This is a genomic window from Rheinheimera pacifica (assembly GCF_900108485.1).
Taxonomy (GTDB): Bacteria; Pseudomonadota; Gammaproteobacteria; order Enterobacterales; family Alteromonadaceae; genus Alishewanella; species Alishewanella pacifica.
This window is the reverse complement of the sequence record NZ_FNXF01000003.1, coordinates 251,719-309,389: the sequence shown is the minus strand read 5'-3', so window position 1 is coordinate 309,389 and position 57,671 is coordinate 251,719. Positions and strand designations below refer to the sequence as shown.

At 50.0% G+C, this 57,671-nt stretch carries 50 protein-coding genes (2 of these 50 only partly in view); 36 read left to right on the top strand and 14 right to left on the bottom strand.

Going from position 1 to position 57,671, the window contains the following annotated elements; translation table 11 throughout:
- The 4 genes from BLW68_RS05940 to BLW68_RS05925 form a co-directional block, all read left to right on the top strand.
- Positions 1-164 carry the 3' end of a DUF4097 family beta strand repeat-containing protein gene (locus BLW68_RS05940; RefSeq protein ID WP_245728280.1) on the top strand. The gene continues 811 nt to the left of window position 1, outside the view, so only the last 164 of its 975 coding nucleotides appear in the window; its start codon lies off the left edge, out of view; its stop codon occupies positions 162-164.
- Between the two features lie 202 nt (positions 165-366).
- The gene (locus tag BLW68_RS05935) at positions 367-816 is read left to right on the top strand and encodes an acetyltransferase (RefSeq protein WP_092791270.1); all 450 of its coding nucleotides are present in this window, start codon (positions 367-369) and stop codon (positions 814-816) included.
- Positions 817-1,104: 288 nt separating this feature from the next.
- Complete coding sequence (locus tag BLW68_RS05930) at positions 1,105-1,635, top strand: DinB family protein (protein WP_092791487.1); 531 nt, start codon at positions 1,105-1,107, stop codon at positions 1,633-1,635.
- A gap of 113 nt (positions 1,636-1,748) precedes the next feature.
- Positions 1,749-2,225 carry a GNAT family N-acetyltransferase gene (locus BLW68_RS05925; protein WP_092791268.1) on the top strand — a complete coding sequence of 159 codons (477 nt, stop codon included), beginning with the start codon at positions 1,749-1,751 and terminating at the stop codon, positions 2,223-2,225.
- Here the strand turns inward: BLW68_RS05925 and BLW68_RS05920 are convergent.
- Positions 2,209-2,427 (bottom strand): hypothetical protein, encoded by a 219-nt coding sequence (locus BLW68_RS05920; RefSeq protein ID WP_092791266.1) that lies wholly within the window; start codon positions 2,425-2,427, stop codon positions 2,209-2,211. The genes BLW68_RS05925 and BLW68_RS05920 overlap by 17 nt on opposite strands.
- 4 nt (positions 2,428-2,431) lie before the next feature.
- A complete protein-coding gene (locus BLW68_RS05915; RefSeq protein ID WP_218141312.1) occupies positions 2,432-3,601 on the bottom strand; it encodes a transglycosylase SLT domain-containing protein in 1,170 nt (389 codons plus the stop codon).
- A gap of 245 nt (positions 3,602-3,846) precedes the next feature.
- Between BLW68_RS05915 and hemN the strand changes: the two genes are divergently transcribed.
- The 4 genes from hemN (at position 3,847) to secF (ending at position 8,645) form a co-directional block, all read left to right on the top strand.
- Entirely contained in the window at positions 3,847-5,208 is a 1,362-nt protein-coding gene (hemN, locus tag BLW68_RS05910) for an oxygen-independent coproporphyrinogen III oxidase (RefSeq protein ID WP_092791262.1), read from the top strand.
- 115 nt (positions 5,209-5,323) lie between these two features.
- Positions 5,324-5,641 carry a hypothetical protein gene (locus BLW68_RS05905; protein WP_092791260.1) on the top strand — a complete coding sequence of 106 codons (318 nt, stop codon included), beginning with the start codon at positions 5,324-5,326 and terminating at the stop codon, positions 5,639-5,641.
- Positions 5,642-5,836: 195 nt separating this feature from the next.
- The gene (gene secD / locus BLW68_RS05900; RefSeq protein WP_092791238.1) at positions 5,837-7,690 is read left to right on the top strand and encodes a protein translocase subunit SecD; all 1,854 of its coding nucleotides are present in this window, start codon (positions 5,837-5,839) and stop codon (positions 7,688-7,690) included.
- A 10-nt stretch (positions 7,691-7,700) separates the two neighbouring features.
- Positions 7,701-8,645: a protein translocase subunit SecF gene (secF, locus tag BLW68_RS05895; RefSeq protein WP_092791235.1), complete on the top strand. Its 945-nt coding sequence runs from the start codon at positions 7,701-7,703 to the stop codon at positions 8,643-8,645.
- A gap of 136 nt (positions 8,646-8,781) precedes the next feature.
- Here the strand turns inward: secF and BLW68_RS05890 are convergent, their stop codons facing one another.
- On the bottom strand, positions 8,782-11,907 hold the full coding sequence (locus tag BLW68_RS05890; protein ID WP_092791233.1) for an efflux RND transporter permease subunit: 3,126 nt from the start codon (positions 11,905-11,907) through the stop codon (positions 8,782-8,784).
- Between the two features lies 1 nt (position 11,908).
- Complete coding sequence (locus BLW68_RS05885) at positions 11,909-12,961, bottom strand: efflux RND transporter periplasmic adaptor subunit (RefSeq protein ID WP_092791231.1); 1,053 nt, start codon at positions 12,959-12,961, stop codon at positions 11,909-11,911.
- Between the two features lie 203 nt (positions 12,962-13,164).
- On the opposite strand from BLW68_RS05885, the gene BLW68_RS05880 reads away from it, so the two are divergent.
- The 4 genes from BLW68_RS05880 (at position 13,165) to BLW68_RS05865 (ending at position 16,863) form a co-directional block, all read left to right on the top strand.
- A complete protein-coding gene (locus tag BLW68_RS05880) occupies positions 13,165-13,827 on the top strand; it encodes a DUF2982 domain-containing protein (RefSeq protein ID WP_092791229.1) in 663 nt (220 codons plus the stop codon).
- A 59-nt stretch (positions 13,828-13,886) separates the two neighbouring features.
- A complete protein-coding gene (locus BLW68_RS05875) occupies positions 13,887-14,222 on the top strand; it encodes a hypothetical protein (protein ID WP_092791227.1) in 336 nt (111 codons plus the stop codon).
- Positions 14,223-14,368: 146 nt separating this feature from the next.
- Entirely contained in the window at positions 14,369-15,988 is a 1,620-nt protein-coding gene (locus BLW68_RS05870) for a flagellar assembly protein A (RefSeq protein ID WP_245728279.1), read from the top strand.
- Between the two features lie 179 nt (positions 15,989-16,167).
- The gene (locus BLW68_RS05865; protein WP_092791223.1) at positions 16,168-16,863 is read left to right on the top strand and encodes a DUF2884 family protein; all 696 of its coding nucleotides are present in this window, start codon (positions 16,168-16,170) and stop codon (positions 16,861-16,863) included.
- Between the two features lie 4 nt (positions 16,864-16,867).
- On the opposite strand, the gene BLW68_RS05860 is transcribed toward BLW68_RS05865, so the two are convergent.
- The 4 genes from BLW68_RS05860 to BLW68_RS05845 all read right to left on the bottom strand — a co-directional run bounded on the left by BLW68_RS05860 (position 16,868) and on the right by BLW68_RS05845 (position 21,280).
- Positions 16,868-17,923, bottom strand: coding sequence for a succinylglutamate desuccinylase/aspartoacylase family protein (locus BLW68_RS05860; RefSeq protein WP_092791221.1), 1,056 nt, complete (start codon positions 17,921-17,923; stop codon positions 16,868-16,870).
- The gene (rimK, locus tag BLW68_RS05855) at positions 17,923-18,840 is read right to left on the bottom strand and encodes a 30S ribosomal protein S6--L-glutamate ligase (protein WP_092791219.1); all 918 of its coding nucleotides are present in this window, start codon (positions 18,838-18,840) and stop codon (positions 17,923-17,925) included. The genes BLW68_RS05860 and rimK overlap by 1 nt, the downstream gene beginning before the upstream one ends.
- A gap of 101 nt (positions 18,841-18,941) precedes the next feature.
- Positions 18,942-20,291, bottom strand: coding sequence for a magnesium transporter (locus tag BLW68_RS05850; RefSeq protein ID WP_092791218.1), 1,350 nt, complete (start codon positions 20,289-20,291; stop codon positions 18,942-18,944).
- 26 nt (positions 20,292-20,317) lie between these two features.
- Positions 20,318-21,280 carry a magnesium transporter CorA family protein gene (locus BLW68_RS05845; protein ID WP_092791216.1) on the bottom strand — a complete coding sequence of 321 codons (963 nt, stop codon included), beginning with the start codon at positions 21,278-21,280 and terminating at the stop codon, positions 20,318-20,320.
- Between the two features lie 190 nt (positions 21,281-21,470).
- Here BLW68_RS05845 and BLW68_RS05835 point away from each other — a divergent pair, with 190 nt between their 5' ends.
- The 3 genes from BLW68_RS05835 (at position 21,471) to BLW68_RS05825 (ending at position 27,417) form a co-directional block, all read left to right on the top strand.
- Positions 21,471-23,342: a cytochrome c/FTR1 family iron permease gene (locus tag BLW68_RS05835; protein ID WP_092791213.1), complete on the top strand. Its 1,872-nt coding sequence runs from the start codon at positions 21,471-21,473 to the stop codon at positions 23,340-23,342.
- A gap of 120 nt (positions 23,343-23,462) precedes the next feature.
- Positions 23,463-25,706 carry a hypothetical protein gene (locus BLW68_RS05830; RefSeq protein WP_092791211.1) on the top strand — a complete coding sequence of 748 codons (2,244 nt, stop codon included), beginning with the start codon at positions 23,463-23,465 and terminating at the stop codon, positions 25,704-25,706.
- A 10-nt stretch (positions 25,707-25,716) separates the two neighbouring features.
- Positions 25,717-27,417: a toxin-antitoxin system YwqK family antitoxin gene (locus BLW68_RS05825; RefSeq protein ID WP_092791209.1), complete on the top strand. Its 1,701-nt coding sequence runs from the start codon at positions 25,717-25,719 to the stop codon at positions 27,415-27,417.
- Positions 27,418-27,433: 16 nt separating this feature from the next.
- On the opposite strand, the gene BLW68_RS05820 is transcribed toward BLW68_RS05825, so the two are convergent.
- Both BLW68_RS05820 and BLW68_RS05815 read right to left on the bottom strand, forming a co-directional pair.
- The gene (locus BLW68_RS05820; RefSeq protein WP_092791207.1) at positions 27,434-30,055 is read right to left on the bottom strand and encodes a chemotaxis protein CheB; all 2,622 of its coding nucleotides are present in this window, start codon (positions 30,053-30,055) and stop codon (positions 27,434-27,436) included.
- Positions 30,052-30,648, bottom strand: coding sequence for a PAS domain-containing protein (locus tag BLW68_RS05815; protein ID WP_092791205.1), 597 nt, complete (start codon positions 30,646-30,648; stop codon positions 30,052-30,054). The genes BLW68_RS05820 and BLW68_RS05815 overlap by 4 nt, the downstream gene beginning before the upstream one ends.
- A 48-nt stretch (positions 30,649-30,696) precedes the next feature.
- Between BLW68_RS05815 and BLW68_RS21075 the strand changes: the two genes are divergently transcribed.
- The 5 genes from BLW68_RS21075 to BLW68_RS05795 all read left to right on the top strand — a co-directional run bounded on the left by BLW68_RS21075 (position 30,697) and on the right by BLW68_RS05795 (position 35,612).
- Positions 30,697-30,867, top strand: a complete 171-nt coding sequence (locus BLW68_RS21075) for a hypothetical protein (protein WP_177172164.1) — start codon at positions 30,697-30,699, stop codon at positions 30,865-30,867.
- Between the two features lie 15 nt (positions 30,868-30,882).
- On the top strand, positions 30,883-32,205 hold the full coding sequence (locus BLW68_RS05810; protein ID WP_092791204.1) for a PP2C family protein-serine/threonine phosphatase: 1,323 nt from the start codon (positions 30,883-30,885) through the stop codon (positions 32,203-32,205).
- Between the two features lie 11 nt (positions 32,206-32,216).
- A complete protein-coding gene (locus BLW68_RS05805; RefSeq protein ID WP_092791485.1) occupies positions 32,217-32,711 on the top strand; it encodes an STAS domain-containing protein in 495 nt (164 codons plus the stop codon).
- Between the two features lie 99 nt (positions 32,712-32,810).
- Positions 32,811-35,042 (top strand): amidohydrolase family protein, encoded by a 2,232-nt coding sequence (locus BLW68_RS05800; RefSeq protein WP_177172163.1) that lies wholly within the window; start codon positions 32,811-32,813, stop codon positions 35,040-35,042.
- A gap of 15 nt (positions 35,043-35,057) precedes the next feature.
- Positions 35,058-35,612 carry a YdeI/OmpD-associated family protein gene (locus BLW68_RS05795; RefSeq protein ID WP_092791202.1) on the top strand — a complete coding sequence of 185 codons (555 nt, stop codon included), beginning with the start codon at positions 35,058-35,060 and terminating at the stop codon, positions 35,610-35,612.
- Between the two features lie 13 nt (positions 35,613-35,625).
- Here BLW68_RS05795 and BLW68_RS05790 read toward each other — a convergent pair whose 3' ends face one another.
- A complete protein-coding gene (locus BLW68_RS05790; RefSeq protein WP_092791200.1) occupies positions 35,626-36,327 on the bottom strand; it encodes an ArsR/SmtB family transcription factor in 702 nt (233 codons plus the stop codon).
- Positions 36,328-36,385: 58 nt separating this feature from the next.
- Between BLW68_RS05790 and BLW68_RS05785 the strand changes: the two genes are divergently transcribed.
- From BLW68_RS05785 to BLW68_RS05770, 4 genes are all read left to right on the top strand, one after another.
- Complete coding sequence (locus BLW68_RS05785) at positions 36,386-36,724, top strand: NIPSNAP family protein (RefSeq protein WP_092791198.1); 339 nt, start codon at positions 36,386-36,388, stop codon at positions 36,722-36,724.
- The gene (locus BLW68_RS05780; protein WP_092791196.1) at positions 36,721-37,056 is read left to right on the top strand and encodes an antibiotic biosynthesis monooxygenase family protein; all 336 of its coding nucleotides are present in this window, start codon (positions 36,721-36,723) and stop codon (positions 37,054-37,056) included. The genes BLW68_RS05785 and BLW68_RS05780 overlap by 4 nt, the downstream gene beginning before the upstream one ends.
- Positions 37,057-37,172: 116 nt before the next feature.
- On the top strand, positions 37,173-37,445 hold the full coding sequence (locus BLW68_RS05775) for a CopG family ribbon-helix-helix protein (protein ID WP_092791194.1): 273 nt from the start codon (positions 37,173-37,175) through the stop codon (positions 37,443-37,445).
- Complete coding sequence (locus BLW68_RS05770) at positions 37,442-37,723, top strand: type II toxin-antitoxin system RelE/ParE family toxin (protein WP_092791192.1); 282 nt, start codon at positions 37,442-37,444, stop codon at positions 37,721-37,723. Before BLW68_RS05775 ends, BLW68_RS05770 begins: the two co-directional genes overlap by 4 nt.
- Positions 37,724-37,750: 27 nt before the next feature.
- Here the strand turns inward: BLW68_RS05770 and BLW68_RS05765 are convergent, their stop codons facing one another.
- Complete coding sequence (locus BLW68_RS05765) at positions 37,751-38,623, bottom strand: LysR family transcriptional regulator ArgP (protein WP_092791191.1); 873 nt, start codon at positions 38,621-38,623, stop codon at positions 37,751-37,753.
- Positions 38,624-38,719: 96 nt separating this feature from the next.
- On the opposite strand from BLW68_RS05765, the gene BLW68_RS05760 reads away from it, so the two are divergent.
- The 3 genes from BLW68_RS05760 to BLW68_RS05745 all read left to right on the top strand — a co-directional run bounded on the left by BLW68_RS05760 (position 38,720) and on the right by BLW68_RS05745 (position 41,719).
- Positions 38,720-39,316, top strand: a complete 597-nt coding sequence (locus BLW68_RS05760; RefSeq protein ID WP_092791189.1) for a LysE/ArgO family amino acid transporter — start codon at positions 38,720-38,722, stop codon at positions 39,314-39,316.
- Positions 39,317-39,612: 296 nt separating this feature from the next.
- The gene (locus BLW68_RS21240; RefSeq protein ID WP_218141311.1) at positions 39,613-39,792 is read left to right on the top strand and encodes a type II toxin-antitoxin system RelE/ParE family toxin; all 180 of its coding nucleotides are present in this window, start codon (positions 39,613-39,615) and stop codon (positions 39,790-39,792) included.
- 394 nt (positions 39,793-40,186) lie between these two features.
- Entirely contained in the window at positions 40,187-41,719 is a 1,533-nt protein-coding gene (locus BLW68_RS05745) for a bifunctional GNAT family N-acetyltransferase/carbon-nitrogen hydrolase family protein (RefSeq protein WP_092791187.1), read from the top strand.
- A gap of 59 nt (positions 41,720-41,778) precedes the next feature.
- Here the strand turns inward: BLW68_RS05745 and BLW68_RS05740 are convergent, their stop codons facing one another.
- Positions 41,779-42,801, bottom strand: a complete 1,023-nt coding sequence (locus tag BLW68_RS05740; protein ID WP_092791184.1) for an Lnb N-terminal periplasmic domain-containing protein — start codon at positions 42,799-42,801, stop codon at positions 41,779-41,781.
- A 231-nt stretch (positions 42,802-43,032) separates the two neighbouring features.
- Between BLW68_RS05740 and BLW68_RS05735 the strand changes: the two genes are divergently transcribed.
- From BLW68_RS05735 to BLW68_RS05725, 3 genes are read left to right on the top strand one after another with little or no spacing between them, the layout of a single operon-like run.
- Positions 43,033-44,094, top strand: coding sequence for an HlyD family secretion protein (locus BLW68_RS05735; protein WP_092791182.1), 1,062 nt, complete (start codon positions 43,033-43,035; stop codon positions 44,092-44,094).
- Positions 44,091-46,835 carry a ribosome-associated ATPase/putative transporter RbbA gene (gene rbbA, locus BLW68_RS05730; protein WP_092791180.1) on the top strand — a complete coding sequence of 915 codons (2,745 nt, stop codon included), beginning with the start codon at positions 44,091-44,093 and terminating at the stop codon, positions 46,833-46,835. The genes BLW68_RS05735 and rbbA overlap by 4 nt, the downstream gene beginning before the upstream one ends.
- 2 nt (positions 46,836-46,837) lie before the next feature.
- Positions 46,838-47,962, top strand: coding sequence for an ABC transporter permease (locus BLW68_RS05725; protein WP_092791178.1), 1,125 nt, complete (start codon positions 46,838-46,840; stop codon positions 47,960-47,962).
- A 31-nt stretch (positions 47,963-47,993) separates the two neighbouring features.
- Here BLW68_RS05725 and BLW68_RS05720 read toward each other — a convergent pair whose 3' ends face one another.
- Positions 47,994-48,944: a LysR family transcriptional regulator gene (locus tag BLW68_RS05720; RefSeq protein ID WP_092791176.1), complete on the bottom strand. Its 951-nt coding sequence runs from the start codon at positions 48,942-48,944 to the stop codon at positions 47,994-47,996.
- 98 nt (positions 48,945-49,042) lie between these two features.
- Here BLW68_RS05720 and BLW68_RS05715 point away from each other — a divergent pair, with 98 nt between their 5' ends.
- From BLW68_RS05715 to BLW68_RS21370, 6 genes are all read left to right on the top strand, one after another.
- Positions 49,043-50,218, top strand: a complete 1,176-nt coding sequence (locus BLW68_RS05715; protein WP_092791481.1) for an MFS transporter — start codon at positions 49,043-49,045, stop codon at positions 50,216-50,218.
- Between the two features lie 115 nt (positions 50,219-50,333).
- On the top strand, positions 50,334-50,870 hold the full coding sequence (locus tag BLW68_RS05710) for a nuclear transport factor 2 family protein (protein ID WP_092791174.1): 537 nt from the start codon (positions 50,334-50,336) through the stop codon (positions 50,868-50,870).
- Between the two features lie 180 nt (positions 50,871-51,050).
- A complete protein-coding gene (locus tag BLW68_RS05705; RefSeq protein ID WP_092791172.1) occupies positions 51,051-52,955 on the top strand; it encodes an acetyl-CoA hydrolase/transferase C-terminal domain-containing protein in 1,905 nt (634 codons plus the stop codon).
- Positions 52,956-53,198: 243 nt separating this feature from the next.
- Positions 53,199-55,901, top strand: coding sequence for a TonB-dependent receptor (locus tag BLW68_RS05700; RefSeq protein WP_245728278.1), 2,703 nt, complete (start codon positions 53,199-53,201; stop codon positions 55,899-55,901).
- Between the two features lie 68 nt (positions 55,902-55,969).
- Complete coding sequence (locus tag BLW68_RS05695) at positions 55,970-56,749, top strand: family 16 glycosylhydrolase (protein ID WP_092791170.1); 780 nt, start codon at positions 55,970-55,972, stop codon at positions 56,747-56,749.
- Positions 56,750-56,809: 60 nt separating this feature from the next.
- Positions 56,810-57,671, top strand: partial view of a glycoside hydrolase family 3 protein gene (locus tag BLW68_RS21370; protein ID WP_245728277.1) — the 5' portion only. It continues 581 nt past the right edge of the window; 862 of the gene's 1,443 nt are visible here — the first part of the coding sequence; it begins with the start codon at positions 56,810-56,812; the stop codon falls past the right edge of the window.

Genomic DNA, 57,671 nt, shown 5'->3' with positions numbered 1-57,671 from the left:
TTAAAGCTTCAGCCGGTGGCAGCATTAAAAACAAACTGAGCGACGACAAAGCCAATAAAGCCAAATACGGCCCGGCCCGTAGCCTGCAGTTTACGCTGGGCAGTGGTGACGGCAGCGTAGAGCTAAGCACAGTAAGCGGCGATATAGAGCTGGATAAGTTATAAGCCGCAATAAAACGTAATGCTTCCCTGTAAACAAAGGCCGCTTTTGCGGTCTTTGTTATTTGCAGCAACGAAAAATGATACAGGATAAAAATTCTTGATTTACATTGAGATAGCGGCATAGACTGGCTTCAATTACCTTTTGCCCTTGTTGGTATCGGGCTTTGAATCACGCGCTGAATGGCAAATTTACTCAGGTTTATTAATGAAAATTGAAAGTGTAAGTAAAGCAGAACATCAAAAGCTGTTAGAAATTTGGGAAGCGTCAGTTAGGGCAACGCACGACTTTTTATCGGAAGACGATCTGCAGCAACTTAAACCCCTTATTTTGGGCCAATATTTTGATGCTGTTCATTTAACCTGTGCTAAAACCAGCACTGGTGAGATAGCCGGGTTTTGCGGTGTGCATGAAGGCAATATTGAAATGCTGTTTATTGCCCCGGATCGGCGCGGGCAGGGGATTGGGGCTTTGCTGGCAGCTCATGCTATTAGCGCACAAAGCGCGACAAAAGTGGATGTCAATGAGCAGAACCCGCAGGCGTTGGGGTTTTACCAGCGTATTGGTTTTGTAGTAACCGGCCGCTCGCCAACCGATGGTCAGGGTAAGCCTTATCCGTTGCTGCATATGGCATTACAAAAAGTACAGCAGGTATAAGTGTGTGCTGTGAATAATTACAAAAGGAGTTTGCTATGAAAAAATTGTTACTTGTTACGCTGTCAGTTTTTATGTCGTTATTCGGAGGATTAGTTAAAGCAATTTAATGCTTGTGTTGTCTGGGTTGCTGACGCGAAACATAACGATATGACTGATTGGGGGCCTGATTGGCTTAAGAGCACGCTATCAAAGACTATCCATGCTTTTATAGCAGGGGATTGCTATCGCGGGTAAATGCTGGATATTTATAAGGAACAGCAAAGTAATGTGGGAACGGGAGGCAAAATAATGGGTTCACATCAGCAGCAAATGTGCGGTTTTGCTAAATATAACCTTGAGTTTAATCACCGGTTATTCACCTTGGTAGCGGGCTTAAGCGATAGCGAGCGTAAAAAAGAGCTGGGTGCCTTCTTTGGCTCTGTCCATGCTACGCTGAATCATATTCTGTTGGCCGATCGTATCTGGCTTGGCCGCTTTGCCACAGCCTTTCCTGCCATGGCGTCACTACAGCAAGCCGAACTGGTGCAGCAGTTTTCGTCTTTACGTGATGAACTGTACGCAGATTTTACAGAGCTCAGTGCGCAAAGGGTGGCAACTGATCGGGTAATTACGCGCTTTGCCGCAGAGTTAACCGATGTACAACTTGCCAGCAGAATGAAATACAGCAATTCGCAGGGCCAGTTACGCGAACACGCCACCTGGGTGGCCGTGGCGCATATGTTTAATCACCAAACTCATCATCGTGGCCAGCTTACTACGCTATTGCACCAGCTTGGCCATGACGTTGGTGTAACCGATTTTGTTGCTTATGCGGTGTGACATGGCAAGAATAAAACCGGCCAAAGATGTTGTAACTTGGGCGTAATTCTGACACTTAAGGAGAATTTATCATTTTTAGTATAAGACAAGCGGGTAGTGCTGATACCAGCCAGATGCTGAATATCATACGGGCGAAAGCGGAATTTGACGGCTGTGCCGATACATTACGCACGAAAGAAAATGATATCAAAGAAGCATTTTTTTCACCGGTTCCAAAAGCATACGCATTGGTTGTGGTTGAGGCAGACCAAGTCATTGGAATTGCAACCTACTACAGTATCTACTCTACCTTTATTGCTAAGCCTGGGATTTGGCTTGATGACTTATTTATCTATCCGCAGTATCGAAGTAAAGGTATTGGCGAGGCGCTGTTATCGGCGTTGTGCATCATTGCTGAAGAAGCAGGCTGCGGCCGCATAGACTGGATAGTGGCGCACGACAATCAGCAGGGCAAACGCTTCTACGAAAACGTTGGCGCATGTATTTCTGAGTCAGTAAGGCATGCTCGTCTTGATGAAACCGCGATCAAGCACCTGGCGGATAAATCTCTTAGCAAAGTCACGCACGCGGCAACTAGGGCGCCTGAATAATACCTTTCAAACGCTCCAGATCACCATCACCTACATCATGTTGTTTAAAATAATGCGGCTGCTGCGCTACCAGCTCTTGCACGGTATTGATAATACGTTTGGCTTTAAAGGTTTTAAGGACAAAGCGGGCGGAGTGCGATAACAGGTTGTCGATGCTGCCTTCACGGCCTGACTCACCAATACCCAAGCCGTGCAGGCGCAAGCTGTTACAGCTTGCCGCTAAGCTGGTTTGTTCCTGGCGGCACCAGCGTTTTAGGTTGGGGCCCGAGAGCGAGGCGGGCACTCTGCTTGGACTCCAACTGCTGTAGCGCAATGCGGATATCGGCAGTGTAATACAGTGAGGCGAAACCAAGACGATTGCGGCCCAGGTTATGGAACACCATACCAAAGGCAATATCGCCTGCACTGAAATCCTGGTGGTGTTCGGCAAAATAAGCAGCCGGTTTGTTGAATTCGTCGTCTGTCAGCAGTGCTCTTACCCGGCCAGGGCCGCCATGATAAGCCTGGATCAGCAACAGCCGGTAAATATGTTCCTGCTTCTCCTGTGGCAGATGGCCAAAGCGTGTCAGAAACACCGGCCGTAGCATCCTGTGATTACGTTCAAACAGCCATAGCGCGCAATCTACCTGAGCAATACGGTGCAGTTGCTTATTTGTAGGTACTTTGCAATCTTTCAGTGCCTGGGGTGTCAGCTGCAGGATCCCTCTGGCATTGGCTTTCGAGTGAGCTTCGCGCACACCACCACTTTCGATAATTAACATGCCTGCCAGATCTGAAAGTAAGTCGTCGGGCAGACTGATGCGTTTCTGCTGCACCCGGCGGGCGTGCACCAAGCGCAGTGTGTCATGCAGTGAGGCCTGATTGTTAGGCGTGCCCACCTTAATGCCATCCCAGTTTCCAGACAAGCGGCCGTCCGGGTGCTCTCCCAGATAGCGCGATATGGCCAGAGGTAAATCTACATAGGGCTGGTGACAGCGAATGGCAAAAGGGTAGCCCAGGGTCTGGCTATTGCCTTCTACCCAGGCATGAACCTGGCCTTGTTGTGCCATGCCATGACGGGTTTGATTCAGAATTAACTGGGTTTGCAAAGAGTCTGCGGCGTCGTCAATAAACTGCAGAAAGTTTCCGCGCATATCAAACAATAAATGGCGATTGCGTTCTGTACAATGACCTGAGCGGGTAAGGATCCAGCGCCGTACATTCATCACATTGTCATAGACGCCTTTGCTTTCTGCATAAGGCTTGCTGCGTACTACCTCAGCCCAGTTCTGGTAAGGGGAAATGGGGTCATGTGCCAGAGCATTTTGCGGCAACACGCATCCAAATAGCGTAGCGACGGAAAGCGTCCAGTATCGGCTAAGTAGCATGGATCCCATATCTGCTCCGGTGTTTCTAAGGCTGCTGTAGCGGTTGTCGACTGCCGTTGATTAGTAATGCTGAACACGGCCTTAACAAGCAAATACAGTAAATCCTTTTACCCGCCGTTACCAGAGGTACAGACAAATATTATTGCGCTGGCGCAGTTATAGTTAAACCAAGCCTGAGGCAGATCAATATCAGCTGACACGCCAGCGCTTATCATGGCTATCAGTCAATCGCCAGCAGTGTTAAAGAGGTTAAGATGTCCGTCAGCAACTGGGACCCAAAGTTAATCAGTAAGTACAATATTAACGGCCCGCGCTATACCTCTTACCCCACAGCATTGGCGCTGAGTACTGATTTTGATAAAACGCTGATCTGCGCTGCGATAGTGCAAGGCCCGGAGCAGCTTAGCCTTTATATCCACATCCCGTTTTGCCATAAGCTTTGCTACTACTGCGGTTGTAATAAGGTGGTAACCCGGCATCAGCATAAAGCCGATAGCTATCTGGATGCGTTAGCGCAGGAGATGGCGCTGTACCAGCCGTTGCTGGCGCAAAAACAGATTATTCAGCTGCATTTGGGCGGTGGTACGCCAACTTTTTTAACTGAAGTACAACTTAGCCGCCTAATGGCGTTACTGCACCGCCACTTTACCCTAACGCCGGATGCGGAAATCAGCATTGAAATTGACCCACGCAGCTGCGATGACAGCAAGCTGGCGCATTTACGCACGCTTGGCTTTAACCGGGTAAGTTTTGGCGTGCAGGACTTAGATGAAAAAGTGCAAATTGCCATTAACCGGGTGCAGGACACTGCACTTATCTGCCATCAGGTACAGCTTAGCCGTCAGCTGGGGTTTAGCTCGGTTAATCTTGATCTGGTATATGGTTTGCCCTTTCAGCAGCCAGACAGTTTTGCCAGCACGCTGGAACAGATTATTCAGCTGCAGCCAGACCGTATTTCATTATTTAGTTACGCCCATTTGCCTGAGCGTTTTGCTGCCCAGCGTAAGCTGGACGACTCCAGCTTGCCAGATGCCACGCTTAAACTGCAGCTACAAAGCATGGCTATTAACGCCTTTGTGGCGGCCGGTTATCAGTTTATTGGTATGGACCATTTTGCCCGGCCGGATGATGCCCTAGCCAAAGCACAGCTTGCCGGTAAGCTGCAGCGTAATTTTCAGGGCTATACCACAGCCGGGCAAAATGCCCTGATTGGCCTTGGCGTGTCCAGTATCAGCCAGGTAAAGGGTGTGCTGTGGCAAAATGGTAAAGAGCTACCGGCCTATTATGCAGCCATTACCGCAAGCCAGTTGCCGGTTGAGCGCGGTTTTAGCTTAAGCGCTGATGATAAACTACGGGCAGCCTTGATCAGCCAGTTAATTTGCCACTTTGAGCTGGACTTGGAAACATTTAGCCGCCAGTGGCGCTTGCATGGTTTCTGGCAATACTTTGCCCGGGCGCTGGAGCGCCTGCAGCCGTTTATGGAAGATGGCCTGGTTGAGGTCTATGCCGGGCGGATCAATGTAACCGCAGCAGGGCGGTTATGGGTGCGAAGTATTTGCGCTTGCTTTGATGCTTATTTAACTCAGGGCCAGCAGCGTTATTCTAAGGTTATTTAGGGTAGGTGATAGCAAATTTTCTGTTGCCGCCCCTTGTACTATGGTGAATTAGAGCCCATTATGCGCGCACGCAGTGGTGCAAAACCGCTGTGTGCGTTGGTTAACATGAGGTGTTATGCGCTGGCTAAGTAGTTTTGCCATACTGTTTTATTTAAGCTTATTGTGTACGCCGCAAGCCTTTGCCGTGCACGATGCACGCTTATCACCTCTGGCCGACTCTCAGTTTCATGCAGTAAACCCTTCACTGCATCAGCACACGTTAAATACCCCACAGGATAAAGACGATCAGCCGAAATTTGCTGTTATACCGGCAAAGCGCAGCGCAGTTTTTAGTTTAACCGGTGTAGCTGCTGTGGTGATATCCATGGCGCACCACACAATAGTTGTTAGTCCCCAACAGGCCAGAGCCCCACCGCAATTTTCCTTAAGTTAACGCTTAACCCGGTACCCTGACATCTATAGCACTGTGCTCCTTCGCAGGTGTTTTGTGTGTTGTCAGGCCGGTTAAATACCGCACTCTGCTTTTTTGTATTAGGCACCTTAACGGGTTGGTGCAGAGTGCTTAGCTGCCCCTTACTCATTGCATGATGGGCGCGGTGGCTGTAGCAACAAAGCTAAGGATAAACTGATGTTAAATAAAAACCCTGCCTGGCGCTATGTGCTGGTGATTGGCATGTTATTGCTGGCACTGGTGTATGCGCTGCCAAATTTATACCCGGAAGATCCGGCGCTGAATATCAGCGCTACCCGCGGTGGTACTGTCGCTGAACAAACCCGCTCGCAATTGGAACAAAGCTTCCGCGCAGCCAATATTGCAGCTAAATCGGTTGTGCTGGAGGACGGCCAAATTCGGGCCCGTTTTAACAGCACTGAAGATCAGTTACAGGCCCGTGAAATTGCCAACCAGCAACTGGGTGCTAACTTTGTTACGGCGCTTAATCTGGCACCTGCCACACCAGACTGGTTAAGCGCGATTGGTGCCACACCGATGAACCTGGGGCTGGACCTGCGCGGTGGTGTGCACTTTTTACTGGCGGTGGATATGAAAGCCGCGCTGGATAAAAACCTGAATGACCTGGTGCAAACTTTCCGTGCCGACTTACGTGAAGATAAAATCCGTTACCGCACTGTGCAGGCCGATATTGGCCGTGGCCAGGTACAGGTTACTTTTCGCAGCACCGAAGATCTGACAGCGGCTGAAGCCGCACTGAGAAAACGCGATCGTGAACTGGTGTTTACTACCAGCAGCGACAACCTGACCTTGCTGGTTGGCATTAGCGAAATCCGCTTAAAAGAAATCCGTGAATATGCGCTGGAGCAAAACATCACCATTATCCGTAACCGGGTAAATGAAATTGGTGTGGCCGAGCCGTTAGTGCAGCGCCAAGGCGCTGATCGCATCGTGGTGCAGTTACCAGGGGTGCAAGACACGGCTCAGGCAAAAGAAATTCTGGGTGCTACGGCATCACTGGAGTTTCGTCTGGTAGACACTGAAGGCGATTTAGGCTCGGCGCTGGAAGGCCGGGTGCCGCCTAATTCAGAGCTGTATTACAGCCGCGATGGCCGCCCGGTACTGCTGGAAAAACGCATTATGCTTACCGGTGATCATATTACCGGTGCCAGCTCTGGCTATGACGAATACAGCCAGCCGCAGGTAAATATCAAGCTGGATGCCAAAGGCGGAACCTTGCTGTCGGCGGGTACCAAAAACGCAATAGGCCGGCGTATGGCATCAGTGTTTATTGAGTATAAGCCTGGTACTGAAATAGGCGCTGACGGCAACCCGGTACTGGTTAAACAACAGGAAGTCATTAACGACGCTACCATCCAGGCCCGTTTAGGCCGTGATTTTGTGATTACCGGTATTAACTCGCCAGCCGAGGCGCAAAACCTGGCCACCTTACTGCGGGCTGGTGCTTTAATTGCGCCTGTTCAAATTATTGAAGAGCGCACCATAGGTCCAAGTTTAGGTAAAGAAAACATTGAGCTGGGCATAACGGCTATTCAGTGGGGGATGGCTGCTGTGCTGTTGTTTATGGCGGTGTACTACAAAGCGTTTGGCATGGTAGCGAATATCGCACTGGTGGCCAACCTGGTACTGATGGTGGGCATGATGTCGCTGATCCCCGGTGCTACGTTAACCTTGCCGGGTATGGCGGGAATTGTGCTTACGGTGGGTATGGCGGTAGATGCCAACGTACTTATATTTGAGCGTATCCGTGAAGAGCTACTGGAAGGTCGCTCGGTGCAGCAAGCTATTCATCATGGCTATGACCGGGCCTTTGCCACCATTGCCGACTCTAACATTACCACCTTACTGGTAGCGCTGGTGTTGTTTGGTATTGGTACCGGGCCGGTAAAAGGCTTTGCAGTAACGCTGGCGATAGGCATTTTAACGTCTATTTTTACGGCGGTAGTCGGCACCCGTTTATTAGTTAATTTGATTTGGGGTGGCCGCCGTGTGCAGTCACTGCCGATATAAGGAGCCCGGCATGCAGGTATTTAATTTTGCCAAACCGCTAAATTTTATGCGGTTAAAATGGGCGGCTGTTGTGTTGTCAGCCGTGCTGGTATTGGGATCTTTTGCTTCTATTGCTATTAACGGCATTAACTGGGGGCTGGATTTTACCGGCGGCACTGTGATTGAGGTTGGCTTTGCCAAACCGGCTGATTTAGTGGCAGTAAGGCAAACGCTGACAAATGCCGGCTATGAAGATGCGGTGGTGCAGCTATTTGGCACCAGCCGCGATGTGCTGATCCGTATTCCGCTGCGCGTCGATATTGCCCAGGCGGTGGTGGGGGACACGGTGCTGCAGGCACTTAATAGCCAGCAGGCTGAAGCTGTAACCATGCGCCGGGTTGAGTTTGTCGGGCCAAGCGTTGGCGAAGAGCTAAAGCAAGATGGTGGCCTGGCCATGCTGATGGCACTGCTGGGTATTCTGGCCTATGTTGCCATGCGTTTTGAATGGCGATTATCGGTTGGCGCAGTAACAGCATTGACACATGATGTTATTTTAACCCTTGGGCTGTTCTCCGTATTGCAACTTGAGTTTGATTTAACTGTGCTGGCAGCCATACTGGCGCTGATAGGTTACTCGATTAACGATACGATTGTGGTCTTTGACCGTATTCGCGAAAGTTTCCGTAAATTGCGTGAAACAACGGTAGCAGAAACCATCAACGATGCGATTACCTCCACGTTAAACCGCACGGTTATTACCTCCTTAACCACTATGCTGGTATTAGTGGTGTTGTTTTATATGGGCGGTGCTTTAATACATGGTTTTGCCACTGCACTGCTGTTTGGTATCGCAGTAGGCACTTACTCGTCTATTTATGTGGCCAGTGCTATTGCCGAGATTCTGGGCATCAGCCGTGAAGATATGCTGCCACCGCCGCCGGTAGATAAAGAAGGCGAGGGCAGCGAGGCACTCTGATTAATAACACGACGCTGTAGCTAAGCTGTAGAGAAAAGTGTTGTTGCTAAAAAACGCCCCGCAATTTAAAACTGCGGGGCGTTTTTATTAGTTCACAACCCGTTTATTAGTTAATAACCCGGGCTTGCTGCTGTGATCAGCTTGGGTGCACCTCATCTGCTGCATGTTCGTCTGGTGCTTCTTGTTCCAGTTGCTGCAGTTTATGTTCAAGCCGTTTGGGTGAGCCGGTATTTCGCGCTAACGCTATATACATTACCGGTACAACATAGATGGTCATCAGTGTTGCCAGCGATACCCCGGCGAAAATAACCATACCTATTACCATCCGGCTTTCTGAGCCCGGGCCCGATGCTACTATCAGCGGTATACTGCTCATTGCAGTGGTAAAGGCTGTCATCACAATAGGGCGTAACCGCTGTGCTGCCGCTTGTTGAATGGCGGCAACAAACTCCATGCCGGCATCGCGCAACTGGTTGGCAAATTCAACAATCAGAATACCGTTTTTCGCTACCAAACCTATCAGCATTACCAAACCAATCTGGCTGTAGATATTCAGTGTCATGCCACTGAAATACAAACCGGACAAGGCACCCACTAACCCAAGTGGAACCGTGATCATAATAACCAGCGGGTGAATAAAGCTTTCAAACTGCGCTGCCAGCACCAGATAGGTGATCAGCAGGGCCAGAATAAATACCATCAGGGTAGAGCTGCCGCTTTCCTGATACAGCAGCGATTCGCCTTTGTAATCAATACCAACGGTGTCCTGAATTTCTGTTTTAACCACGTTCTCCAGATATTCCAGCGCTTCACCCAGGCTGTAGCCCGGTGCCATACTGGCGGTTAACGTAATGGCCCGCATCCGGTTGTAACGGTTCAGGCTGGATGACGTTGCCTCTTCACGCAGTGTTACCAGGTTATCCAGTGGGATTAGCTCGCTTGACGTATCCGAGCGCAGGTAAACATTGCTGATACTGCCCGGTGAGCTGAAATCGTCGTCCAGGCCTTCAATAATGACATCGTACTCTTTACCACGATCTAAGAAAGTGGTTACCCGGCGACCGCCCAACATAGCTTCCAGCGAACGGCCAATGGCACCGACAGAAATACCCAAATCGCCGGCGCGCTCGGTGTCAATTTCTACCAGTATCTGCGGCACAGTTTCTTTATAGTCGTGATCCAGCATCAGAATATTGGGATTTTCTGCCGCTTTACTGATCACAATATCGCGCCAGCGTGCCAGCTCTTCATAGGTATTACCCTGCAATACAAACTGGATTGGCCGGCCACCGCCACCGCCGCCACCCAGGCCGCTACGCATAAAGGTGAAAGCACGTACATCGGGGATGTCGTTTAGCTTTTCGCCTACTTCGCCCATTAAGTCCTGCGTGCGGCGTTTACCGTTATGCCAGTTTTCAGTGCCGACTATGGCAACACCGCCACTGTTACCCCAGCCCGGCACACGTACCAGTAAGCGGTTAAATTCGCCGTCATGGTAGTAGGGCATCAGTACATCTTCAATCAGGCGCATATTACGGCTATTGCTGGCATAACTGGCACCTTCTGCCGGGCTCATCATGACAAAGAAAGTACCGCGATCTTCTGTTGGCGCCAGTTCGCTGGGTAACAGTTTTACCAGCATATAACTGGCTAAAAAGCACAGCACAACCACGACGATCACCGGCCACCGTGTAGCGCAAACAACATCCAGTTGGCGCCGGTAGGCATTTTCCAGTTTATGAAAGGCACCATGCAGCCACAGGCCGAGCTTGCTTTCACGTTTCTGGTGCGTCAGTAACTTACTGCATAGCATCGGCGATAACGTAAGCGCGGTAACACTGGAAAACGCCACCGCAGCGGCAATTGCCAACGCGAACTCGGTAAAGAGTTTACCCAGCTGGCCTTGCATAAACACCAGCGGCACAAACACCGAAATAAGTACCAGCGTAGTGGCAATAACCGCAAAACCAACCTCGCGTGCGCCGCGATAAGAGGCCAGCAGCGGATGCTCGCCTTGCTCAATACGCCGGTAAATGTTTTCCAGTACCACGATAGAGTCATCTACCACCAGACCTATGGCTAGTACCATGGCCAGCAAGGTCAGCAGGTTAACCGAAAAATCCAGCGCAAACAGCACGGTAACCGCCGCTACCAGCGATACCGGCACGGTAATAGCCGGAATAAAGGTAGCGCGGATATTACCTAAAAACAGAAATATCACCACAATAACCAGCGCCATGGCGATGGCCAGAGTGTTATAAACTTCTTTAATCGACTCGGCAATAAACAGTGACGAATCGTAACCCGGCTCAATGGTGGTACCTTCAGGCAGGGTAGGCTTAATCCGCTCCATTTCTGCCCGGGCGGCTTTAACCACTTCCAGCGTATTGGCTTTTGACTGCTTAATAATGCCGATACCCAGCAGGTTTTTACCGTCGCCGCGAAACTCGCTTTCTTCGTTCTCTGCCGTTAGCAGTACATCGGCAACTTCGCCAAGCCGTACCAGATAATTATTGGCGCCACGTTTAATAACCAGCTTGCGAAAATCTTCCTGTGATTTGTAGGTGCGCACGACACGCACGGTAAAATCGCGATCGGTAGATTTTATATTACCGGCAGGCAATTCTACGTTTTCTGCCCGTAATACGTTTTCAATATCCTGCACTGTTACACCGCGTGATGCCATAGCATCGCGGTCCAGCCAGATACGCATGGCGTAATCGCGTGAGCCGCCCAGTTGCAAGCGGGCTACCCCGTCAACCACGGAGAACCGCTCGACAATGTAACGGTCGGCGTAGTCGGTCAGCTCCAGTGAGGTCATCGTTTCGCTGTTTAACACAAACCAGGCGATAGTGTCTTCATCGTCACTGGCTTTGGACACTTCTGGCGGATCTGCCTGATCTGGCAGGTTGTTTAAGGCACGTGACACCCGGTCACGTACATCGTTGGCGGCAGAATCTATGTCGCGTTCAACGGCAAATTCAATAGAAATATTCGAGCGGCCATTACGGCTGACCGAGTTAATATTTTTAATACCTTCAACACCGCTGATGCGATCTTCCAGCAACTGAGTAATTTTAGACTCAACAATTTCGGCTGAGGCGCCAGGGTAGTTAGTGCTGATACTAACAATAGGAGTATCAATATCCGGATACTCGCGCAGCGGCAGCATACTAAAGCAGACAATACCAAACACCACCAGCAGCAGGTTTATAACGGTGGCAAATACCGGCCTTTTAACCGACACATCGGACAGCAGCATATCAGCCTCCAACCCGGTTAATGGTCACACCTGAGCGCAATTTCTGAATGCCCTCAACTACCACTTCGTCGCCTTCTTCTAACCCGCTAAGTATTTCCACCCAGCCCGGTACGCGCTGGCCGGTTTTTACCTCGACCTGAGTCACTTTGTTATCAGCACCTACTTTATAAACAAACTGTTTTTGCTGCTGTGGCACCAGGGCTTTTTCTGAAATCTGCATGGCCTGACGATTGTCCAGCTCCAGCTTTACATGCAGCAACATGCCAGGACGCAGGCGTAAATCGTCATTAGGTAAAGCGCCGTGTACTGTTACGGTACGGGTTATCGGGTCCAACCGGGTATCAATAGCGCTGACTTTGCCGTTAAAGCTGATATTGCCATAAGCGGCATTGGTAACGGTTAACGGCATACCTACACTGATATCGGCCAGATAATGCTCGGCAACGCTAAACGCCACCCGCAGGGTATTTAAATCATCCAGCGTGGTGATCACAGTGCCATTGGTAATATATGCGCCAACACTAACCTGGCGCAGGCCCAGATAGCCATCAAAAGGTGCGCGGATAGTCATTTCCGCTAACTGGGCTTTGGCAATGTCCAGCTGGGCCAGCGTGGTATTAACCCGGGTTTGTTGTTCATCCAGCATCGATTGCGCGGTGGCCTGAGTGGTAGCAAGATTTTTCAGCCGGTCCAACTGGCGTTTTTGATCTTCCAGGATGCCTTCCAGCTCTGTTACGCGCGCACGCTCTTCCACATCATGTAAACGGGCAATCACTTCGTCTTTTTTGATGGCTTTGCCTTCACGAATATTCAGTTCGGTGACAAAGTCACTGGTAGGGGAGATCAACTGAATTGAGTTATTGGAAATACCGGTACCCAGTGAATTAACGCTGCGGATCATCGGCTTGGTTTCTACTTTAGCAGTACTTACTGCTACAACAGCGGCGTCGCGGCGGATGTCAGTTTTCTGGCTGGGTATCCAGTATAAATAGCCTACAAATACCAGCAGAGCGATGAGAATCACCCAAATTAATTTTGAATGTAATTTTGCCACAATAACCCCGGATAACAGCTTAATAATAATTTCTGCCTTATTGTATGGAAGAAAGCGTTGTTTAGATTTCCTGTTATCGCAGTCGCAGCGGCGTTGGTCGCTTAAGCAGGGTATAACTGCGGTTTAATTTAGCAATATCTGCTGAACTAAACGGCAAAGCCTGCCATATTGGCCATAATATAGCGGCAGCGGAGGTAATTAACATGCAGCTGAATCAAATTCAGGGTGGTGCCAGCCGGGGTGGTGCAGCCTTGATGTTAGGTAGTGGCACCATATTACTGCTACTGTTGCTCAGTGTACTCTGGGTGGAGCAACTTAACGTTCTGCATGCTCTGGCATTTGTTATGGCGGCACTGGGGCTTTTTGCCGGTTGGGCCAAGTTGTCTGAGCCTGCCTATTTTTTGCAGTATGATGAAAAAGGGTTACGCTATTTTCACCGCCGCGGCAGTTGGTTTTTGCCCTGGAACAGTTTTTTATACAGTGGTGTACCACAGCTGGAGCAAAAAAAACTCAGCTATATCGCCTTTAAACTGACTGACTACGACAGTTTTTTACAAGGCTTACCACTGCGGTTGGCTGTGCGTATCATGACAGAGCAACGCGCCTTGTATGTTGAAGCAATACGCCAGGGCTGTAACAGTGGGCAGTGTGCCAGTGAGCTGTTGGCAGAGGGCGAAAATTTCAATACGGCTAATCAGCAATATAATGGTATTAAGGCGGCTTTTGCTCACCGGATGCAGCGTTTGGTAAATGCCACTGGCTTTGATATTTTTGTGCCTGTTGAACTTAGCGAAGCAGATGCGCTTAACCTGTGTAAGCAGATTAATCAGGCGAGGTTACAATGTATCCAGAATACAGTAACCTAGACACTAGGTACTGACTGTATCATAATATTGTCATTACCGGATATTGTGCAGGGCAATGAATGAATACTTACGAAAAAGCATTTTTAGTTAGTGGTCGTAACACTTTGATACATAAGAATAAAAAGCTTGACCTGGTTGTGGTGAATGATGATAACGACCCGGTGATAATCGTGACACGCCATGGCGTGAAAGTTTTCAGTGAAACGGTACCGGCTAATAAGGCTGATGCAAAAGATCGCTATATGGAAGTGGTAGATATTTCCAGCTCTGATGTTTTTAGCGAGGTAAAAACCTTACTATTTGTGCAGGCTATTAATAACAAAGAATATAAGATTGATTACAGTAAAGCGGGTACAGACTTGTTTATCCGTATCCATCAGGAAAACTATATCTGATGTATTAGCCACAACTGAGCCCTGCGGGAATAAAAGGGCTTGTGTTCAGGCCGGTTATTTGCTTCATTAGACTAGCTTTCGTGCAGTAACCTGAAGTGTGAAGCCATATGCAATTTACCGAGCACAATAATAGTATAAAGATAACCGTGCCTGTAACTCTGAATGCGCTGACGGCGCAGGACGTTAACGCCCAGTTACAGCAAGCCGGCTATGGCCGTTGCTTTTTAATCCAGGATCAACTTACCAACCTGCTGATAGAATATCAGCAAATTCAGCAAAAAATTAAAGACAAACTGCAAGCCGAAGGTGTGCCGTTAACCTATCGTATTGCAGATATGCGCCCGGCTGAGCTTAAGTTTGATATCAGCGAAGATAAAATGTCAGCCGCCGCCATTATTACCTCAGCCTGGGGCGGGCCTCCGGTGTCGGCTAATATGCTGGTTAAAGCCGCACAGGAAGCCGGTGTCGTATTTGGTTTTAGTAAAGAGCACATCATTAAGCTGGTAACACATGCCAGCAAGGCCGATCCCGGCAGCAAAGTAAAACTGGTTATAGCGCGTGGCCGCCAGGTAGTGCAGGGAGTTGATTCCCGTTTTGAAGCACTGATCCCCGATATGGAAAGCCGGCGCAATAAACCCTTACTGCAGTCTGAAGAAAAAGCCGATTTACGCGACTTCGGGGTTATTCCGTCAATTCGCGCTGCCGAGCCGTTAATGCGCCGGCATCCGCCTACTGCCGGGGTAGATGGCATGACCGTTACCGGCAATGTATTGCCGGCCACACCTGGCCATGTTGTGGAATGGAATTTGGGCGAGGGTAGTGAGTTATCGGCCGAGGATGCTGATTTGCTGTTGGCTGCGCGTGATGGTTTACCCCGGGTAATCGAAAACGGCGCTACCGTTGATGAGGTGTTTACCGTCAAGAATGTAGATTTGGCTACCGGGCATATTATTTTTCGTGGCTCCGTCGTTATTAACGGCGATGTGACTGAAAGTATGAAAGTGATTGCCGGCGGCAATGTCTTTGTAAAAGGCTTCGTTGAAGGCAGCCTGATTGAAGCCGGTGGCGATATCAGAATTGGTGGTGCCATTATTGGCCACCAGATAGCCACTGTAGAAAAAGATACTGAATACAGCACAGAGCTAAAAGCTCAGGGCGATATAGAGTGCAATATTGCCCAATATGCCCGCTTAAATGCTAACGGCAATATCTACGTTAAAAAGCAAATTATGCATTGCGCGGTGTCTGCCGCTAAAGTGTATGCCGGCCCTGAAGACAATCCTAATGGTAAGGTAATTGGTGGTTATTTTTATCTGGATTATGGTATTCATACCGGCAATTTAGGTGCGCCGTCCAGCAGCAATATTTATATTGAGCTTAACCGGCTGACCGATCCCATAGTGGAAAAACAAGAAGTACTGCGCGCCAGTATTGCTGCGGCGAAAAAAGATATGCTGGATATTCGTGAACAGTTGGAGAAGCTGAAGAAAATTGAAGGCAACGCCCAGATAGAATTACGCCGCCAGGAGTTACAGGGCGAATTTGATGAGCATAAAACCGTGGCGCTGGCATTAATAGAGGATGTCAAAGCACTGGAACTGCAGCGCAAAGAAAAACTGGGGCAGGCGCTTATTGTGGCGCATCAGCAGTTGTTTTCAGCGGTTGAGGTGCATTTTGATAAAGACATTATCCGTAGCCGTCGTGAGTACGGCCCGTCAAAAATCCTGCTGGTAGATGGCAGTGTGTCAATAGAACCATTCTATTAATATGAGTCAGGCTGCGTTTTCGACAGTTGGCAACTACTTTGCGATGCAGGGTAATGTGTTTTTTACAGTGCTGACGTAGGCTTTGTCTGTCATCGTTACCGGGTAAATTATCAGTGAAGCGTTTTTTCTGTACCTCTATGCTCTTGCTTGCACCGCTGCTACCTGCAGCTGAGTGCAATATGGCCTTTGCGCACGGTATTATTATTTCACCTGATCAGATCCGTATTATGCAAAACAACCGCACCCATGTGCAGATAAATGCTGATCATCAGCTGTTTGTTCGCGGTGAGTGGGTTACGCTGGAAGATGACGACACCTTATTACTGGCGCAGTACAGCCAGGGTTTACGTCGTTTTGTGCCAGAAATTGTCAGTATAGCGGTAGACGGCGTGGAGCTGGGATTGTCCAGCATTGAAGCCATGTTCAGCGGTATTGGCAGCCAGGCGCAGCAGGCTGAATGGCGCGAGCTGGTGCGGGAAACTACCTTTCAGTGGATGTCGCGCTTTGTGCGCAGTAACGATCACTTCTATCTGGCGCCGCAGAGCCTGAATGAGCTGGATTATTTTCTGCATGACGAATTAAAACCCCAACTGGATAACCTGGCCCGCCATACTGTTGGTGCGGTATGGGGGGCACTGCGTGATGCCTTGCGTCATTCAGACAGTAACTTTGAGCGTTCAGATAACCAGGATTGGCAGTCGGTTGGCCAAATGGTTGATAAAATTAATCTGGGGCTGGATGCTAAAGCGGTAGAGCTGGAAGAAAAATCGGCGTTATTCTGCCAGCGTATGCAGGAGCTGGATGAAATTGAAAAACAATTACAACAGCGCCTGCCTGAGCTGAAACGTTACGACGTGGTATCACAAAAGCAGTAGCGCTTTAAACCACGCCGTATTCTTCACCCAGCACCGGTGGCATTGCATTGTCTACTTCGTCATTAATGGCATCCAGAGTTTTTTCTGCTTCATCAAGTGAGCTGACTTCAGCGACATGAAACAGCGCTTCACCTTCGTTTACCAGCGGCAGGTTGTTACGGCCAATGACAATGCCGTCAAAGCTGGCCGGCACTGCCACCTCAAAATCAGAGTAGGGTGAATAGATGTGCGCCAGCACATCGCCGGTTTTTACTGTTTGGCCCAGACCGACATAGTAGCGTGCTATGCCGTCGTGTTCGGCCCGTACCCAACTGCTTTTTTTAGAAAATAACGATTTGGTGGTCGGCTTTTTCCGCACGGCCCTGAGCATACCCAAATCGGTCATCACATTTAAAATACCGCGCACGCCGACATTGATCGATTGCTCGTCAAAGCGCAGCGCTTCACCGGCTTCATAGAGCAAAAGCGGAATGCCTAAATTATTGGCCGTGCCACGCATAGTGCCGTCGCGGCTGGCAGCTTTAATAATAATGGGCGCGTTAAACACTTCAGCCATTCGCAGCGCCACTTTGTCTTTGGCGCTGGCGCGAACCTGGGGCAGGTTAGAACGGTGAATAGCGCCGGTGTGCAGGTCAATGGCATGAGTGCAGTTTTTTAATATTTTGTCAGTAAACTGAAATGCCATCCGGCTGCCGAGTGAGCCTTTTTCGCTACCGGGGAAGCTGCGGTTTAAATCGCGCCGGTCGGGTAAATAACGGGATTGCTGCACAAAGCCATAGGTGTTTACTATCGGCACTATAATAAGCGTACCTTTAAGCTGATTCAGCCGAGGTAGCTTTAGCAGGCGGCGGCATATTTCTACGCCGTTAATTTCATCGCCGTGCAGCGCTGCGGTAACCAGCAATACAGGCCCGTCTTTACGGCCATGGATCACATGGGCACCAATGTTCAGTTCAGTGTGGGTATATAGTTTACCAAAAGGGATATCTACTACAGCGCGACTGCCAGGAGGGATGCTACTGTTACCCAGTATAAAAGGTGCTCTGGTGCCATTTTGCATTAGCCGGTTCCTTTGGTGTTAAGTTTACGCCTGGTTTTGTGGCTGGCCACTTTTTGTTCCAAAAAGGCAATGCTGATATCAGCAATATCTTTGTCAGTAGCTGCCTCAATGCCCTCAAGTCCGGGTGAGCTGTTCACTTCCATGACAACCGGGCCATGGTTCGAGCGCAGTAAATCTACGCCAGCGACATTTAAACCCATGGTTTTCGCAGCCCGTATAGCTGTGCTGCGTTCTTCCTTACTTAGCTTTATTGCTGAAGCTGTGCCGCCACGGTGCAGGTTTGAGCGAAACTCGCCGGCTTTAGCCTGGCGCTTCATGGCTGCGACGACTTTATTACCAACAACAAAACAGCGGATATCGGCACCATTAGCTTCGCGGATATATTCCTGCACCAGGATATTGGCATTTAACCCCATAAAGGCCTCTATTACGCTCTCGGCAGCGGTGCGGGTTTCAGCCAGCACTACGCCGATACCCTGAGTACCTTCAAGCAGCTTTATTACCAAAGGTGCCCCGCCTACCATTTCGATAAGGTCGGGGATATCGCCGGGTTTATCAGCAAAGCCGGTTACCGGCAGGCCAATACCCTGGCGTGCTAATAACTGCAGGCTGCGCAGTTTGTCACGGGCGCGGCTGATGGCAACAGATTCATTTAAGCTGTATACACCCATCATTTCAAACTGGCGCAGTACAGCTGTGCCATAAAACGTAATCGAGGCACCGATCCGCGGGATCACTGCATCAAAGTTTTCCAGCACCTGGCCTTTATGGTGAATAGAAGAATTGGTGCGGTTGACGTTCATATAGCAGGTAAGCGGATCGATCACCTGTACCTGATGGCCACGCCTGGTTGCAGCTTCCACCAGGCGTTTGGTGGAATACAGTTCAGCATTGCGCGACAAAATCGCAATTTTCATGCGCTCTCCAATAAGAGGTAAGATCAGCTGCTATTGTAAAAGTGTCTGCGCCCTGAGGCAGCAACAATACTGTTGTCAGTAGCAAATAATCAGCTTGCTTTTTATGTTAGCAGCAGTAATGAGCCTAAACCCAGGAAAACAAAAAAGCCGGTCATGTCAGTAATAGCAGTAAGCACAACTGAGCCCGCTAAAGCCGGGTCAATATTTACCTTTTTCATCCAGATTGGAATGATGACACCGGCAAATGCCGACACGACGATATTAATAATGACAGCAAGCCCGATAACTATGCAAATAACCCAGTTGTCGAACCAGACATAAGTTAACACCGCAATAACCAGCCCCCACAGCAAGCCGTTAAGCCCGGCTACACCTAAGGCTTTACGCAATAGCGTCATATGGGTTTGCGGAGTAATTTGTTCCAGCGCCAGACCGCGGATTATCAGCGTAAGAGTCTGGCTGCCAGCTATCCCCCCCATGCTGGCAACTATTGGCATCAGTACGGCTAAAGCCACTATTTCTGCCAGCGTAGCTTCAAACAGCCCTATAGTATTGGCTGCCAGAAATGCGGTAATAAGGTTTACCCCCAGCCAAAGTGCGCGGCGTCTGGCACTGTAAAATACCGGTGCAAATAAGTCTTCTTCTTCGTCCAGACCTGCGGTGTGCATAAATTGACTTTCAAGGCTGCGGCGCACGTTTTCGAGCGCTTCGCCAATAGATAAGCGACCAAGCAACTTACCTTCATCATCAACAACCGCTAAAGCGGTGTAGCCGGAACGCGAAACAATATCCGAGCCCTGATCCAACTCCATTTCACCTTCAACCACAGGTGCTTCGTTATCAATCACGGTTTCAATCGGCAGGTGGCTGGCAAGGCCAAGTAATTGCGTGGCATGCACCAGCCCGGCATAACGGCCAGTGCGATCCACTACAAACAGGGCATCGTGGTATTCTGCATCTTCTGCCAATTGGCGAAACAGCCGGATAGCGTCACGTACTTTGGCATTTTTATTGATGATCAGCATATCGTGATCAGCATAACGGCCACACTGATCTTCATCATATGCCAGTGCAGTGTCCAGCCAGCGACGCTGGCTTTCATCAAGGCGTGAACAGGCGTAGTCGTAAATCCGCTGCGGCAGCTCATCGAGCAGCTCAATCAGATCATCAACTTCCATGCCTTCAACCAGGCTGCGTAGCTGCGCTTCATCTAACTGTTTAAAGATATTGTCACGGGCATCTACCCGCATATAGGTCAGTGCTGCTATCTGATCATCCGGGTGCAGGCTTAGCCAGGTGCTTACCCGCTGCTCTACCGGCATGGCCTCCAGCGCAATAGCAATTTCTTCCGGCTCCAGCTGGCTTAGCTTTCCGGTCAGGTGTTCTGCTTCATCTTCGTTAAAGCTGTCGCGTACTATTTCTTCAATATCCAGCGGTTGGTTTTCAGCCATTTACAACTCCCTAGCCTGTGGTTGTGTTACCACCAGCCGCGTATTTTAAACCATGTCAGCCCTGCAATACCGCCTGTTGCCATAGCAATCAGCACAATAAAATAGCCATTCATCATTTGCAGCTCCGGCATATTGATAAAGTTCATGCCGTATATGCCAGCAATAAATGTCAGAGGAATGAAAATAGTGCTGACAATGGTTAATACTTTCATCCGTTCGTTTATCTGATGCGAAGTGGTAGAGAGATAACCTTCTACCAGATCGCTGAGCTGATCGTAATACATATCCGTCATGCTGTGCAGCCGCTCAAATTTCTCGTAAAAATCACGGATTTCTGTGCTGTTAAAATGGCGCAACAGCGGGCTTTGCTCTTCATATACAGCGTCAGAAAAAATATCTTTCTGATAGGCCAGGTTGCGATTAATTTTGCGCAGCACCGAGCGGTAGCGCATTATGCGTGCCATATGCTCATCATTGCCACGGTGCAGCATAACATCTTCCAGTTCACTCTGTTCATCTTCAAAATTAATTAGTTTTTCCAGGTAACTACCTGATACCACAAAAATTAACTGTTTTATCCAATCGGCAATGTTACTGTTTTTTCCTGCAGTGATCTGAGGTTCTAACTGTTTTAACAGCACAGGGTTATGACATTGTATTTTACTGATTAACACCTGTTTGGAATACAATAAATTAACCTGAGCGCTGCTGTTGTATTCACTAAAGTCAGCATCGGCATAACCGCGCATAATCAGCAGGGTAAAGTCGGTTTGCGCTTCCATTTTCGGCGGGTGACGCTCCCGGCTGAAATCTTCAGCCAGAGTGGGGCCTATGGCAAAGCGCTGCATAATTTGCAGTTGTTCTTCCTGGCTGGCATTGTTCAGGTTTATCCATAGGCGGGCTTCAGCTGGTAAATTTGTCGGTAGCTGGGCGAAGGTGCATTCGCGCCAGTTGTTGGTTTCAGGTTCAAAATAGCTAAGTAAAATCATACTGTTTCTCCAGCGATAGCGCTTTTGCTACAGCATACTCATAAAAGCCTGTTGCGGGCAAATGAACTAAGGTTGGCAAGGCTAATCGGTAAAAGGCGGGTTTCTTAAGGCGATTGGCAGTGGTGGTTGTAATAGCAGCCAATAAAGAGAGTATAATGCGAATCATTCCCTTTAAGCTTTTGGTTGTACCATGAAAAAACTGCTGTTGTTGTGTTTATTCCTCGTTACCTTACCTGGCCAGGCGTCTGACAAACTTATCCAGTTAATTGAATATATTGGTGCCGATTATAAAGAGGCCGTACAGCAAGGGCTGGTGGTGAATGCCGCCGAGTTTGCTGAAATGCAGGAATTTGCCAGCCTGATCCCGGCGCAGTTGCCGCCAGGGCAAGCTGAACTGCAGCAGCAGGCGGCGTTGTTGCAACAACTGGTTGCTGCACATGCTGATGAAGCTGACATTCAGCAATTAACCGCTGCTATGCGTAAAGCGGTTATTGCTACTATGCCCGCCATTGCACTGCCACAGCAAGCGCCGGACCGCACTCGTGGCCAGGCCCTGTATCAACAAAACTGCGCGGCTTGTCACGGTGATAGCGGCCACGGCGATGGCCCGGCAGGTACCGCGCTGGACCCGGCGCCAACCGATTTTCATGATACTGAGCGTTATAACGCCCGCAGTTTATTTGGCTTGTTTAACACTATTAGCCTGGGCGTGGCCGATACCGGTATGGTGGCTTTTTCGCATCTGGATGAGCAAAGCCGCTGGGATCTGGCGTTTTATGTCGGAGCTCTTGCCAGCAAGGCTGAAATAGGTGCCAGCGAAGGCAAACCGGCTAAAGCGGTGCCGTCGGTGCTGATCAGCAAAACAGCTATTACAAATTTAATTACCGCTACCCCGCATGATGTGACACAACAGTATGCCGAGCATGGCGCTGCGCTAATGGCGGTGTTTCGCCAGCAGCCAGAGCAATTTTTTAATGCGGCCCAGGCCTCGCCATTACACATTGCTCACGACAAACTGGATTTAATACTGCCGCTGGTGCAACAGCAGCACTATAACCAGGCCTACGATCTGGCGGTATCGGCATATCTGGACGGCTTTGAGCTGGCAGAAAACAATCTGGCCGCAGTAGATAGCGCGTTAAAGGACCGCATTGAACAGCGTATGTTGCAGTTACGTCAGTTAATAAAGCAGCAAGCGGCCACTGCAGTATTACAGGCTGAGATCAGCGAAATACAGCAATTGCTGCAACAAGCACAGCAGGCTTTAGATGAAACCGAGCTGGCACCATTTAACGTATTTTTACTGGCGTTATTGATTTTACTGCGTGAAGGGCTGGAAGCCTTGCTGGTTGTGGCGGCTATATACAGCGTGGCGGTAAAAACGCAGCAGCCGCGGTTAAAACGCTCGGTTCATTATGGCTGGGTGGCTGCGCTGGCGCTGGGCGCTGTTACCTGGGTAATCGCTAGTTTTGTTATTACCATATCGGGCGCTTCGCGCGAACTTACCGAAGGTTATACCGCCTTAACCGCCGCGGCTATTTTGTTTTATATGGGTTTTTGGATGCACAGCAAAACATCCGCCGCGCAGTGGCAACAGTTTATTGGTCAACAGATAAACAAAGCACTTAAATCCGGTGCTTACTTTGGTCTGGGGCTGGTGGTGTTTTTAGCAGTTTACCGCGAAGTATTTGAAACCATATTATTTTATCAGTCATTGTGGCTACAGGGCGGGGCGGTGCACCAGTCCAGCTTTATCGCCGGTATTGTAGCGGCGTTACTGGCATTGCTGATATTGGGTGTTGCCATGTTTAAATTTGCACTGAAACTGCCTTTAAAAACCTTCTTTGGCAGTACCGCAGTGCTGATGATAGTGCTGGCTGTAGTGATGGTGGGCAAAGGCGTTGTGGCATTGCAAGAGGCCGGTACTGTGCCAATAAGCCCGCTGCAGCTGCCAACTATAAGCTGGTTAGGGGTTTATCCGACAGTGCAGGGCGTAGCCGCACAATTGTTATTGTTGCTTGCAGCCTTTGTGCTGGTGGTATACCAGCGACGTAAGCGCTAGATATAAGCGTTTAATTACAAAATTTTCACGGCGCAGTAATTAACCGGATAAAGCATTTTATTTACAGTGCTTTAACGGTTAAACTGCGCCGCTTTATTTTAGTAAAGTAATAGGAATGCCATGAAGTACCTCTCCAGCGTCCTCGCTTGTTGCGTTTTATCAGCTTGCTCTTTTTTTGATATCGACGTTGAGTTTAAACCTGAACGAGGCGAAGAACGCAGCTACCAGATATACAGTAACGCAAAAATAACGCTGGATACCGGCCGGCGCACGGAAACCTTTAAAACAACTTCGCACCAGTTAATGCGTTACAAAGTAACCGATACCGGCACTGCCAGTCGTTTTGAAGTGCATATTGATTATATGCAAATACGCGACGGTCAGGGCGGTGGTGTCAGTAGTGTCGAGCCAGCTGAGCGTAACCCTGAGATGCATGCTCTTTTCTCGCAAGGATTTGAATTTAATGCCAATTTACGAAATGGTAGCGTAACCGATTTTAGCGCACTGAATAAACCGGTATGGCAGGCGCTGCTGGCCGAACGCGGTGCAGAGTTGGAACTGGAAATGAAAAAGCTGTTTGGTTCAGCGGCTTTTATCAGCAAAATACCGGCAACCGTCGGGGCTACCGTACAGTTGCCGGCCTATCAGGGCCAGGCCGACGCTACTCTGACAGTGCTGCAGTTAACCGACACTCATTTGCTGGCCAAAGTAGAAAGTGAGCAGGAAGACGGTAAATTTTATGGCCAGATGTTGCTGGAGCGTAAGCGTGGCTGGTTAGTGCAGTTAGCACTGATAATAGAGGCACCGTTTGAACGCTATGGTTACAACGGCACGGTGCGCACCAATGTGGTGATGTTTGAACAGCAACGCCAGTTGGGGGATATAACCCGACGCTTTGAATTTGAACATGACTTTTCTGCCTTTGAGTATGAAGCACAGCCGGTGCTGGTAGTGGATGAAGCCAATACAGCATTGACGCAGCAAGAAGTATTTCCGTTTGGTGCCGGTTACTTCTATCAAAACGATCACCTGCTTAATGTAGTGTATCAGCATGACTTTTCGGGTGTCTTGCCGGAAGGTGAATTTAGCTTAACCGATATAACGGCACACAATGCCAAGGGCGAAGTCGTGCCGTTGCAACTTAGTGCGGTGCACACTTATAGCTACCCGGATCAGGATGGTTTTTATAAATCCGGCCGTCAGAACCTGCTGATTGGCTGGAATGCACCGGATAAGCTGCTGGAGCAGGTAACGGAGTTTAGCGCCAGTGCACATTATACGGCTGCCAAACTGGTGCCACTTAGCCTGGCACCGGACCCTGACCAAACAGTAACGGCGCAATATGAAGATTTACAGCTGGAATTAACGCCGCTAGCGGGCCAGCCGCTAAGTTATCAGCTTAAGATCCGTAATAGCAATAAGCACTGGCTGCACCGGCGCTATGATGGTGCTGAAGGCGCTATGGTGCAGTATTTGCAGCCGCACAGCGAAGCGCCAGACTGGCTAAGTGCGCAAGAGCAAAATATGCTGGCACTGGCATCGTCGCTGCGCTATGAACACATTGTGCAGTTTACCTTTAAGCAATTGCCGCCAAACCTGACTTTCTATGTTAATGCTGTCTCTGCCAGCTCTGGCTTTAGCAAAAAGCTGAAGTTTATTCCCATCGCACAATACGAGGCTGATCTGACCTATCCGCCGTCGCAGGAGTACCCGCTGTATAACGAGGATATGTTTGACGGCTTCTATGATGAATTTAATGCGTCTGCACCTGCAGAAGCCGATCCTGCCTTACTTGAGCCGCAAAGGGTAAACAAATATGGTTTAAGCCTGCAGCTTAGTGCAGAGCAAGCTGCGGTTTGTACGTTAAATATCAACGATGCGCCCGATGTTAATGGCCATAAGTTGCAGTGGACCCAGATTAAAACCAGTAACAATCTTAGTGGCGCTCCAGATAAACATGCGCGCTATCAGCTCAGTACAGCCGATGGAGTCCGGCATAACTTTTATGGCATCAAGGTAAGCAGCAGTTTAACCTGCGCCGGTAGGCCAGAGTGGCAAACACTGGCCTATCAGCCAGAGCAAAGCTGGCTTATTGATATCAGCCAATTGCCAGAGGTAGATACCAGCCAAAGCGTGGCAGATTTTGTGCAGCGCTACCGCTTTTTAAATGTACAAGGCCTGCCGTTGGCGCCGCTGGCCACTGACAACGCCAATGGCGATTTTTATCAGCGCCCGTTGCAGCAGGTGTTGCACAACGAACGCTGGTTTGCGGTACATGGTCGCACCGTGAGCATTAAGCATTTAATAACCAGCGGTGAGCCCGTTAATAAGCAGTGGCATACACAATTTCCGGCTTTGCCTTAAGGAGCGCACAATGAAAGCCTTATTAATATTAAGCGCGCTGTGGTTATCGTTTAACGTCGCGGCACAGCGAATTTTGTTAGATCAACAATGGCAGCCCAGCGATGAGCCGGGCGAAGTAATGTATTACATTAACCAGGCGCCGCAGCAGCAAAACGGTGTCTGGCCCTTACAGTTATTTTATCTTTCGACAGATAAGCCGTTTTTTACTGGTAGCCTGAACGGGCCGGATTTAGCCGGGCATTATCCGGTTGGCGATTTTGAGTTTTTCTACGACAACGGCCAGTTGTCACGCACAGGTAGCAGTAACGCCAATGGCAGTTATCACGGCACCCACCGGCATTATTGGGAAGATGGCACGCTAAAAGCTGAATATCAGTATCAAAACGGCCAGCTTAACGGTGAGCAAAAAACCTACCATCAAAATGGCCAACTGCACCGCCATGAGCAGCGTGTTAATGGCGAACAATCTGGCCTGGTGCAAAGTTTTCATGCTAACGGCCAACTACAATCCCGCGCAACCTATGGTGCCAATGGCATGGAGGGCTTGTATGAAACCTTTTATGACAATGGCAAGCCGGAACAACGCGTTAATACGGTGGCAGGCGAGAACCAGGGCGAGCGGCTGTATTGGGTTAAAGAAGGCTGGCTGGTTTATCAGCAACATTACCTCAATGGCAAGTTGCATGGTGAAGAGCGTTACTACCAGGCAGAAGGCGTATTAGGTTCAGTAAAAAATTACCAATATGGCATTCTGGTGGGGCTGCAGCAACAGTTCAGCGGGCCGGGGTTATTAGCGCAACAGCAAAGCTACGACGCCGACGGCCGTGAAATACAGCGTATCGACTATCACAAAAACGGTAATGTCAGTACGCAAACCGATACACAGTATCTGGCAGAGGGCTCTGTCAGCATTGAACAACGTTTTACTGCCGATGCAAAGCTAAGTTACAAATATCAGCGTAATACTGCAAAAAACTGGAGTTTACGGGAAAGCTTTAATACCGACGGTGAACTGACCGCGCGTGAAGAAATGCTCAATGATCAGTATCAGGGGCTGTACATAGCTAAGGCCTGGAATGGCGATATAAAACGGCTCAGCTATGTTAACGGTAAAATGCATGGCGATTATCGTGAAGGCTCTGAAGACAGCAACAGTTTTGTGCGCGGCCAATATCAGCATGGCGTTAAAGTAGGGCAGTGGCTAAACAAAACCCGTGATATAACGCTGACTGAGCACTTTAACCAGCAAGGGCAGCTCGCAGGCGAACAAAAAGAAGTGACAGCCGATGGCACAGTAATGCGGCTGGAGTTTTATAAAAACGACAAACTACACGGCGATTATTTACGCCGGAATTTTGATGGCCAGATACAAGCCAAAGGCCGTTATGTGAATGGCCAGCGCGAAGGTACCTGGCAGTTGCAGGATGAAAACAGTTACCGCGAACTTAAGTTATGGCATGGCAACTATAAAGCCGGGCACGAAGTGGGTAAATGGCAGGCATTTTCTGCCAGGGGCCACTTGCTGGGGCTAATGCAGTATGATGGTAAAGGCCAGTTGCAGGGTAAAAGTTACACCTTTAACGAAGACGGCAGCCTGTTCCAGAGTGACGAGTATATTGACAACCAGCGTCACGGCCAGTCGGTGCTTTACGTAAGTGGTGAGCCTTTTTCGGTGCAGGTGTTTGAACAGGGCAGGCTCATCAGAGATTAACAGTGCTAAGGCAATATTACTCCCCCAGTAGGGTATTCTGGCTTACAGATTGCTCGCGCAGTGCTGCTTCAAGCATTTTGGTGGCACTGATATCAACCAATGTAATGACCACGCCGTCTATTACATTATCCAGCCGCCGGTAAGGCATAATGCGCACCGAAAACCACCGCTCGTCGGTGGTTGAGATCTGTTTTTCACAGAATTTCAGTGTGCGTAGCGTATCAAGCGCATCGTCATGCAAAGATGGGTATTGCAGGCTGCTGGTTAAGTCGCTTAGCGGTCGGCCTAAATCACTTTCGCGCAGGTTGATGATATTCGCCGCGCGGTCGGTATAGCGGCGTACATTCAGTTGCTGATCTAAAAACAAAATGGCAATTTCAACACTGTTAAGCGTATTTTGCAGATCGCTTTGCGCCAGGGCCAGATCGTCCAGTTTGGTTTGCAGTTCAGCATTAATGGTTTGCAGCTCTTCGTTCATCGACTGCATTTCTTCTTTCGAGGTGGTCAGCTCTTCATTGGTTGATTGCAGCTCTTCGTTGGTCGATTGCAATTCTTCATTGCCCGACTGCAGCTCTTCTTTTGAGGTGCGGGTTTCTTCACGTAAGGCCTGAATTTCATCAAGATACTGTTGCTGCACTGCCGCCAGCGAAAAATCGATGCCGCTTGGTGCATCTTTAACATCGGTAGCGGCCACATCGCGAAACACGATCATCGTCATGCCCTGCAATGACGCAGGTTCCTGCAGTGCCTGCACAGTCACATCTACCAACATGGCGCTGTCGCCGGCAGACAGTGGCAAGCGGTGTAGTTGCAACGGCGTACCTTTGGTTTCTGCTGGCTGTAGTGCCACCTGATGCAGTGCTAAAGCCAGTGGTGAGCGCAACCCTTCACGTACCATGGCATGAAAATTCCAGTTAGCTTTACCGGCAGCTGGCTCCAGGTATTTACCTGTGCGCCCGCTGATATAGACAATGTCACCGCTATTGTTCAACACCACCGCAGCAGGGGCGTAAACTTGCAGCAGTACCTGATCTGCTGCACTTTGTAAATTGTCAGCCTGGGATGAAAGCGTTTTGTTAATGGCCACCGGATGCTCCTTGGCAAGGTTTGATAAAGGTGGAAACGAATGCACCGGCAGGTTGCGGCTGCTATTTAGTGGAGGCGCCAGGCGCTGATAAAAGCGTAATTTTGCCTGCAGTGGTACAAATAAATCATGGTAACGGCCAATGGTTTCTGAGCTACCCAGCAGCAAAATGCCATTACGGCGCAGGCTGTAATGTAATAGCGGCATTAACTTGCGCTGCAGCTTGGTATCAAAATAGATCAACAGGTTGCGGCAAATAATAATATCCTGCCGGGTGAATGGCGGGTCGAGTATTACATCATGCTGGGCAAACAATACCATGTCGCGGATATGCTGTTTAATTTGGTAGTAACTGTCATGGCGGATAAAAAATTGTTGCAGCCGCGTGGCACAAACATGGTCGCTAATGGCCAGCGGATATTGGCCGCGGCGGGCTTTGGTAATGGCATCCGGGCTAAGATCCGAGGCAAAAATTTTCAGACTGCAATGCTGTAATTCTGGTTGGCGCTGAAGTAACTGGCAAAACACTATTGCCAGCGAGTAAGCCTCTTCGCCGGTAGAGCAACCAACGCACCAGGCACGTAGCGCTGTGTCGCTACTTTGTTGCAACAACGCAGGCAGGGCGCTGTCGGCCAGATAATCCCATACCGCAGCATCACGGAAAAATTGCGTTACGCCAATCAGCAGCTCTTTAAACAGTAAATCGTTTTCCTGCGGGTTGTCGGGGAGAAAACCGGCATAGTGCTGCATGCTATCAAGATTATGAATCGCCATGCGCCGCTCTATACGCCGCTGCAAGGTGCTGGTTTTATACAGCGAAAAATCGTGCCGGGTGTGGCTTTGCAACCGGGTAATGATCTGCTGCAGCGCACTGTCAGGTGCCGGCTGCTGTGCCGCGTTTTCTATTGGGGCAGCCATCTGCGCCGCTAACGGCTGCACTGTATTAAACGGCATTTGTGCCATAGCAGATAAGATCCGTGCCGGCAGTTCAGTTGCCTCTGCAATAATATCAACACCGCCGCCGGCAATAGCGCCTTGCGGCATCGAATCAAATTGCGCCGACCCGGGTTGTTGCACGGCAACCAGGCCGCCGGCAGCTTTAATGGCCTGAGCCCCCAGGGTGCCGTCGCTGCCCATACCGGATAAAATAACGCCTATAGCCGCTTTACCCAGCTGATCTGCAAGCGATTGAAACAAGATATTTACCGGCAGGCGTCTGCCGCGCGGCTCTTTCGGTTTAACCAGATTTAATGCGCCTTTGCGCAACCTCAGCTCGGTATTGGGTGGGATCACATAAACCTGATTAGCGTATACCGGCATACCTTGTGTTGCCTGTTGCACTTTCATACCGGTTGCGCGCTGCAATAGCTCCGCCAACATGGCTTTTTGCGTTGGGTCCAGATGCTGCACTACTATCCACGCCAGGCCGTTATTTGCTGGTGTGTGCGATAAAAATTGCTCCAGTGCCTGCAAGCCACCGGCGGAAGCGCCTATGCCGACGATGGTTTGGGGTGCAGTACCGGCTACTGTTTTAGGTATGCTGACAGTACTCACGTTAGCACAATCAATATAGCTTTAAGATCCGGGCTCAGGTTTATTGCCAGGCGCACACTGCGGGTTTCTGCCGTGTGGGTTGCAATAGTGGCAATTAGCGTAGCACTTTGCTGGTTACGTTGTACCCTAGCCAGAGTGGCGCTAAGCATTGGCCGGCATGTTGCACTAAACAACGACAATAATGCGCGGCCAGAAAGCTGCTGCGCCCTGTCTTCAGCCTCGTTAGCAAATAACCGTATAGCAGCGGCATTGCAGCCGGTGATCAGGCCATCAAGACTAAGCAGTAAACAGCCCTGCGGAGCCAGCTGAAAAAACTGCCGGTAGCAGGCCAGTTCATGGTTGCACTCGTGCTCATTCTGTTGCAATTGCTCTAACTGCAGATCCAGCTCTATCTGATGAATTTGTAATTCATGCAGTAATTTCAGGCCGTCAGCTGCAGTATTGGCCACACTGCTAAGCCGGTAAAGCACGCCCAGCGCATCGGCACTTGCGTTAAAGGCGCTGCTTAACTGTGCCGTACCGGTACGTAGCTGCTGTTCAGCTTGCTGGCGTAACGCTTCTGTTACTTGCGGCGGAACCAGGGGATCAGACATGCAAACCTGCGTTAACGTTACAGAGTGCTGCAGTATAGGCGTAATAGCATGCTGGAGACACTGAATACCTGCAATAGCAGGCTGAAAACTGCAGTGGCGGAATATGCCTGGATGGTACTAAGGCTTATAACCGCATCGCAACTGCATAATCTGGCGGCTATAGTTAAACTATGGCAGCAAGAGTTAAGCTATGCCAGCAAGCCAGTGTCACCGATATGAATGAAGGAATGCCTTATGCAGCAGGACTTTGACGGCCAGCACCATAGCGACCAGGACGACAATGTACTGGTGTTTGCTGCCGACACCGAGGCTGCCGATGAGCCTATGGCCAGCTGGACAGTGCTAATTGTGGATGATGATGCCGAAATCCATCAGATCACCAAATTAGCGCTGCGCGATTTTAATTTTCAGCAGCACAAGCTTAATTTTATCAGCGCCTACAGTGCTGCCGAGGCCAGAGAGCTGCAGACAAAAAACCATGATATTGCGCTGATTTTACTCGACGTGGTGATGGAAACCGACGATGCCGGCTTAACCCTGGTACGCTATATTCGCGACACGCTACATAACAGCCTGGTGCGGATTATTCTGCGCACCGGCCAGCCCGGACAAGCGCCCGAGCAGCGCGTGGTGCAGGACTACGATATCAACGATTATCGCGCCAAAACCGAGCTGACAGTACAGCGGCTTAACACCTCGGTCGTGTCGGCACTGCGCTCTTATGTGGCGATTGAACAATTAGCGCAGTTAAACGCCAACCTGGAGCAGCAGGTGCAGGCCAGAACGGCAGAGCTGCAACAAAGTAATCAGCAGTTGCAGCAAACCCTGGCTGAACTGGAAGCCGGTGAGCGTGCCGGCAAGCAGGTGCAATTTAAAATGTTGCCGCCAGCGGATTTCAATGTGGCACAGTTTCAGTTTACCCATGCCTTGTATCCGTCGGAATTTATGAGTGGCGACTTTGTTGACTACTTTGCTGCCGACGAGCAGAAGGTGGTGTTTTATATTGCTGATGTATCGGGCCATGGTGTGGCATCGGCCTTTGTTACCGTGTACTTAAAACGCTTTATCAGTGCCAGCCTCGAACGTTACCGCCGCGGCAGTTCGGCTATGCTGACCGATCCTGCGGCGTTACTGGCGGCACTGAACACTGAATTACTGCTGGAGAAAATCGGCAAATATATCGCGCTGTTTTATGCGGTGCTGGATATTCAGAGTGGCGAAATAACCTACGCTAATGCCGGTGCTTTTCCCTGGCCCTTGTTGTTGCAGGGGCAGGATAGCGGCTATCTGCCGTTAAAAAGTACCCCGGTGGGGATGTTTGATTTTGCCCTCTACGCCAATCAATGCTTGCAACTGCAGCAGGGCAACCGTTTGCTGCTGTTTTCTGACGGCATTTTAGACTTGCTGCCACAGCAGACAACAGAGCAAAAGTTGCAATATTTACAGCAAACCAGCCTGCAACAGCACGATATTGCCGCCTTATTGCAGGCGTTGGCAATCGACCCTGCTCAGCCATTACCGGATGATTTAACTATACTGACGTTATCATGGCATTAGCTGAGGCGACTATGACAGAGCACGAACAGATTTTGTTTGCCTGTATTGATAACTGCTGTTATTTCAAACTCAGCGGTGAGCTGCGCTACACCAATGCGACCGGTATGGACGACCTGGTCGAGCGGCTGTTTCGGCAGCAAATGGGCTGCAACCGGGTGGTGGTGGATTTAAACGAAGCCAGCTTTATGGACAGCACCTATGTTGGTTTGTTAGCCAGTCTGGCACGTTATTGTCAGCAGCAGCAATTACCGCGGCCCACCTTGTTTTCTACCCATAGCGAGGTCAATGAACTGCTGTTTAGTCTGTGCCTGGATCAGGCGTTTGATATAGTGCAACAACCCACTCATCACAACGTGAACATGGCAGGCGTAAGCGCACAGCACTACAGTGAGCAGCAGCAGGGCCTGATGATCCTGCGTGCGCATGAGGCACTGATTGAGCTGAACGACAGCAATAAATCGCAGTTTCAGCCGGTGGTCGATTTATTAAAACAGCAACTGAAGTAACGGCGGCACACGCCAATTACCTGTTTTATCGCAAACGGGCGGCGCAGATGTTTGGCCGGTGGTACAGTGTGTAAGCGGTCTTATGACAACGGAGCTAAGATGAAAAAACAGTTTTGTATTTGGCTATCGCTACTGGCAGTGCTGGCACTGGCAGCCTGCACTAACAATGCAAGCATAACACCACGAACTCTCAGCGCAGCACAGGACAGTGCAGCACAGTTGCTGCGATTAGACTATGTCAGCAGTACCGACAACAGCGCCCGGCAGTATTTTGTTTATCTACCGGCTGGTTATCAGCAAAACAGTAGCAAAAAATGGCCGGTAATGCTGTTTTTACACGGCAATGGCGAGCGTGGTAATGGCCTGGACGAGCTGGATTACACTTTGATCCATGGCCCTTTGTATGAAGCCTGGGTGCAGAAGCGTGATCTGCCGTTTATTATCGTCGTGCCGCAATTGCAGATGTTTGATATGGGTAAGCTGCCTTATATCGCTAATCGCTCGCCTGCGGATATTCCCAAACGCTTAACGGATGGCGTACCGCCACGGCCGCAGATGTTTGCCTCAGCCAAACCTATTACGCCTGCGGCCGCCGTTAATGATATGAGCACAGTACCACCGCTGTTGCCCGATGGCTGGGAGCGGGCAGAGCAGGATGTGCTGGCAATGCTGCAAAATGTACAGGCGAACTACAATACCGATGCCAGCCGGTTGTATTTAACCGGCATTAGTTATGGTGGCTTTGGCAGCTGGTTTATGGCCAGTAAGCACCCGCAGTTATTCGCCGCTGTAGCACCAGTGGTCGGCTGGGGCCATCCGGATTTAATGGCGCCGATTGCCAAGGCGAAAACCCCGCTATGGGTGTTTGCCGCCGGGCGTGATTCCGCTATCAACAAAGATTACTTTTATCCGGGCATTGAAACCCTGCGCCAGCTGGGGCACAGCAATGTACGTTTTAGTATGTTAGAGCAAGCCGAACATGACGCCTGGCGCCAGGTTTATGCCGGCGACGATCTGTATAGCTGGCTGCTGGCGCAACAAAAGCCGGTGGCCGATGTGGCTGTTACGGTGTTTGATCAGGTGCATGTATTACCGATGGACTCAAATCAGGTGCTGCGCAATCAGCGCGTACTGGTGCAGGGCGATCGTATAGTGGCTGTTGGCTCAGCCGCTAAACTGGCAGTACCACAAGGCGCTACGGTAATTGATGGCGCAGGGCGTTATCTGATGCCCGGCCTGGCAGAAATGCACGGCCATGTGCCACCGCTTGCCGATTTTAGCGGCACACCGGCGCGTTATTTAGATGATGTCTTAACGCTGTATCTGGCCGGTGGCGTTACCACAGTGCGCGGTATGCTGGGGCACGATAAGCAATTGCTGTTAAAAGACGATATCGCCAGTGGTAAGCGCCTCGGGCCAACGCTGTATCTGGCCGGGCCCAGCTTTAATCAGCACACGGTAACTTCAACAGAACAAGCGCGTGAGCGGGTGCGCCAGCATAAGCAACAGGGTTGGGACTTACTGAAAATTCATCCGGGTTTAAGCCTGGAGCACTATCAGGCTATAGCCGATGAGGCAAAACAACAAGGCATCGACTTTGCTGGCCATGTGCCGGAAGACGTAGGCATTGAGCAGGCTATTTTGCTCGGCAGCCGTACCATCGATCATCTGGATGGTTATATGGCAGCGCTGGGCGGTTTTGACAAAGAGCTGACGGCTGCCGATATGGCACCACTGATAGCGCTGACTAAAAGCAATAATATAGCCGTAGTGCCTACCCAGGCGCTGTGGGAAACCATTATCGGCGCTTCAGATGCCACTCAGTTGCAACGCTATGACGAATTGAAATATATGCCGGCGCGGGTAATCGCCGGTTGGCAGCGTTATGTGCAACAACCCGGTGGTGCTTACTACAGTGGTGACACTGCTGCGTTGCATGCGCAAAACCGCCAGCGCTTGCTGCGGGCGCTAAATGACGCTGATGTCACTATCTTAATGGGCACTGATGCGCCGCAGCTATATAGTGTACCGGGGCTGTCGCTGCGCCGCGAATTACCTAAGATGGCTGCCGCCGGTATGAGTAATTATGATATTTTACGCAGCGGCACCGTGCTGGTAGGTGAGTATTTTGCCGATAAAGACCATTTTGGCCAGGTTAAAGCCGGCCAGCGCGCCGATTTACTGTTGGTAGAAGGTAATCCTTTGGATAACTTATCTGTGCTATATCAGCCCGCCGGCGTAATGGTGCGCGGCCAGTGGCTAAGCCGTGCAACGCTTGATAGCAAACTGGCAGAAATAGCCGCAGCGCGGCTGGCCGAAAATCAACAATAAAGCAGCGGATTTATCATGACTTCAAACGACAGCTACTCTGAGTTTGCTGCCACAGTGCTGCGTCCGGCGCAGCCCGCTGGTGCTTCGTTCACAGCTTTTGTAGTGTTGCCCAAAGAGGCCAGTGAAAAGCTGCCCCGCCGTGGCAGAATAACGGTAACTGGGCATATTAACGGCGTGGCATTTCAGGCCACACTGGAACCGGATGGCCAACTAAGCCATTGGTTAGCTTTAAGTGATAAGTTACTGAGCGCAGCAGGCACCAGTATTGGCAGTGTTGCCAGCTTTAATATTAAGGCGTTGCAACAAGAGCCTGAACCTGAAGTGCCAACCGATTTACAGCAGGCGCTGGCAGCCTCAGCTGAAGCCAGTGCCGTCTGGCATGACACCACCAGCCTGGCCCGGCTGGATTGGATCCATTGGATCACATCAGCCAAACAGGCAAAAACCCGGGCCAAGCGGGTCAGTGATGCTTGTAACATGCTGGCAGAGGGCAAGCGGCGGGTGTGCTGTTTCGACCCGTCCGGTTTTTACAGCAAAGCCTTCAGTGCACCCAAAGCCGCCGCGGATTAACCTTTAGTGGCAGCTAAGTGAAATAGCGGCGACGAAATGCCGCCAATCCTTTAGCATTAAAGCGAATGGCGCGGGAGTCCGGCTCTTGGCTGGCCCAATTGTTATTTAACATATCAGCTAACACCCAGTGGCCGAGTGCACCGGCCAGGTGGCTGCGCCGCTCACTCCAGTCTAGGCAGGCTTTACATAAAGGCCGGTTGGCGGCGTTAAGGCGGCTAAAATCGGCTCCGGCTTGTTGGAAAAATGCCACGCCTTTATCGGTAATTGCCGGGGTGTGCAATTGTTCGGTTATCAACTGCTGCGCCAGCAGGCTGTCATATAACATAACGGCTGTTTCACCGGCCAGATGGTCATAACAAACCCGGGCTTGGCGCAGCGCACTATCAGCCGGGCCGGTGGTAACAACATTAGTACTGGCAGCGCTGATACTCAGCAACTGCTCCAGCAATGCTGCTACCGCATGGTCTTTTAACTGAAAATACTTATGCCGGCCTTGTTTACGCACACAGACTAAATCGCCGCTCAGCAGTTTTGCCAAATGGCTACTGGCAGTGGGCGGCATAATATCCGCTTCCAGCGCCAACTCGGTTGCGGTTAAGGCTTTGCCGCCCAGCAGGGCAGTGAGCATTTTAGCGCGGGCATTGTCACCAATCAGGTTCGCGACAATGGCAATATTCGGTTGCATATCAGTTTTACCGCTTAGTTCGATGCGCATCGAAGCATATCAATATTGTTCCGTTACACTGCCTTGCAGCAAACAGGAGGAAATATTGATGAGCATAACATGTTTTATTGAATACCGGCTTGACCCGTTTAAACTGGATTTATTTGCCCGGTACGCGCAAAACTGGGGAGAAATTATACCGGCCTGTGGTGGCGAGCTGTTGGGCTATTTTTTACCGCACGAGGGTTGTAACGACAGAGCATTTGGCTTAATCAGTTTTAACAGCCTGGCAGACTATGAAAGCTATCGGGCGAGGTTAAAACAAGACAGCGCCGCTCAGCAAAACTTTGCTTTTGCGCAACAGCAGCAGTTTATTTTGCAGGAGCAACGCACATTTTTAACCGTGGTGCCGGCAACCTTTAACCAAGCTGTGCAGGTGCCGGGATGATAGCGGTGATATTTGAAGTAACCCCAACCAGCGCGGGTAAAAACAGCTATTTTGCTCTGGCATCTGAGCTGGCCCCACTACTTAACAGCATTGAAGGCTTTATCTCGGTAGAGCGCTTTGAAAGCATGGCTAACCCCGGCAGTTATTTGTCATTATCGTTCTGGCGGGACGAAGCAGCCGTGCTAGCCTGGCGGCAACAATTGCAGCATCAGGCAGCGCAGCAGCAGGGCCGCAGCGGTTTGTTTGCCCACTACCGGCTACGCGTCGCAACTGTGATGCGTGACTATGGCTTAAACGATCGACAACAGGCTCCGCAGCCTGTCTTGTTATAACGGCGGGTTAACCGTATCGGCAATGATTACCGCTTTGCTGGTTTAAAGCGTTACATTGCCTGCTTTGGCTCGGCTGACTATACTGTAATACATTGTAGTTAGTCAGGGGTATTGCCATGAGTGTTACCACGGTACGCTTGCAAGCTGAAGTAGAGCAACAGCTGGAGGCCATTGCTAGCAAGCTGCAGCGCAGCAAAGGTTGGGTTATTAACGAAGCGCTGGCGCAATATATTGCCAAACAGCACAGCGAGCAGGCTCGCTGGCAGCAAACGCTGGCTGCAATGGCGTCGGCAGCCGACGGTAAAGTAGTCGATGCAGTTGAGGTGCACAGCTGGCTGGATAGCTGGGGTACAGAGCACGAGCAGGACGCACCGGATCTAACCAGGTGAAACTGGTTTACACCATTGAAGCAGTGGAAGATTTAAAGCGGCTGCGACAGTTTATTGTAGAGCATAACCCTGCTGCAGCGCGCCGGATTGCCGCTGAGCTGGTGGCAAAAATTAAGCTGTTAGCCGATTTTCCCGCCATAGGCGTACCGGTTGCTATAGCACCGGTGCCGGAGTCTTTGCGTGATATGGTGTTTGGTCATTATGTGGTGCGCTATTCAGTGCATAGCAACGCCATTATCATTTTACGGCTATGGCACAGTCTGGAAAATGAGCGATAGCAATAAGCCACATTCGGCCCATCTTCTTTAACCTCCACTATGCAGTTGTTGCCGGGCAATGGCAGTAATTTGCTGGCGCAACTGCGCCATTAACGGGCTTTCGCTTTGCCAGTAATGCCAGTACAGCGGGGTATCCAGATGATAATCCGGCGTTAAATCAACCAGCTGCTTATTTTCCAGATAAGGCTGCATTTGTAATTCCGGCAGTAAGCCAAAACCCAGCCCGGCCAGGGCGGCGCGTAAAAAACCTTCTGACGACGGGCATAAATGCGTTTTTTGCGGCGGCTTACCGCATATATGCTGCAGGTACTGATGCTGCAGTTGATCATCCTGATTAAACACCAGGCAAGGTGCCTGCGGCAGTTGTGTCAGCAGATCCTGCTGTAACTTGTAGCGGCGGATAAAGTCCGGGCTGGCCACAGCGCGGTAACGCAGGGCTCCCAATGCCTGCACCTTAGCACCATTTACCGGCTGGCTGCTGGCACACAGACACGCCATCACATCGCCCTGTTTCATCCGTTTTAAACCAACCGACTGATCCTCCACTACAAAATCAAAACACAGCTGCGGGTGATCCGGCAATACCAGTGCCTGTGGCAGCCAGGTCGCCAGCGAGTCGGCATTGACCGCCAGTCTTAGCGTCGTCACGCTGGTGGCGTCCAGTCCCAGCGTGGCTTCCATTTGCCGTACCTGCTGTAAGTGATTTAGCAGCCGTTGCCCGGCGGGCGTGGCCACCGGCGGGGCAGTGCGCAGCAATACCGGCTGGCCGGCAAGGGCTTCAAGCTGCTTAATACGGTGGCTAACCGCCGATTGCGTCAGGCACAGTAGTTTTGCTGCGCGTTCAAAGCCACCTTGTTCTACCACGGCAGACAGGGCCTGTAATAAGCGGTAATCAATCATTAATTCAATTCATCTATATGTAAAATAATTTGTTGGATTAATAGTAGTGTGAAAGGGTATGTTCTGCAGCAGATTTTTCTGCACAGGGTAAACAGCATGACGTTTTTACTGGGGTTTGGTGTGGGTTTAAGTTTAATTGTCGCGATTGGCGCGCAAAATATCTGGGTATTAAGCCAAAGCATGGCGGGGGCGAACCGGCTGGTGATTGCTGCCGTCTGTATACTTTGCGACTGCCTGCTGATTGTGCTGGGCGTATTTGCCGTACAGCAAATGCAGCAATGGGTACCGCCATTGGTGCCGCTGCTTACCTGGTTGGGGGTGGCCTTATTATTGTGGCTGGCATGGCAAGCGGCCCGCCGCTCCTGGGCTGGCGGTAAAGGCTTACAAACCGATAATACTACTCAGGTGATGAGTAACAGCAAAACGGCGCTAACGGCACTGGCCATTACCTTATTAAACCCGCATGTGTATCTGGATACGGTGTTTTTAATTGGCGGTGTGGCGAATCAGCAAACAACACCACTGTGGTTTATGGCCGGCGCTTGTATCGCCTCGTTAGTGTGGTTTTCCTCATTGACGGCAATGGCGCCCAGTCTGAAAACCTGGCTAAACTCAGCCCGCCGTTGGCAGTTGTTTGATGGTGGCATTGCCCTGTTGCTGAGTGGTATCGCGCTTAACCTGGCGCTGCAGTGATGGAATGTTGGTTGCGTACAGTATCCGGTTAAATTACGCTATGCTTTACCTTAATTGAAACATTATCCAGCCGGGGTTGTGGCTTATATCGTTCAGATCCGGGCAAGAAAGTTGGAGAGCAAGATGTCTGATGTGAAAGTAAAGATAACTGAGATTGTTCAATCCCAACCGGATGATGCCAGTTATGAAGAGATTTTGCGCGAGTTAGCATTTGAACATATGGTTTAGCGCGGCCTGAAAGATGTCCGGGAGGGGCAGGTAGTCTCCAATATGGTTATGGAACAACAAATACGTTCATGGTCGAAATAAACTGGACTTCAGAAGCGCAGCACTGGATGCGCGATATTTACGACTATATTGCAGCTGATAATCCGCTTGCTGCACTGAAAGTGGTAACAGATATTTTTGCCAAGTCACAAATTCTCCGCCAGTTCCCTCAGATTGGCTATTTCTATCGTAAAGAAGCAGAAGGTTAGATCCGTATCCTGTTTTATGGCCACGACCGCATAGTGCCGCATAGCGTATTTAGCTCGCCCAACTCAAATCGACATACTCGGCGTTTTTCACGGTGCTTTGGATATTGAACGCTATTTTCCAGACTAGGCATAGTGCGTTTATCTTAAAGCCGGCAAACTAACGCCGACCTGCCAATGTTAGCTGCACCAAGGTTTCTGCCGGGTGGGGGGCCTGAATTAAAGCCGCTGATGCTTACCTGTAACTGATTACTGACCGAGCTGTCGCTAAGCGGCTTTAGGCATAGTTGCAAGTTCGGGTTGCAGTAGCTGCTGCAGCTGACCCTGGCTGTGAATACAACCGTGTTGCATCAGGTTGTGTTACCCTTAATACAACACAGTAATTACAGGAGAGCTTATGGAAGCCAATCATGTTGAAGTGCGTCACCTTACCCGTGAGGATATGACGGAGCTGCGTGAAGCATCCGAGCAGGTTTATCAGGCTGGCCCCTTACTAAGCTGGACAGAGCCGGTAGTAGATACACTGCTGACTAAATTCCCTGATGGCCAGCTTTGTGTGTGTGTCGACGGCAAAGTTGTCGGCTGTGCTTTTTCACTTATTATCGATTACAGCAAATTTAGTGATGAGCACACCTACGAGCAGATTGTTACCGGCTATTCTTTTAAAAATCATGATCCTAATGGCGATGTGTTGTACGGCATAGAGGTATTTATTCACCCCGATTATCGTGGTTTGCGCCTGGCACGCCGTTTATACGATGCCCGTAAAGAGCTGTGCGAAAACCTGAATTTACGCGCCATTATGGCAGGCGGGCGCATGCCGAACTATAACCAGCACGCAGATACGCTAAGCGCCAAACAATATATTGAGAAGGTTAAAGGTAAAGAAGTACACGACCCGGTGTTAAGTTTTCAGCTGGCCAATGGCTTTCACGTGCGCAAGTTACTGAAAGGCTATTTGCGCGGCGATGTCGAATCACAGGAATATGCCACCTTGCTGGAGTGGGCCAATATTTACTACACCAAATCAGTAAAACTGATTAATGCGCCCAAAGCGGAAGTGCGGCTAGGCTTGGTGCAGTGGCAAATGCGCAGCATGGCCGGCATTGAGCAGTTATTTGAACAGATGGAGTTTTTTGTTGATGCGGTGTCGGATTACAAAAGCGATTTTATTCTGTTTCCCGAGCTGTTTGCTGCGCCGTTAATGGCGCATTACAACCATTTAAGCGTAACCGAAAGTATCCGCCAGTTGGCGAAATATACTGAAGCCATCCGCGATAAATTTGTTGAGTTCGCTATTGCTTACAACATCAACATTATTACCGGCAGCATGCCGTATCTGGTGGATGGCAAGTTGTATAACAGTGGCTTTTTATGTCGCCGCGACGGCACCTGGGAGCAGTACGACAAAGTGCATGTTACCCCGGCAGAAAAGCGTAACTGGGCGATGACCGGCGGCAATAAGGTTGAGGTATTTGATACCGACTGCGGCAAAATCGGCATTATGATTTGCTACGATGTGGAATTTCCGGAATATGCCCGCTTGTTATCCGATCAGGGCATGAACATTTTGTTTGTGCCGTTTTTAACCGATACGCAAAACGGTTATACCCGGGTACGCCACTGTGCTATGGCGCGTGCTATTGAAAACGAATGTTATGTCGCCATTGCCGGTGCCGTAGGTAACCTGGCGCGGGTAAATAATATGGATATTCAATACGCGCAGTCGGCATTGTTTACCCCGTCAGACTTTGCGTTTCCTACCACCGGTATTAAAGCTGAAGCTACACCTAATTCAGAAATGCTGTTGATAGTAGATGTAAATATCGACTTACTCAAAGAGCTGCACAGCCATGGCAGTGTGCATACGATGAAAGACCGGCGTCATGATGTATACCAGCTATCGCTGGTAAAGCCATTACAGAAATAACGTTATCTGCCGGTTAGGTATTGAGGTAAGCGGTTATAAACCAAAACGTCAGGCTGAGCTCATGGGGTGTTCTTCACAGACGCCCCCGGCACTCCCATGCGGATGATGCGGGAAAAGTCGTGCTTATCATGGGTATCACTGTCTTTGGCGCGGGCATTTATGTAACCCAGCTCCTGTAATTGCGTATAGCTATACTGGGGCACCAGTGCGCCTAAATCGTAAGCATATTCGGCAAAGTGGCCTGATAACACCAGACGGTAGTCCAGCGGGATCCCCGGTGCTATGTGGCGGGCTAAATCAAACACTATCGTTGTGCAGTTGCTGGTTAAGGTATTGTAGAAGTCGGGTGTGGTGCGCAGTGCCTCAGCGGTCTGTAAATAGCCCAGAAACAGCGTGCGCAGTTGCTCCGGTGGAATGGCCAGACTATACAGATAGACGTCCTCACCGCGTGCATTACTACGGGTGCGGATAAGGTCCCGTTCGTCTGCGGCGATGAGCACTTGCTCAAATTGGCGAAAAAAGCCACCGATGGCCGAAAAAGACTCATGGCGTTCTTTACGTATCTCCAGCGAAAATACAAGTTGCTGGCCATCGGCAAAACCGAATGAAACCAGCGTATGCGCAATATGCGGACCCATCCAGTAGGAGAGAACCAAATCGGCAGAAACCAGCTGGTTTAAGTCGTAACTGCGGGTTTCCCAGTTAGGTGTGTAATCAGTTTCAGTACGCCATTCGAAATTACGTACATTGTGCAGCGTAACCTGATCGCCCTGTATTTCGGGTTGCAGCAAATAAGCAACATCATCAGCCCAATCCCGGTTGTGCGAAGGAGCAATGTTGTGCCACCAGAGCAGTAACAGCGCCGCCGACAGCATATAAGCGCCAAGTAAACTGCGGCGGTAGCGTGCTTGATAACGCCATAAAAGAGTAAAAGCAGAAATCGCACCCAGCAGGCTCCATACGGCCAGTACTACCACACCCAGAGCGCTAAACTGCTGGGGTTGCTGAAACCATAATGCCAGGCAACCCCAGGCTGTCGCCACGAGTATTAATAACCCCGTTACTGTTTGTTTCCACTGCATACATTGTCTCCGTCGGCCAGCTATCATGTTAACCATCGCGGGTGTAACGGGCAACGAATTGTTATTGCCGGTTCGGTTACTGGCGTTGACGGCTTAAAGCTGGCTTGAACTTGGTTTGAATCAAAGAAGTTAGTCATAAAGTGGCGTAGAGTGATGTTGTAGCTTATGCAGCAAACATGGCTTTATTGCAATTACAGGCCAGTTTAAATAACAAGTTCTAAGGTAAAACAGATGATGACTGGAATACAAACAAAAGTACTGCTGGCCGCAGGGGCCTTTAGTGTTGCTCTGGTGTTGTATTACCTGAATTTTACAGGCGATGAAACAGAGAATTTGCTGAAAAGTAATGGCCGCATTGAAGCCACTGAAATTGCTGTTGCCAGCAAAACTGCGGGTCGAATTAAAGAGCTGTTGGTGGATGAAGGGGATTTTGTTGAAGCTGGCCAGTTGGTTGCCACAGTAGAATCTGACTCTCTGGTGGCACAGTGGCATCAGGCTGAGGCCCAATTGCGTCAGGCGCAAAGTGCCACCGTGACGGCAGAAAGTCAGTTATTGCAACGCAAAAGTGAAAAGGCCGCGCTAGAAGCGTTATTAATCCAGCGTAATGCTGAGCTGGTCGCAGCCAGAAGCCGAGCCAACCGTACCGGTACTCTGGCTGAAACAGGTTCTGTGTCTAAGCAGTTAGCCGAAGATAACGATACTTTAGTCACCAGTGCCAAAACTGCCGTCAGTTCGGCCAAAGCTCAGATCGACGCTGCTGTGGCCGGTATTGCTTCGGCCCAAGCGCAAATTAATTCAGCGGCGTCTGCAGTGGATGCCGCCCGCGCTACTGTAGCGCGGGTGCAGTCCGAGTTGACCGACAATCAACTAAAAGCGCCGCGATCGGGCCGTATTCAATACCGCATAGCCCAGACCGGCGAAATTGTTGCTGCAGGTGGCAAAGTGTTAAGCCTTATTGATGTTACAGATGTACATATGACCTTCTTTCTGCCTTCAGCTTTAGCAGGCCGGATTGAAGTGGGCAGTGAAGTACGGGTGGTGTTGGATGCAGTGCCGAGTGTGTCTATACCGGCAGAAGTGTCTTATGTAGCTGATGTGGCGCAATTCACGCCCAAAACTGTAGAAACTGCCAGTGAACGTGAAAAGCTGATGTTCAGAGTTAAAGCTAGAATTAACCCTGAACTGCTGCTCAAGCATAAAACTAAAGTGAAAACCGGTTTGCCGGGCGTAGCTTATCTGCGCCTGGATAGCAGCCAACCCTGGCCAGACTTTTTACCGGAGCTGGTGCAGTGACTTGCGAGCTTGTAGCAAAAGAGCCAGCAACAGTGGCACGGTTACAACAGGTGCAACTTAGCTACGGTAAAACCAAAGCGCTGGATGGTATTTCTTTGGCAATTCCTGCCGGTGTGATGGTGGGGTTAATCGGGCCTGATGGGGTGGGTAAGTCCAGCTTATTGTCTTTATTGTCCGGGGCCCGTGTTATTCAGCAAGGCACAGTGCAGGTGCTGAGCGGTGATATGGCCAGTAGTAGCCACCGCGATGCAGTGTGCGCCGATATTGCTTATATGCCCCAGGGGTTAGGTAAAAACCTTTATCTGACCTTGTCGGTGGAAGAAAACCTGCAGTTTTTCGCCCATTTATTTGGCCATAAAACTGCAGAGCGGCGTCGCCGTATTGACGAGCTAACCAAAGCCACAGGCTTGTATAAATTTTTGCAGCGGCCAGCCGGTAAGTTATCCGGTGGTATGAAGCAAAAACTGGGCTTATGCTGCGCTTTAATTCACGATCCTAAACTTTTGATCCTCGACGAACCGACCACGGGTGTTGACCCGCTGGCGCGTAGTCAGTTCTGGCAATTAATACAAAAGATACGCCAAAACTCGCCGCAAATGAGCGTGATAGTTGCCACGGCCTATATGGACGAAGCTGAACATTTTGACTGGCTGATAGCGATGAATGCAGGCAAGGTTTTAGCCAGTGGTAGTCCGGCCGAATTACATCAACAGACCAAAACCCAGGCTCTGGAAGCGGCTTTTATTCAGTTGCTACCAGAATCGGCCAAACAAGGTTACCAGGCTGTTGTAGTGCCACCTTTGGTGGATGGCGACAATAGCATAGCCATCGAGGCCGCTGGCTTAAGCATGGTGTTTGGTGATTTTAAAGCGGTAGATAACGTCAGTTTTCAGATTAAAAAAGGCGAGATTTTTGGTTTTCTCGGCTCCAATGGTTGTGGCAAATCTACCACTATGAAAATGCTGACCGGCTTGCTGCCCGCTACGGCAGGCCGGGCTTTGTTATTTGGCCAGACGTTAAACCCGGACGATATTTCCACCCGCAAAAGAGTGGGTTATATGTCGCAGGCCTTTTCGTTGTACTCTGAACTGACAGTGCAGCAAAACCTTGAACTGCACGCCCGGTTATTTCATGTGCCAGCAGAGCAGATTAACGCTCGTGTCGCTGAAATGGCCCAACGTTTTGGTTTACAGCAGGTGTCCGGCTTATTGCCGGATAATTTGCCGCTTGGCATGCGACAGCGTTTATCACTGGCTGTGGCTATGGTGCATCAGCCTGAGCTGCTTATTCTGGATGAGCCGACTTCTGGGGTGGACCCTATAGCCCGCGACAACTTCTGGCAGCTGATGATTGACCTGGCCAGGCAGGACCAGGTGACTATTTTTATCTCTACCCACTTTATGAATGAAGCCGAACGTTGTGATCGTATCTCGTTGATGCATGCAGGCAAAGTGCTGGTCAGTGATACTCCGGCGCAAATTGTTGCCAATCAGCAGGCAGATAATCTGGAGCAGGCTTTTATTCGTTATCTCGAGCTGGCTGGTGCCAGAGATAACAGTACGGAGGGCGAGATTCATTTAGCCTCGGCAAAAACCGCAGAGCCGGTTAAAAAAGGTTTTAGCTGGCAGCGACTCTGGAGCTTTACCCAGCGGGAAAGCCTGGAGCTGCGGCGCGACCCTATCCGCTCTGCGTTGGCACTGCTGGGCAGCCTGGTACTGATGTTGTTTATTGGTTACGGCATTACCATGGATGTAGAAGATCTCACCTTTGCCGTCCTGGATCAGGACCAGTCAATCTTAAGCCAGAACTACGTGCTGAACTTATCCGGTTCCCGTTACTTTATAGAAAAACCGCCCTTAAAGAGCCAGCACGAGATTGACCAGCGTATGCGCAGTGGTGACATCAGCCTTGCGATAGAAATTCCGCATGGTTTTGGCCGGGATTTATCGCGTGGACAGCAGGTGTCTGTTGCTGCCTGGGTGGATGGGTCTATGCCAAACCGTGCTGAAACTATCAAAGGTTATGTACAGGGCATGCACTTGCACTGGCTCAGAATACAGGCGGCTGAAACCCTGGGCACCGATGCCAGTAAGCTTAGTTCAGCTGTAGAAACGCGTTTTCGTTATAACCCTGATGTAAAAAGTCTGGTTGCGATGGTGCCCGCTGTGATCCCTTTGCTGTTGCTGATGATCCCCGCTGTATTAACTGCCTTGTCAGTAGTGCGGGAAAAAGAACTGGGCTCCATTATTAATTTGTATGTTACTCCCGTTAGCCGGCTGGAGTTTTTACTGGGTAAACAGCTGCCTTATATAGCTTTGGCTTTTATTAACTTTTTACTGATGTTAGTTACTGCTATCACCTTGTTTAACGTGCCGTTGACTGGCAGTTTTTGGGCTTTAAGTTTAAGTGCTTTGGTGTTTGTGTTGTTTTCCACCGGCTTTGGTTTATTTGCTTCTACTTTTACCAAAAGTCAGATTGCGGCCATTTTAGTGTCAGTACTTGGCACCATTATTCCCGCAGTACAGTTTGCCGGCATGATTACGCCGGTGTCAGCTTTGGAAGGGGCGGGCCGCGTTATTGGTGAAATTCATCCAGCCAGCTTTTTTCTGACCATCAGCAGGGGCGTGTTCAGTAAAGCTTTGCAGCTGTCTGATATTTACCCGGCTTTGCTGCACATGGCATTAGCAGTACCTGTAATTATTTTGGCTTCAGCGCTGTTGCTGAAAAAACAGGAGCGTTAAGCATGCAGCATAAACTGGCGAATGTGTATCGGTTGGGTGTAAAAGAGCTCTGGAGCCTGTGGCGCGACCCTATGATGTTGCTGCTGATTTTATATTCCTTTAGCGCCAGCATTTATATAGCAGGCACTTCTATGCCTGAAACTTTACATAAAGCACCGATAGCTGTGGTGGATGAAGATCAATCCGGCTTATCCAGCCGCATCATCTCCGCTTTTTATCTGCCTTATTTTATGCCACCCCAGCTGATTAATTTGTCGGACGTGGATGCGGCTTTGGATGCCGGAGTCTACAGTTTTGTGCTGAATATTCCGCCCGCTTTTGAGCAGGATACCCTGGCAGGGCGCTCGCCCAAAGTACAGCTGAGTGTCGATGCTACGCGCATCAGCCAGGCTTTTAGTGGCAGTGGTTATATAGAGCAAATTGTCAGCAGCGAAATCAGTGAGTTCAGCCAAAGGCAACGTTTGAATACCAGTTTGCCGGTGGATTTAGTGCTTAGAGCCAGCTTTAACCCCAACTTAACCGCCAGTTGGTTTGGTTCCTTAATGGAAGTTGTCAACGGTGTCACCATGATTTCCATTATCCTGACGGGGGCGGCTCTTATCCGTGAACGTGAACATGGCACTATCGAACATTTACTGGTGATGCCGGTTACGCCAGGGGAGATTATGTTATCGAAAATTCTGTCTATGGGGCTGGTGGTGCTGGTGGCTACAGCGTTTTCTTTAATGGTAATGATTAAAATTGTGCTGGCTGTGCCGGTGGAAGGTTCTGTGTTGCTGTTTTTGTTCTGCACAGCTTTGCAGCTGTTTGCCACTACCTCTATGGGCATTTTTTTGGCGACAGTTGCACGCTCTATGCCGCAATTTGGTTTACTGCTTATTCTGGTGTTATTACCGCTGCAATTGTTATCCGGCGGTATGACACCCAGAGAAAGTATGCCCGACCTTATTCAAACTATTATGCTGGCCGCGCCTAATACGCACTTTGTATCAGCTTCTCAGGCTATTTTGTACCGTGGGGCGGGGCTGAGTGTGGTTTGGCCGCAGATGCTGGCTCTGCTGCTGATTGGTACTCTGCTGTTTAGTTTTTCACTGCAACGGTTCAGAAAATCATTAAGTGCTATGTAGCAGTATAATTATGGGGTGGATAGTGCCTGCCTTATTGTTTGTCAGCGGTGTGAATGCCAGTTGCTTTGTCTCTGTTGAGGGGAGTATTCAGCATCTTTTCAACTAAATAATCAACAAATACCCGTATTCTGGCCGGGGTATTTTTACCACCAATAAACACCGCATGAATGGCTTCACGGTCTTGCGGGTTGTATTCTTCCAGCAAAGGCACCAGTTGGCCACTTGCCAGCGCTTGCTGTACATGAAAACTGCCGACACGGGTAATGCCCATACCTTGCAGCGCCAGTTCAACCAGAGTTTCGCCATTGTTTGCAATAACATTACCGGTTACGGCTAACATAAAATCCTGGCCATTTTCACGAAACGGCCAACCTGGCTCTAAGCGGCGAAAACTGAAGTCTAAGCAATTATGCTGGGCTAAATCAGCCGGTATTTGCGGTATGCCTGCGCTTGCCAGATATTCAGGTGAAGCCACCACAACTCTGCCGGTTTCGCCAAGACGCCGGGCATGCAGGCCGGTATCTGCCAGATGACCAAAGCGGATAGCAACATCGACATGGCCTGCACTGACATCGCGGATTTGATCTGACACATCTATTTCAAGGGTGATGTCAGGGTAGCGCAGCAGAAATTCTTTCATTAACGGCACTATTGTCAGACGGCTGTGTGCTGTTGCAGTACTGACTTTAATATTGCCACTTGGGCTGCCGCGGTTGGCGAGCATTGTTTCTGTATCGTCTAAATCTTTCAGGATCCGCCGGGCGGCAAGCGCATAAGATTCACCTTCGCTGGTCAAGCGCAAACGGCGGGTACTACGGACAATTAGCCTGACACCCAGGCGTTTTTCCAGCCGGGTCATAATGCGGCTGACTGCGGAAGGGGTAAGCTCCAGTTCCCGGGCAGCTGCACTTAAACTACCGGTACATGCCACGGATAAAAAGGTTTCCATTTCAGCTGTTCTGTCGGTTTTTCCGTGACTCATTTGTGACTCCAACGCAAAACTGAATATATCCAGTGCTACTTTTTCAGCAGTTTGCCATTGGTTATATTCTCTTGCATCACAAATTAACGAGAGTTTATATGAAAATCAATATTCCTTTGCTTGCACTGGCGCTTGGCGCTTTTGGCATTGGTGTGACGGAATTTTCCCCAATGGGTATGTTACCTGTTATTGCCAATGATTTAGCCGTTTCTATTCCTACCGCCGGCATGTTAATCAGTGCCTATGCTTTTGGTGTGCTGGTTGGCGCGCCTTTTATGACCTTAGTGTTTGCCAATATGGGCCGGCGCAACTTGCTACTGTTGTCGATGGCAATTTTCACAATAGGTAATCTGGTATCGGCAATGGCCGACAGTTACAACGTGTTATTGCTGGGGCGTATTATTACCTCGTTTAATCACGGCGCTTTTTTTGGTGTGGGCGCTATTGTCGCTATGAGTGTGGTACCACCAGAAAAACGTGCAGGCGCAGTGGCTGCAATGTTTTCCGGGCTGACTATTGCCACCATAGGCGGCGTGCCGTTGGCGGCTTATATTGGTGAAGTGATTGGCTGGCGGCCGGCTTTTTTTGCCATGGCAGTGATTGGTGTCATTACTATGATTGCACTGCGAATGTCATTACCGCCTCTTGTTAATGAGCGCAAGGCGAATGTGCGGGATGAACTGCGGGTACTCACTAAAGGGCCGGTGCTTGTCGCACTGTTATTAACTGTTGTCAGCTCAAGTGCCATGTTCACCGTGTTTACCTACATAGTGCCAATTTTGCAGGATGAAACTCAGGCTTCGACTGTTTTTGTTACTGCGATGCTGGTTTTGTACGGTGTCGGGCTGTCGTTTGGTAATTATCTTGGCGGCCGCTTCGCCGATCGCTCGCTGGATTTAACCCTGGTGTTTTCTTTAATCGCCGTAGCGCTGCTATTAGTGGTTTTTGCTGTAACCCTATCATCGAAGATGATTGTTGCGCCGTTAATCTTTTTATGGGGCATAGCCAGTTTTGCTCTGGTGCCGCCATTACAGTCTTTAGTAGTACAAGAGGCGAAAGAGGCACCCAGTTTAGCCTCGGCTATGAATATAGGCGCGTTTAATCTGGGTAATGCCTTAGGTGCAATGCTTGGCGCTGTGATGATCAATACCGGCTTTAGCTTGAGCTCGGTGCCTTTGGCGGGTGCCGGGACTGCTATTGTGGGGCTTATCATGGTGTTACTGTTCAGGCGTGGTCGCCTGCAGCGGGTACAGCACTTACCGTTACGGCAGTAAAAGCCAGCCCGGATAATCATGCAATAACTTAAGACTTTTATGCTATCGCTATCGGTTCTCCCTGAGCCAAATTATGGTCTGAACACAAACATATTCAGAAAGGGGAGTAACCGATATGACAATAGCAAGGCATTTTATTACCACCGCGGCATTGGTTTTGGCTTTGGCGAACAGTGATTTTGCCTTAGCCAAGCCAGAGGCTGAAACAACTGAACGTAATAAACAATTTATTGCGCAGGCATTCCAGCAGTGGACTGCAGGCGGTGGAACATTTTTTCAGGATGTGCTGTCACCCGACGTGGTTTGGACTATCAAGGGAACGAGCCCGGCAGCAGGCACTTACCGGGGCCGCGATGTATTTATTAAGCAGGCAGTAGCGCCATTCGCGGCACGTCTTTCTTCGTTTGTTAAGCCAACAGTGAACGACATCTGGGCAGATGGTAATGACGTTGTTGTTTACTGGGATGGAGCAGGGGTTGCCGCTGACGGGGCGCCTTATAACAACAGTTTTGTCTGGATTTTCCGCATGCAGGATCTACGTGCAACTGAAGTTATTGCCTTTCTCGATTTAACCCAATATGACGCTGTTATTAATCGTATTCCGCTTGATAAACAAGGATATACACAAGGGAGCAATCAACAGCATCCCTAAGTGGGAATATTGTCTGCTAATGTTTGGTAGTGTCTGGTTATTGACGCTTTGGGCTAACCCAACCTTTGGCGCAACGCAATCTTTTGGTCAATCAATCTTTTGATCAATCAATCAATCTTTTGATCAATGTAGTACAGTGCAGTAATGCGATGGTACAGAACACGGAGATAAGTTACAGCAATGAGCAATAGTGATTATGCCGATATTGTTGATCAGGTCTTAGCGCAAATTGGTAAGCATGTGGTGCTGGGCCTACCGCTGGGCCTGGGCAAACCTAACCGCTTGATCAATGCGTTTTACCACAGGGCTTGCCAGGACACTAGTATCCGGCTGGATATCTTCACCGCGCTGTCGCTTAATCCGCCTAAACCCGGCAGTGAACTGGAACAGCGTTTTTTGCAGCCCTTTGTCAAACGTCATTTTGGTGAAGACTATCCGCGGCTGGCCTATGCCGATGCGCTGGCATCACAACAGCTACCGGCCAATATTACCGTTACCGAATTTTATTTTCAGTCGGGAAGCATGCTGGGTAATACAGATGCTCAGCGCAACTATGTGTCCAGCAACTACACCCATGTAGCGCGGGATCTGGCCGACCGCGGGGTGAATCTGATTTTACAACTGGTCGCTCGGCGGGCGGGCGGATCAGGCTGGCAGTACAGTTTGAGCAGCAACCCGGATGTTACGTTGGATCTGGCAGAAGAACTGCGTCATCGTCCTGACAGAAAGTGCCTGATACTGGCACAGGTGCACCCGGACTTGCCGTTTATGGCCGGCGATGCGCTGGTGGGCGAAGATTTTTTTCACCAAATCATCAACGATGATCCGCAGCAACCGCTGTTTGCGCTGCCCCGCAGCCCGGTAACGCCCCAGGATTATTGTGTCGGAATGAACGCCAGTGCGCTGGTGGCCGACGACGGTACGCTGCAAATCGGCATTGGCTCACTCAGTGATGCTCTGGTGTATAGCTTGATCCAGCGCCAGCAAAACAACCATGCCTATCGCGGCTATTTTAACCGGGCCTTACCCGGCCAGGCGCTGATTGATGCTATTGGCGGCTATGACAGCTTTGACGCCGGGCTGTATGGCGCCAGTGAAATGTTTCTCGATGGTTTTATGCATTTGTATCAGGCCGGGATCCTCAAGCGCGAAGTATTCGACGAGGAATACTTGCAGAGCCTGGCCAATGCCGGGCGCATCGGTGAGCAAGCCGGTATTGAAGGCAGTGGCGCTTTGTTAGACGCGGCATTTTTTCTCGGCTCGGATGATTTTTACCGCTGGTTACGCCAATTGACTGAAGCAGAATGGCCCCGTTTCAGGATGAGCTCGGTTGGCCGGATCAACCAGTTATATGGTGGCAACCCGGCACTGGAGAAATTACAGCGGCAAAAAGCCCGCTTTATCAACACCTGTATGATGGTGAGTTTAACCGGCGCGGCCACGTCTGATGGCCTGAAAGACCATCAGCTGGTCTCCGGTGTAGGCGGGCAATACAACTTTGTCGCCATGGCGCATGCCATGCGGGATGGTCGCTCGATCCTGATGCTGCGCAGTACCCGCCAAAGTGGTGGCAAGACCACATCCAGCATTGTCTGGGAATATCCGCACTGCACTATACCGCGCCATCTGCGCGATATTGTGGTGACAGAATACGGTATTGCCGATTTACGTGGCGCAACGGACGAGGAATGCATAAAAGCCCTGATTTGTATCAGTGATAGCCGTTTCCAGCAAAAACTAACAAAGAAGGCGGTGGCCGCCGGCAAACTGGATGCGAGCTGGACTATTCCCTCTGCTGCGTCGGCAAATACCCCTGCAAGCCTTGAGGCCCGTTTAGATGCGCTGCGCTTAACGGGCCATTTACCCCGTTACCCTTTTGGCAGTGATTTTACTGAGCTGGAACAACAGCTGGTGGTGGCGTTGCAGCGCCTGCGGCGACTGAAACAGTCAAAATTACAAGCGCTGGTTGCGCTGTTGCGCGCTGGCCCTGATGCACCTGAAGCATTGTCCCGCATGGGGTTGGCAGAGCCAAGCGGGCCGCGACAATGGATATATGCCCGCCTGTTACGCTGGGCCCTGACATAGATTGGGTAATAAATAACAAAACGCTCCTCAATGAGGGGCGTTTTTTTTGAATTTGTTGCTGTGCCCTGACGGCCTGGAATCACTCCCTCCCATAACAGAAATATCGGGTTGTATTACCAGCGGTTCGCTTTACCGAAATGATATAGCCTTCGCTTGGATGACCAGACTAGAGTGCTTAAAAAAATAACAACAGCAGGGTAGTTGTGCCTGCAAAAAACTAAGTACATCCGGGGAGGATAAGACATGCAAAAGCTTAATACTATAACCATGGCCATCATGATGGCTTTTTCATTACCGCTGGCCGCGCAGGAAACTGCGCCAGCAGCGGAGGATGCAGCAAAACAAGCAGCAAAAAACGATACTGCAATCGAAGTGATTTCGGTTACTGCCACCAAGCGTAAAACCCGGTTGATGGAAACGCCTGTTGCTATATCCGCGTTAAGTGAAGCGCAGCTGCGGCAAAGCGGGGTTAATAACGTAAAAGATATCGCCGATTTAGTGCCGGGTCTGGATATCTCAACGGCGACCGATCAGGCGGCGCCGGTTATTTCTATGCGGGGTGTACGCTCTACCAATATTACCGAGCTGGGTGATCCTGCCGTTGGCGTGCACCTGGACGGCATTTACTCGCCGCGGATGCAGGGTGCGCTGGCATTGATGTACGATGTAGAGCGGGTAGAAGCGCTGCGCGGGCCTCAGGGCACCTTGTTTGGCCGTAACTCTACCGTTGGCAGTATCAATGTTATTTCAGCCAAGCCTGATGTTAGCGGTTTTGCCGGTAACATTAATGCCGAAGCAGGCAGATTTAACAGCAAAAACCTCGGCGGTTTTCTCAATATCCCGCTAAGTGATGAGTTTGCTGTGCGTGTTGCGGCAAAAGGGCTAAAACGCGACTCTTACCTCGAAGGCTACTGGGACCCAAACCAGTATGACACACGCCGCCTTAGCGAAGACGTACTGAACGCGCCGGTGATTTCTGAAGACTCTTACCAGGGCATTGGCTCTACCGTAACACAGCGGGAAAACTGGTGGATAGACGGTGCCGGTACTGACCCGGAGGCACAGCGGGTGCGGGCGCTTACCCCGGCCGGCAAGAAAGACTTTTATAATAATGCCAATGAGCACTCGTTTCGCATCAGCACGCTGTGGCAACCGGCACACGGGCTGTTTAGCAACCATACCGTGTTTCAGCAATATGTGAACAACAGTGCCGGCACGCTGGATTTGGTTAACTGCGACCAGCTGCGCGGCAGGCCTGACGAATATGGCGGCGATTGCTCATCGTTTTTACCCAGCGATAATACCTATCAGGCGGTGGTTAACGTACCGGGTGAGCTGAACCTGGATATTACTTATCTGCGCAATACATTGAACTACAGCCTTAGTGATGAATTAAGCCTGGTATGGCAAGTGGGCTATGAGGACATGGACAGATCATCCGCCCAGGACAGTGAAACCGGCCTTGATCCCTGGGATGGCGCCATCTATTTCCTCAAAGGTACCGGTGCGACATCTTACTCGACAGAAATTCAGCTGCAGTCTGACGAATTTGGCGATCTGGTTTGGATAACCGGCGTGAATTACTTCTATGAAAAAACGACGACATTGGGCTATTACGACAACCCGATGGATGACAAAGCATTTTGGGATCAGCCGGACCGTTCTACCAAAGCTTATGCGCTGTTTGGCCAGGCCACCTACAATATTACCGATGACTTACACGCCACCTTTGGTTACCGTTACAGTCATGAAACCAAGCAGGATAAGGGTGGCCGTACTTATCGCTGCTCGAATGCCGATGGTTGTGCGCCGGGCTGGTTCAATCGTACTGCACTTAACCAGTTGCCGGTAGATTATTTTAACGACCCGGCGCTGTATGCGTCTTTCTTTGCCAATGACAATAAAGGCCAGTGGCGTAATCATGACTTCAGAATTGGCCTGGATTATAACCTGAGCCAGGACACCATGCTGTACAGCTATCTGGCATCAGGCTTTAAAGCTGGTGGTATTGGTGATGTGTTTGAAGTGGTGAACGACAGAACCGGTGAGGTTAACCGCTTTGAAACCCAGTTTGACCCGGAAAAAGTGCTGACGTTAGAGCTGGGTGCTAAATCAAGTTTCCTGAATAATTCACTGAACCTGCAAGCGGCATTTTTCTATACCGACTATACCGATATGCAGTATGCCTCTGTCGGCTCAATTGGTAATGTTGAGCGTTTATCGCCGGTTGAAGACGAAAATGGCGCGCCTATTCTGGATGAAAACGGCATGCCGGTGTTGGATTATCAGAACCAGCCGGTCATTGCCTACTATACGCAAAACGTGCCGGGCTCAACCATTAAGGGTATTGAGTTTGAATTCGACTGGAAGCCATACCAGAATGGCCGTATCACTGGCTATGCTACCTGGACCCACGCCCGTGTGACAAAAGACTGGCTCACTAAGTGGGATTACGATCCTGAATACTTGTTTAATTTGTCCTATGAGGAATCAATCGATCCGGAAAATACCCTGCTGACAGCCAATCTCAAAGGCAATGATCTGGCGATGACGCCCCGGTTTACCGCTAATGTCAGCTATACCCACAGCTTTGATTTAGGCCGTTTTGGCTATGTGCATAGCTGGTTTAATTTAAGCTGGAAAGATAAATCCTACACCACCATCTGGAACCTGGATAAGCATCTGGATGATATGAACTTCGCCGTAAGCGATGAAGCTGCGCACTACATTACCGATAAACGTGACGCCTATACCATGGTTAATGCCTCATTAAAATATGAACCGCAAAGCCAGGCTGGTACGCCGAAGTGTTTGTTAATAATGCCACCGATGAAATGGTGCAGTACTGGAATAACACCAGCAAAGGCTTTAACAAAGGCAGCTTTGGCATGCCACGTTACTACGGTATCAGAGCAGGTTTTAATTTCTAAACTATGTAACTGCTAACCGCGCGCCCAAAGCAGTCTGCTATATGGCTTGGGCGCAATATCTTGTGTACCGACAGGACATCAACTATGAACAGCAAACTTAAGCCCGTCATATTTGTGGCAACCTGGCTTTGCAGCACGGCTACTGTGCAGGCAGAGTACTTTAAAGATGATTTCAGCTGGGGCTTTAACAGCAGTATCTGGTCAGCCAGAAGTGGTAATAACGGCTCGCCTTTTGGTTGTACCTTCACCCCCGGCATGATTTCACCAAGCTCGCATGGTATTACGCTGGCACTAAGCCAGGGCAGTTGCGCAGAGCTGCAAAGCCGCAGCAGTTATCGCTATGGCAAAGTGCAGGGCTCGCTGAGAACCGGCAATACCCCCGGCACCGTGGCGTCTATCTTTACCTATACCTCATGGTGGGATGCGCCCGGCCGGGCCTGGCAGGAAATTGATATTGAATTTCTACCCTCGCTTGGCAATGTGGTGCACACCAACGTGATTTATCAGCCACAAGGCGGCACTTATCAAAGCTGGGAGCTGGATATTGATCTTGGCCAGTATGGGCTGAATATTCAGCAAAATCTGCTGACCATCGGCTTTGACTGGAGTGAAACTCAAATACGCTGGTATGTATTTGATGCGGCGGGTAATGAGCAAACTATCCGGACGGTTTATAAAGATAATGGCGATGGTTATCTGGCCGCTGATGAAATACCGGCCTATGCCTGGCCGGTAGATAATACCAAAATTATGCTTAACCACTGGCACGGTGACAACTCGCAAGACGGCTTTTACTTTCCCGGCCAGTATTTTGGCGGCAACGCCTGGGCCTATTACGACTTCATTGAATATATTCCCCATTAAACAGCAAGTGTCTGCCGTGGCAATTTTATTGCGTGGTCTGTGCAGACGAAGGAACCCGTTATGTTTTCACTATCAGATGCAGCGCTTCGCAAAACCTTTTTTCTAGGCTCGTTACTGTTTCCGCTAAGCGGGCTCTCTGCAGATACAGCAGCAGATACAGCTAAAGTTAGCTGGCCAAAGGCTGACACGGCGTTAAAAACCGATGCGGCAACCGAGCAACAGCTGGATGCCTTGCTGGCAAACATGAGCATAGCGCAGAAGGTGGCGCAAATTGTTCAGCCGGAAATTGGCTATCTGAGTGTTGAGCAAATGCGCAAATACGGCTTTGGCTCTTATCTTAATGGTGGCAACACTGCCCCCTATGGCCAGAAGCAGGCGGATGCCAAAACCTGGCTTAAGTATGCCGATGAAATGTATGCCGCCTCGGTTGATAGCAGCAAAGATGGCAGCAGCATTCCAACCATCTGGGGCACTGATGCGATGCATGGCCACAGCAATGTGTTTGGTGCCACGCTGTTTCCGCACAATATTGGCCTGGGAGCCGCCAGAGATGCGGATTTAATCCACCGCATTGGCCGCGCTACCGCCAAAGAAGTGGCGGCAACCGGTATCGAGTGGATGTTTGCACCTACCGTTGCGGTGGTAAGAGATGATCGCTGGGGCCGCACCTATGAGAGTTATTCCGAAGATCCTGAAGTTGTCGCTGCCTATGCCGCGCCGATGGTAACCGGGGTACAAGGCGAAATTGGCGCTGATTTTTTAAGCTTTTATCACCGTATTGCCACCGCCAAGCATTTTATCGGCGATGGCGGTACCGAAAACGGCCTTGACCGTGGAGATACGCTGGCCGATGAGCAAAGCCTGCGTGATATCCATGCTGCCGGTTACTACACTGCTATCAGCGCCGGGGTGCAGTCGGTGA

Excerpts from the sequence above, each read along its gene's own strand:
- BLW68_RS05935 (WP_092791270.1), top strand. The coding sequence starts at position 367 with ATGAAAATTGAAAGTGTAAGTAAAGCAGAACATCAAAAGCTGTTAGAA.
- BLW68_RS05930 (WP_092791487.1), top strand. The coding sequence starts at position 1,105 with ATGGGTTCACATCAGCAGCAAATGTGCGGTTTTGCTAAATATAACCTT.
- BLW68_RS05925 (WP_092791268.1), top strand. The coding sequence starts at position 1,749 with ATGCTGAATATCATACGGGCGAAAGCGGAATTTGACGGCTGTGCCGAT.
- BLW68_RS05915 (WP_218141312.1), bottom strand. The coding sequence starts at position 3,601 with ATGGGATCCATGCTACTTAGCCGATACTGGACGCTTTCCGTCGCTACG.
- hemN (WP_092791262.1), top strand. The coding sequence starts at position 3,847 with ATGTCCGTCAGCAACTGGGACCCAAAGTTAATCAGTAAGTACAATATT.
- BLW68_RS05905 (WP_092791260.1), top strand. The coding sequence starts at position 5,324 with ATGCGCTGGCTAAGTAGTTTTGCCATACTGTTTTATTTAAGCTTATTG.
- secD (WP_092791238.1), top strand. The coding sequence starts at position 5,837 with ATGTTAAATAAAAACCCTGCCTGGCGCTATGTGCTGGTGATTGGCATG.
- secF (WP_092791235.1), top strand. The coding sequence starts at position 7,701 with ATGCAGGTATTTAATTTTGCCAAACCGCTAAATTTTATGCGGTTAAAA.
- BLW68_RS05890 (WP_092791233.1), bottom strand. The coding sequence starts at position 11,907 with ATGCTGCTGTCCGATGTGTCGGTTAAAAGGCCGGTATTTGCCACCGTT.
- BLW68_RS05880 (WP_092791229.1), top strand. The coding sequence starts at position 13,165 with ATGCAGCTGAATCAAATTCAGGGTGGTGCCAGCCGGGGTGGTGCAGCC.
- BLW68_RS05875 (WP_092791227.1), top strand. The coding sequence starts at position 13,887 with ATGAATACTTACGAAAAAGCATTTTTAGTTAGTGGTCGTAACACTTTG.
- BLW68_RS05865 (WP_092791223.1), top strand. The coding sequence starts at position 16,168 with ATGGCCTTTGCGCACGGTATTATTATTTCACCTGATCAGATCCGTATT.
- BLW68_RS05860 (WP_092791221.1), bottom strand. The coding sequence starts at position 17,923 with ATGCAAAATGGCACCAGAGCACCTTTTATACTGGGTAACAGTAGCATC.
- rimK (WP_092791219.1), bottom strand. The coding sequence starts at position 18,840 with ATGAAAATTGCGATTTTGTCGCGCAATGCTGAACTGTATTCCACCAAA.
- BLW68_RS05850 (WP_092791218.1), bottom strand. The coding sequence starts at position 20,291 with ATGGCTGAAAACCAACCGCTGGATATTGAAGAAATAGTACGCGACAGC.
- BLW68_RS05845 (WP_092791216.1), bottom strand. The coding sequence starts at position 21,280 with ATGATTTTACTTAGCTATTTTGAACCTGAAACCAACAACTGGCGCGAA.
- BLW68_RS05835 (WP_092791213.1), top strand. The coding sequence starts at position 21,471 with ATGAAAAAACTGCTGTTGTTGTGTTTATTCCTCGTTACCTTACCTGGC.
- BLW68_RS05830 (WP_092791211.1), top strand. The coding sequence starts at position 23,463 with ATGAAGTACCTCTCCAGCGTCCTCGCTTGTTGCGTTTTATCAGCTTGC.
- BLW68_RS05825 (WP_092791209.1), top strand. The coding sequence starts at position 25,717 with ATGAAAGCCTTATTAATATTAAGCGCGCTGTGGTTATCGTTTAACGTC.
- BLW68_RS05815 (WP_092791205.1), bottom strand. The coding sequence starts at position 30,648 with ATGTCTGATCCCCTGGTTCCGCCGCAAGTAACAGAAGCGTTACGCCAG.
- BLW68_RS21075 (WP_177172164.1), top strand. The coding sequence starts at position 30,697 with ATGCTGGAGACACTGAATACCTGCAATAGCAGGCTGAAAACTGCAGTG.
- BLW68_RS05810 (WP_092791204.1), top strand. The coding sequence starts at position 30,883 with ATGCAGCAGGACTTTGACGGCCAGCACCATAGCGACCAGGACGACAAT.
- BLW68_RS05805 (WP_092791485.1), top strand. The coding sequence starts at position 32,217 with ATGACAGAGCACGAACAGATTTTGTTTGCCTGTATTGATAACTGCTGT.
- BLW68_RS05800 (WP_177172163.1), top strand. The coding sequence starts at position 32,811 with ATGAAAAAACAGTTTTGTATTTGGCTATCGCTACTGGCAGTGCTGGCA.
- BLW68_RS05795 (WP_092791202.1), top strand. The coding sequence starts at position 35,058 with ATGACTTCAAACGACAGCTACTCTGAGTTTGCTGCCACAGTGCTGCGT.
- BLW68_RS05790 (WP_092791200.1), bottom strand. The coding sequence starts at position 36,327 with ATGCGCATCGAACTAAGCGGTAAAACTGATATGCAACCGAATATTGCC.
- BLW68_RS05785 (WP_092791198.1), top strand. The coding sequence starts at position 36,386 with ATGAGCATAACATGTTTTATTGAATACCGGCTTGACCCGTTTAAACTG.
- BLW68_RS05780 (WP_092791196.1), top strand. The coding sequence starts at position 36,721 with ATGATAGCGGTGATATTTGAAGTAACCCCAACCAGCGCGGGTAAAAAC.
- BLW68_RS05775 (WP_092791194.1), top strand. The coding sequence starts at position 37,173 with ATGAGTGTTACCACGGTACGCTTGCAAGCTGAAGTAGAGCAACAGCTG.
- BLW68_RS05765 (WP_092791191.1), bottom strand. The coding sequence starts at position 38,623 with ATGATTGATTACCGCTTATTACAGGCCCTGTCTGCCGTGGTAGAACAA.
- BLW68_RS05760 (WP_092791189.1), top strand. The coding sequence starts at position 38,720 with ATGACGTTTTTACTGGGGTTTGGTGTGGGTTTAAGTTTAATTGTCGCG.
- BLW68_RS21240 (WP_218141311.1), top strand. The coding sequence starts at position 39,613 with ATGGTCGAAATAAACTGGACTTCAGAAGCGCAGCACTGGATGCGCGAT.
- BLW68_RS05745 (WP_092791187.1), top strand. The coding sequence starts at position 40,187 with ATGGAAGCCAATCATGTTGAAGTGCGTCACCTTACCCGTGAGGATATG.
- BLW68_RS05740 (WP_092791184.1), bottom strand. The coding sequence starts at position 42,801 with ATGCAGTGGAAACAAACAGTAACGGGGTTATTAATACTCGTGGCGACA.
- BLW68_RS05735 (WP_092791182.1), top strand. The coding sequence starts at position 43,033 with ATGATGACTGGAATACAAACAAAAGTACTGCTGGCCGCAGGGGCCTTT.
- BLW68_RS05725 (WP_092791178.1), top strand. The coding sequence starts at position 46,838 with ATGCAGCATAAACTGGCGAATGTGTATCGGTTGGGTGTAAAAGAGCTC.
- BLW68_RS05720 (WP_092791176.1), bottom strand. The coding sequence starts at position 48,944 with ATGAGTCACGGAAAAACCGACAGAACAGCTGAAATGGAAACCTTTTTA.
- BLW68_RS05715 (WP_092791481.1), top strand. The coding sequence starts at position 49,043 with ATGAAAATCAATATTCCTTTGCTTGCACTGGCGCTTGGCGCTTTTGGC.
- BLW68_RS05710 (WP_092791174.1), top strand. The coding sequence starts at position 50,334 with ATGACAATAGCAAGGCATTTTATTACCACCGCGGCATTGGTTTTGGCT.
- BLW68_RS05705 (WP_092791172.1), top strand. The coding sequence starts at position 51,051 with ATGAGCAATAGTGATTATGCCGATATTGTTGATCAGGTCTTAGCGCAA.
- BLW68_RS05700 (WP_245728278.1), top strand. The coding sequence starts at position 53,199 with ATGCAAAAGCTTAATACTATAACCATGGCCATCATGATGGCTTTTTCA.
- BLW68_RS05695 (WP_092791170.1), top strand. The coding sequence starts at position 55,970 with ATGAACAGCAAACTTAAGCCCGTCATATTTGTGGCAACCTGGCTTTGC.